Annotated in this window: 47 protein-coding genes and 1 pseudogene (1 of these 48 running past the window's edge); 18 read left to right on the plus strand and 30 right to left on the minus strand. The window is 71.2% G+C overall.

Going from position 1 to position 56,981, the window contains the following annotated elements; genetic code table 11:
• From ACZ4AA_RS27195 to ACZ4AA_RS27215, 5 genes are all read right to left on the minus strand, one after another.
• Positions 1 to 230 (minus strand): flavodoxin-dependent (E)-4-hydroxy-3-methylbut-2-enyl-diphosphate synthase (locus ACZ4AA_RS27195; protein WP_467608342.1); only part of this gene is annotated, 230 nt, incomplete at its 3' end.
• 169 nt (positions 231 to 399) lie between these two features.
• Complete coding sequence (locus tag ACZ4AA_RS27200; protein WP_467608345.1) at positions 400 to 1,704, minus strand: M50 family metallopeptidase; 1,305 nt, start codon at positions 1,702 to 1,704, stop codon at positions 400 to 402.
• Positions 1,701 to 2,957 (minus strand): 1-deoxy-D-xylulose-5-phosphate reductoisomerase, encoded by a 1,257-nt coding sequence (gene dxr, locus ACZ4AA_RS27205; protein ID WP_467608347.1) that lies wholly within the window; start codon positions 2,955 to 2,957, stop codon positions 1,701 to 1,703. The genes ACZ4AA_RS27200 and dxr overlap by 4 nt, the downstream gene beginning before the upstream one ends.
• 192 nt (positions 2,958 to 3,149) lie before the next feature.
• Positions 3,150 to 5,912 (minus strand): preprotein translocase subunit SecA, encoded by a 2,763-nt coding sequence (gene secA, locus ACZ4AA_RS27210; protein ID WP_467608350.1) that lies wholly within the window; start codon positions 5,910 to 5,912, stop codon positions 3,150 to 3,152.
• Positions 5,913 to 6,069: 157 nt separating this feature from the next.
• Positions 6,070 to 8,001 (minus strand): acyl-CoA dehydrogenase family protein, encoded by a 1,932-nt coding sequence (locus ACZ4AA_RS27215; protein ID WP_467608353.1) that lies wholly within the window; start codon positions 7,999 to 8,001, stop codon positions 6,070 to 6,072.
• A 331-nt stretch (positions 8,002 to 8,332) separates the two neighbouring features.
• On the opposite strand from ACZ4AA_RS27215, the gene ACZ4AA_RS27220 reads away from it, so the two are divergent.
• A complete protein-coding gene (locus tag ACZ4AA_RS27220) occupies positions 8,333 to 9,520 on the plus strand; it encodes a helix-turn-helix domain-containing protein (protein ID WP_467608357.1) in 1,188 nt (395 codons plus the stop codon).
• 83 nt (positions 9,521 to 9,603) lie between these two features.
• Here ACZ4AA_RS27220 and ACZ4AA_RS27225 read toward each other — a convergent pair whose 3' ends face one another.
• The 4 genes from ACZ4AA_RS27225 to ACZ4AA_RS27240 all read right to left on the minus strand — a co-directional run bounded on the left by ACZ4AA_RS27225 (position 9,604) and on the right by ACZ4AA_RS27240 (position 15,839).
• Positions 9,604 to 11,049, minus strand: a complete 1,446-nt coding sequence (locus tag ACZ4AA_RS27225) for an aldehyde dehydrogenase family protein (protein ID WP_467608805.1) — start codon at positions 11,047 to 11,049, stop codon at positions 9,604 to 9,606.
• Positions 11,050 to 11,318: 269 nt separating this feature from the next.
• Positions 11,319 to 12,977: a PucR family transcriptional regulator gene (locus ACZ4AA_RS27230; protein WP_467608360.1), complete on the minus strand. Its 1,659-nt coding sequence runs from the start codon at positions 12,975 to 12,977 to the stop codon at positions 11,319 to 11,321.
• 243 nt (positions 12,978 to 13,220) lie between these two features.
• On the minus strand, positions 13,221 to 15,644 hold the full coding sequence (locus ACZ4AA_RS27235) for a type IV secretory system conjugative DNA transfer family protein (protein ID WP_467608364.1): 2,424 nt from the start codon (positions 15,642 to 15,644) through the stop codon (positions 13,221 to 13,223).
• Positions 15,645 to 15,692: 48 nt separating this feature from the next.
• A complete protein-coding gene (locus tag ACZ4AA_RS27240; RefSeq protein WP_467608367.1) occupies positions 15,693 to 15,839 on the minus strand; it encodes a hypothetical protein in 147 nt (48 codons plus the stop codon).
• Positions 15,840 to 16,007: 168 nt separating this feature from the next.
• Between ACZ4AA_RS27240 and gabT the strand changes: the two genes are divergently transcribed.
• Positions 16,008 to 17,342 (plus strand): 4-aminobutyrate--2-oxoglutarate transaminase, encoded by a 1,335-nt coding sequence (gene gabT / locus ACZ4AA_RS27245; protein WP_467608370.1) that lies wholly within the window; start codon positions 16,008 to 16,010, stop codon positions 17,340 to 17,342.
• A 455-nt stretch (positions 17,343 to 17,797) separates the two neighbouring features.
• Complete coding sequence (locus ACZ4AA_RS27250; protein WP_467608374.1) at positions 17,798 to 18,448, plus strand: phosphatase PAP2 family protein; 651 nt, start codon at positions 17,798 to 17,800, stop codon at positions 18,446 to 18,448.
• Here the strand turns inward: ACZ4AA_RS27250 and ACZ4AA_RS27255 are convergent.
• The 8 genes from ACZ4AA_RS27255 to ACZ4AA_RS27290 all read right to left on the minus strand — a co-directional run bounded on the left by ACZ4AA_RS27255 (position 18,387) and on the right by ACZ4AA_RS27290 (position 28,121).
• Positions 18,387 to 20,222 (minus strand): chitinase, encoded by a 1,836-nt coding sequence (locus ACZ4AA_RS27255; protein ID WP_467608378.1) that lies wholly within the window; start codon positions 20,220 to 20,222, stop codon positions 18,387 to 18,389. The two genes, ACZ4AA_RS27250 and ACZ4AA_RS27255, sit on opposite strands and share 62 nt — an antisense overlap.
• A 121-nt stretch (positions 20,223 to 20,343) precedes the next feature.
• Positions 20,344 to 20,802: a hypothetical protein gene (locus ACZ4AA_RS27260; protein WP_467608381.1), complete on the minus strand. Its 459-nt coding sequence runs from the start codon at positions 20,800 to 20,802 to the stop codon at positions 20,344 to 20,346.
• A 126-nt stretch (positions 20,803 to 20,928) separates the two neighbouring features.
• Entirely contained in the window at positions 20,929 to 22,356 is a 1,428-nt protein-coding gene (locus ACZ4AA_RS27265; RefSeq protein WP_467608384.1) for an NAD(P)/FAD-dependent oxidoreductase, read from the minus strand.
• Positions 22,357 to 22,386: 30 nt separating this feature from the next.
• Positions 22,387 to 23,187, minus strand: a complete 801-nt coding sequence (locus ACZ4AA_RS27270; RefSeq protein WP_339131907.1) for an ABC transporter permease — start codon at positions 23,185 to 23,187, stop codon at positions 22,387 to 22,389.
• Positions 23,188 to 24,111 (minus strand): ABC transporter permease, encoded by a 924-nt coding sequence (locus ACZ4AA_RS27275; RefSeq protein ID WP_467608388.1) that lies wholly within the window; start codon positions 24,109 to 24,111, stop codon positions 23,188 to 23,190.
• Positions 24,111 to 25,265 (minus strand): ABC transporter ATP-binding protein, encoded by a 1,155-nt coding sequence (locus ACZ4AA_RS27280; RefSeq protein ID WP_467608392.1) that lies wholly within the window; start codon positions 25,263 to 25,265, stop codon positions 24,111 to 24,113. The genes ACZ4AA_RS27275 and ACZ4AA_RS27280 overlap by 1 nt, the downstream gene beginning before the upstream one ends.
• Before the next feature lie 5 nt (positions 25,266 to 25,270).
• Positions 25,271 to 26,518 (minus strand): polyamine ABC transporter substrate-binding protein, encoded by a 1,248-nt coding sequence (locus ACZ4AA_RS27285; RefSeq protein ID WP_467608397.1) that lies wholly within the window; start codon positions 26,516 to 26,518, stop codon positions 25,271 to 25,273.
• Positions 26,519 to 26,594: 76 nt separating this feature from the next.
• On the minus strand, positions 26,595 to 28,121 hold the full coding sequence (locus ACZ4AA_RS27290) for a gamma-aminobutyraldehyde dehydrogenase (protein ID WP_467608400.1): 1,527 nt from the start codon (positions 28,119 to 28,121) through the stop codon (positions 26,595 to 26,597).
• A gap of 178 nt (positions 28,122 to 28,299) precedes the next feature.
• Here ACZ4AA_RS27290 and ACZ4AA_RS27295 point away from each other — a divergent pair, with 178 nt between their 5' ends.
• The gene (locus ACZ4AA_RS27295; protein WP_467608403.1) at positions 28,300 to 28,881 is read left to right on the plus strand and encodes an NADAR family protein; all 582 of its coding nucleotides are present in this window, start codon (positions 28,300 to 28,302) and stop codon (positions 28,879 to 28,881) included.
• A 200-nt stretch (positions 28,882 to 29,081) separates the two neighbouring features.
• Positions 29,082 to 30,608 (plus strand): MFS transporter, encoded by a 1,527-nt coding sequence (locus ACZ4AA_RS27300; protein WP_467608809.1) that lies wholly within the window; start codon positions 29,082 to 29,084, stop codon positions 30,606 to 30,608.
• Positions 30,609 to 30,679: 71 nt separating this feature from the next.
• On the opposite strand, the gene ACZ4AA_RS27305 is transcribed toward ACZ4AA_RS27300, so the two are convergent.
• The gene (locus ACZ4AA_RS27305) at positions 30,680 to 31,450 is read right to left on the minus strand and encodes a DUF4190 domain-containing protein (protein ID WP_467608408.1); all 771 of its coding nucleotides are present in this window, start codon (positions 31,448 to 31,450) and stop codon (positions 30,680 to 30,682) included.
• 366 nt (positions 31,451 to 31,816) lie between these two features.
• Between ACZ4AA_RS27305 and ACZ4AA_RS27310 the strand changes: the two are divergent.
• Positions 31,817 to 33,007: pseudogene (locus ACZ4AA_RS27310) on the plus strand (adenosine deaminase).
• 17 nt (positions 33,008 to 33,024) lie between these two features.
• Positions 33,025 to 33,708 (plus strand): glycerophosphodiester phosphodiesterase, encoded by a 684-nt coding sequence (locus tag ACZ4AA_RS27315; protein WP_467608412.1) that lies wholly within the window; start codon positions 33,025 to 33,027, stop codon positions 33,706 to 33,708.
• Between the two features lie 190 nt (positions 33,709 to 33,898).
• Here the strand turns inward: ACZ4AA_RS27315 and ACZ4AA_RS27320 are convergent, their stop codons facing one another.
• The 7 genes from ACZ4AA_RS27320 to ACZ4AA_RS27350 form a co-directional block, all read right to left on the minus strand.
• A complete protein-coding gene (locus ACZ4AA_RS27320) occupies positions 33,899 to 35,263 on the minus strand; it encodes an FAD-dependent oxidoreductase (RefSeq protein WP_467608416.1) in 1,365 nt (454 codons plus the stop codon).
• 210 nt (positions 35,264 to 35,473) lie between these two features.
• Positions 35,474 to 35,986, minus strand: coding sequence for a hypothetical protein (locus ACZ4AA_RS27325; RefSeq protein ID WP_467608420.1), 513 nt, complete (start codon positions 35,984 to 35,986; stop codon positions 35,474 to 35,476).
• On the minus strand, positions 35,970 to 36,461 hold the full coding sequence (locus ACZ4AA_RS27330; RefSeq protein ID WP_467608813.1) for an RNA polymerase sigma factor: 492 nt from the start codon (positions 36,459 to 36,461) through the stop codon (positions 35,970 to 35,972). Before ACZ4AA_RS27330 ends, ACZ4AA_RS27325 begins: the two co-directional genes overlap by 17 nt.
• A gap of 92 nt (positions 36,462 to 36,553) precedes the next feature.
• Complete coding sequence (locus ACZ4AA_RS27335) at positions 36,554 to 37,192, minus strand: class F sortase (RefSeq protein WP_467608423.1); 639 nt, start codon at positions 37,190 to 37,192, stop codon at positions 36,554 to 36,556.
• Complete coding sequence (locus tag ACZ4AA_RS27340) at positions 37,189 to 37,581, minus strand: sortase-dependent protein (protein WP_467608428.1); 393 nt, start codon at positions 37,579 to 37,581, stop codon at positions 37,189 to 37,191. The genes ACZ4AA_RS27335 and ACZ4AA_RS27340 overlap by 4 nt, the downstream gene beginning before the upstream one ends.
• 229 nt (positions 37,582 to 37,810) lie before the next feature.
• Positions 37,811 to 39,001, minus strand: a complete 1,191-nt coding sequence (locus ACZ4AA_RS27345) for a polyamine ABC transporter substrate-binding protein (protein WP_467608433.1) — start codon at positions 38,999 to 39,001, stop codon at positions 37,811 to 37,813.
• A gap of 226 nt (positions 39,002 to 39,227) precedes the next feature.
• The gene (locus ACZ4AA_RS27350) at positions 39,228 to 40,667 is read right to left on the minus strand and encodes a gamma-aminobutyraldehyde dehydrogenase (protein ID WP_467608437.1); all 1,440 of its coding nucleotides are present in this window, start codon (positions 40,665 to 40,667) and stop codon (positions 39,228 to 39,230) included.
• A gap of 188 nt (positions 40,668 to 40,855) precedes the next feature.
• Between ACZ4AA_RS27350 and ACZ4AA_RS27355 the strand changes: the two genes are divergently transcribed.
• The 7 genes from ACZ4AA_RS27355 to ACZ4AA_RS27385 all read left to right on the plus strand — a co-directional run bounded on the left by ACZ4AA_RS27355 (position 40,856) and on the right by ACZ4AA_RS27385 (position 48,220).
• Positions 40,856 to 41,371: an Lrp/AsnC family transcriptional regulator gene (locus ACZ4AA_RS27355; protein ID WP_339131888.1), complete on the plus strand. Its 516-nt coding sequence runs from the start codon at positions 40,856 to 40,858 to the stop codon at positions 41,369 to 41,371.
• Positions 41,356 to 42,738 carry an aspartate aminotransferase family protein gene (locus ACZ4AA_RS27360; protein ID WP_467608448.1) on the plus strand — a complete coding sequence of 461 codons (1,383 nt, stop codon included), beginning with the start codon at positions 41,356 to 41,358 and terminating at the stop codon, positions 42,736 to 42,738. Before ACZ4AA_RS27355 ends, ACZ4AA_RS27360 begins: the two co-directional genes overlap by 16 nt.
• Positions 42,739 to 43,013: 275 nt before the next feature.
• Positions 43,014 to 43,751 carry an ABC transporter ATP-binding protein gene (locus ACZ4AA_RS27365; RefSeq protein ID WP_467608452.1) on the plus strand — a complete coding sequence of 246 codons (738 nt, stop codon included), beginning with the start codon at positions 43,014 to 43,016 and terminating at the stop codon, positions 43,749 to 43,751.
• The gene (locus ACZ4AA_RS27370) at positions 43,733 to 45,403 is read left to right on the plus strand and encodes a hypothetical protein (protein WP_467608456.1); all 1,671 of its coding nucleotides are present in this window, start codon (positions 43,733 to 43,735) and stop codon (positions 45,401 to 45,403) included. The genes ACZ4AA_RS27365 and ACZ4AA_RS27370 overlap by 19 nt, the downstream gene beginning before the upstream one ends.
• A gap of 142 nt (positions 45,404 to 45,545) precedes the next feature.
• Positions 45,546 to 45,953, plus strand: a complete 408-nt coding sequence (locus ACZ4AA_RS27375) for a VOC family protein (RefSeq protein WP_467608459.1) — start codon at positions 45,546 to 45,548, stop codon at positions 45,951 to 45,953.
• A 307-nt stretch (positions 45,954 to 46,260) separates the two neighbouring features.
• Positions 46,261 to 47,373: an LOG family protein gene (locus ACZ4AA_RS27380; protein ID WP_467608820.1), complete on the plus strand. Its 1,113-nt coding sequence runs from the start codon at positions 46,261 to 46,263 to the stop codon at positions 47,371 to 47,373.
• A 187-nt stretch (positions 47,374 to 47,560) separates the two neighbouring features.
• Positions 47,561 to 48,220, plus strand: a complete 660-nt coding sequence (locus ACZ4AA_RS27385; RefSeq protein WP_467608464.1) for an LAETG motif-containing sortase-dependent surface protein — start codon at positions 47,561 to 47,563, stop codon at positions 48,218 to 48,220.
• Positions 48,221 to 48,292: 72 nt separating this feature from the next.
• Here ACZ4AA_RS27385 and ACZ4AA_RS27390 read toward each other — a convergent pair whose 3' ends face one another.
• The 4 genes from ACZ4AA_RS27390 to rlmN form a co-directional block, all read right to left on the minus strand.
• A complete protein-coding gene (locus tag ACZ4AA_RS27390) occupies positions 48,293 to 49,369 on the minus strand; it encodes an ABC transporter ATP-binding protein (RefSeq protein ID WP_467608467.1) in 1,077 nt (358 codons plus the stop codon).
• Positions 49,370 to 51,115 (minus strand): ABC transporter permease, encoded by a 1,746-nt coding sequence (locus ACZ4AA_RS27395; RefSeq protein ID WP_467608471.1) that lies wholly within the window; start codon positions 51,113 to 51,115, stop codon positions 49,370 to 49,372.
• The gene (locus ACZ4AA_RS27400; protein ID WP_467608473.1) at positions 51,091 to 52,194 is read right to left on the minus strand and encodes a thiamine ABC transporter substrate-binding protein; all 1,104 of its coding nucleotides are present in this window, start codon (positions 52,192 to 52,194) and stop codon (positions 51,091 to 51,093) included. Before ACZ4AA_RS27400 ends, ACZ4AA_RS27395 begins: the two co-directional genes overlap by 25 nt.
• Before the next feature lie 275 nt (positions 52,195 to 52,469).
• Entirely contained in the window at positions 52,470 to 53,576 is a 1,107-nt protein-coding gene (gene rlmN / locus ACZ4AA_RS27405) for a dual-specificity RNA methyltransferase RlmN (RefSeq protein WP_467608476.1), read from the minus strand.
• Positions 53,577 to 53,783: 207 nt separating this feature from the next.
• On the opposite strand from rlmN, the gene ACZ4AA_RS27410 reads away from it, so the two are divergent.
• Positions 53,784 to 54,542 carry a DUF6928 family protein gene (locus ACZ4AA_RS27410; RefSeq protein WP_467608479.1) on the plus strand — a complete coding sequence of 253 codons (759 nt, stop codon included), beginning with the start codon at positions 53,784 to 53,786 and terminating at the stop codon, positions 54,540 to 54,542.
• Positions 54,543 to 55,143: 601 nt separating this feature from the next.
• Positions 55,144 to 55,476 (plus strand): hypothetical protein, encoded by a 333-nt coding sequence (locus ACZ4AA_RS27415; protein WP_467608481.1) that lies wholly within the window; start codon positions 55,144 to 55,146, stop codon positions 55,474 to 55,476.
• A gap of 78 nt (positions 55,477 to 55,554) precedes the next feature.
• Here ACZ4AA_RS27415 and ACZ4AA_RS27420 read toward each other — a convergent pair whose 3' ends face one another.
• Positions 55,555 to 56,082: an ArsI/CadI family heavy metal resistance metalloenzyme gene (locus tag ACZ4AA_RS27420; protein ID WP_467608486.1), complete on the minus strand. Its 528-nt coding sequence runs from the start codon at positions 56,080 to 56,082 to the stop codon at positions 55,555 to 55,557.
• A 79-nt stretch (positions 56,083 to 56,161) separates the two neighbouring features.
• Between ACZ4AA_RS27420 and ACZ4AA_RS27425 the strand changes: the two genes are divergently transcribed.
• Together ACZ4AA_RS27425 and ACZ4AA_RS27430 are read left to right on the plus strand one after the other, a co-directional pair.
• On the plus strand, positions 56,162 to 56,542 hold the full coding sequence (locus ACZ4AA_RS27425; RefSeq protein ID WP_467608491.1) for an ArsR/SmtB family transcription factor: 381 nt from the start codon (positions 56,162 to 56,164) through the stop codon (positions 56,540 to 56,542).
• Positions 56,543 to 56,610: 68 nt separating this feature from the next.
• A protein-coding gene (locus ACZ4AA_RS27430) for a GNAT family N-acetyltransferase (RefSeq protein ID WP_467608823.1) crosses the window boundary here: on the plus strand, positions 56,611 to 56,981 show its 5' portion. Its footprint extends 121 nt past the window's final position; 371 of the gene's 492 nt are visible here — the first part of the coding sequence; it begins with the start codon at positions 56,611 to 56,613; its stop codon lies beyond the right edge, outside the window.

A 56,981-nucleotide genomic window follows, 5' to 3' on the forward strand; every position in this document is an offset into this window, starting at 1 on the left:
TCGTCCTGGGTCGGGCAGGCGACCCGCACGATCTGGCAGCCGGACGCGGTCAGCTCGGCGATCTGCTGAAGCGTGGCGCCGATGTCCGACGTACGCGTGGTCGTCATCGACTGCACCGAGACGGGTGCGTCTCCGCCCACGGCGACGGTCCCGACCTGGATCTGCCGGGTCTTGCGGCGCTCGGCCAGCTTGGTCGGAACGGACGGCATGCCGAGAGAAATCGCAGTCATCTGCTGTGCAACCCCAAGTTGTGGATCAAGGTCCCGGAAATCGTGGGCTCCGGGCTTCGAGATTACGGTACGAGCGTGCCGGCGAGCACATCACGCCCCCGCGTTCAAACCCCCTCAACGGACGACGGCCGGACACCCGAGGTGTCCGGCCGTCGTCCCCGCGGTACGACTATGAGATTTTGACGGGATTGACCACGTCGGCGATCAGGACGAGGACCGTGAAGCAGACGAAGATCCCGGCCACCACGTAGGCCACCGGCATCAGCTTCGCCACGTCGAACGGGCCCGGGTCCGGGCGGCGCAGCACCCGGGCGAGGTTCCGCCGCAGCGACTCCCACAGGGCGCCCGCGATGTGCCCGCCGTCGAGCGGGAGCAGCGGGAGCATGTTGAACAGGAACAGGGAGAGGTTGAACCCGGCGACGAGCAGCAGCATCATCGCGACCTGCTGCGAGGCGGGGATGTCCAGGGTGAAGACGTCGCCGCCGATGCGGGCCGCGCCGACCACGCCCATCGGGGAGTCGGCCTTGCGCGGTGCGTCGTCGAAGGCCGCGTTCCACAGGTCGGGGACCTTGCCGGGCAGCGACACCAGGGACTCGATGCCGTTCTGCATCATGTCGCCCATGCGGGTCACGGACTGGCCGAAGGACTGCTGGACGATGCCGGAGGCGGGCGTGAAGCCGAGGAAGCCGGCGTACACGTACTTGCCCTCGACATAGCCGCCGTTGCCGTCGGTCTTGCTCACCTGGTTCTTGATCAGGTGGGCCTTCAGGGCGAGCTGCTGTCCCTTGCGCTCGACGGTGATCGTGACGTCCTTGCCGGGGTTGGCCCGGATGTCGGACTGAAGGGCCGACCATTCGGCGACGGGCTTGCCGTCGAACGCGACGATCTTGTCGCCGCCCTTGAGGCCGGCGGCCTTGGCGGGTGCCGCCTGGTCGTCCTGGGCGCACTTCGTGCGGTTCTCGCTCTGCTGGATGACGCAGTCGGAGACCTTGCCGACCGTGGTGGTCTGGGTCTGGACGCCGAACGTCATCATCACGCCGAGGAAGATCGCGACGGCGAGCACGAGGTTCATGAAGGGACCGGCGAACATCACGATCACGCGCTTCCACGGCTTGCGCGTGTAGAAGAGGCGGGTCTCGTCCCCGGGTTGCAGTTCCTCGAAGGCGGCCGACCGGGCGTCCTCGATCATGCCCCGGAAGGGGGAGGTCGAGCGGGCCTCGATCCGGCCGTCGGGGCCGGGCGGGAACATGCCGATCATGCGGATGTAGCCGCCGAGCGGAACGGCCTTGACGCCGTACTCGGTGTCGCCCTTCTTGCGCGACCAGATGGTCGGCCCGAAGCCCACCATGTACTGCGGCACCCGGATGCCGAAGAGTTTGGCCGTCGACAGATGTCCCAGCTCGTGCCACGCGATCGAGATCAGCAGCCCGAGCACGAAGACGACTATGCCGAGGATCATCATCAGGGTCGTCATGCACGAGCCTCCGCGGTTGTGGTCTGTGCCGTCAGTTCTCGGGCCCGGGCGCGCGCCCAGGTCTCCGCTTCGAGGACGTCCGCGACGGTCAGAGAAGTTCCCGTACGCGGTGTGCCGTGTTCCTCGACGACCCGGGTGACGGTCTCCATGATCCCGTTGAACGGCAGCGTGCCGTTCAGGAACGCGTCCACGCACTCCTCGTTGGCGGCATTGAACACCGCCGGGGCCGTGCCCGCGAGCTGCCCCACGTGCCGGGCGAGTCCCACGGAGGGGAAGGCGTCGTTGTCGAGCGGGAAGAACTCCCAGCTCGACGCCTTCGTCCAGTCGAAGGCGGGCGCCGCGTCCGGGACGCGCTCGGGCCAGCCGATGCCGATGGCGATGGGCCCCCGCATGTCGGGGGGCGTCGCCTGGGCGATCGTCGAGCCGTCCGTGAATTCCACCATCGAGTGGACATACGACTGCGGGTGCACGACCACCTCAATGCGGTCGAAGGGAATGTCGTAGAGGAGGTGTGCCTCGATGACCTCCAGCCCCTTGTTGACCAGGGTCGCGGAGTTGACGGTGATGACCGGGCCCATGGCCCAGGTGGGGTGCGCGAGGGCGTCGGCCGGCCGCACGTCCGCCAGCTCCGCCTTCGTCCGGCCGCGGAACGGGCCCCCGGACGCGGTCACGACCAGTTTGCGCACCTCCGCGCGGGTGCCGGAGGCGAGCGACTGGAAGAGGGCCGCGTGCTCGGAGTCGACCGGGATGATCTGGCCGGGCTCGGCCAGCGCCTTCACCAGCGGCCCGCCGACGATGAGCGACTCCTTGTTGGCGAGCGCCAGCGTGCGGCCCGCCTCCAGCGCGGCGAGGGTGGGCGCGAGACCGATGGACCCGGTGATGCCGTTGAGGACGGTGTGGCAGTCGGAGGCGGCGACCTCGGTGGCCGCGTCGGGTCCGGCCAGCAGGTCGGGAAGGGTCTCACCGGGTGCGTACCGGGCCGCGAGTGCCTCCCTGAGCGCGGGGACGGCCTCCTCGCGCGCCACGGCGACGGTCCGTACCCGCAGCTGGTGGGCCTGCTCGGCGAGCAGGTCGACCCTGCCGCCGGCGGCGGACAGCGCGGTGACCCGGAACCGGTCGGGGTTGCGCAGCACGAGGTCGATGGCCTGGGTGCCGATCGAGCCGGTGGATCCGAGGATCGCGACATCCCTGACTCCGTGCACGGGGTCGAAGACGAGATGCGGATCAGCGAGGGGGGCTGGACTGTCGCTCATCCCCCCATTGTGGCCGCAACGCGTGGGCCGCAGGACAGGGCGTCCCTCATTCCCGGTGTCGCGCGCAGTGACCGGTGCTGCCCGGCGGTGCCGCGGGGCCCCGGCGGGGAACGGGCGTCCCGTAGGCGCGGTGCCGACCGGTGTCCGCCCGCGGGGGCCCTCGTACGTCCGCCGGCCCTACTGATCCGCAGGTCAGCGCTTGTGGCGGCGCCTGGGCGCGGGCTTCGACGGCCCGCGGCGCCCGCGCGCCGACGGTCCGCCGGGCGGTCCGGGAGGGGTGGTCGTGGGGGCGGGCGGCTGCGCGGGCGCGAACGCGCCTTCGACCACCCCCTCGGCCGTGTCGAGGGTCGGCGCCGTGAACAGGAGGCCGCCGGCGCCCTCGCGCCGTTCCGGGGCTCCGGGGGCGGGGGCCTCGGCGCCGAGGTTGAAGACGTAGCCGACGGACTCCTCCTTGATGGCGTCGGTCATGGCCCCGTACAGGTCGTAGCCCTCGCGCTCGTACTCGATGATCGGCTCGCGGCCGAGCGTCCAGCGCAGCCCGATGCCCTCGCGCAGGTAGTCCATCTCGTAGAGGTGCTCGCGCCACTTGCGGTCGAGGACGGACAGGACGACGAGGCGCTCCAGGTCGCGCAGGGGCCCGGAGCCGAGTGCGGACTCGCGATCGGCGTAGCGGGCGCGGATGTCCTCGGTGACCGTCTCGACGATCCGCTCGGTGGTCAGGTCGTCACGGCTCCCGTGGCGGTCCTCCAGTTCCCCGACCGTGATCCCCACGGGGTAGAGCTGCCGGAGGGCGGCCCACAGCCGCTCCAGGTCCCACTCCTCGCCGAAGCCCTCGCCGGTCTCGCGCTCGATGTAGGCCCGGACCGTGTCCTGCATGAAGTGGCGGATCTGCTCGCTCAGGTCCTCGCCCGCCAGGACGCGGCGGCGCTGGGCGTAGATGAGCGTGCGCTGCCGGTTGAGGACCTCGTCGAACTTCAGGACGTCCTTGCGCGAAGCGAAGTGCTGCTGTTCGAGCTGCGCCTGGGCGGAGGCGATGGCGCGGGTGACCATCTTGTTCTCGATCGGTACGTCGTCGGGGACATGGGCCATGGACATCACGCGGTCGACGACGTCGGCCCGGAACAGCCGCAGGAGGTCGTCCTCCAGGGAGAGGTAGAAGCACGAGGCGCCGGGGTCGCCCTGGCGGCCCGAGCGGCCGCGCAGCTGGTTGTCGATGCGCCGGGACTCGTGACGCTCGGTGCCCAGGACGTACAGGCCGCCGAGTGCCTTGACCTCGTCGTGCTCGGCGGCGGCCGCGGCGGTGATCCGGTCGAGCACCCGGCTCCGCTCCCCGGGGTCCGCGTCCTCGCCCGCCTCGGCGAGCGCCATCGCCTCGGGATTGCCGCCGAGCATGATGTCGGTGCCGCGGCCGGCCATGTTGGTGGCGACGGTGACCGCGCCCCGGCGGCCGGCCTGGGCGACGATCCGGGCCTCGCGCCGGTGGTTCTTGGCGTTGAGGACCTCGTGCCGGACGCCCTGGCGGCGCAGCAGCGCGGAGAGGACCTCGGACTTCTCGACGGAGGTGGTGCCGACGAGAACCGGGCGGCCCACCTCGTGCTGCCGGGCGATGTCGGCGAGGATCGCCGCGTACTTCGCCTCCTCGGTGCGGTAGATCTGGTCGGGGTCGTCGCGCCGGACCATGGGCCGGTTGGTGGGGATCGGGACGACGTGCAGGTCATAGATCTGGTGGAACTCGGCCGCCTCGGTCATGGCGGTGCCGGTCATGCCGGCGAGCTTGCCGTAGAGGCGGAAGAAGTTCTGGAGGGTGATCGTGGCGAGCGTCTGGTTCTCGGCCTTGATCGCGACGCCCTCCTTGGCCTCGATGGCCTGGTGGAGTCCCTCGTTGTAGCGCCGGCCGGCCAGGATGCGGCCGGTGTGCTCGTCGACGATCAGCACCTCGCCGTCCACGACGACGTAGTCCTTGTCGCGCTTGAAGTGCTCCTTGGCCTTGAGGGCGTTGTTCAGGTGTCCGATGAGCGGGGTGTGGTCGGACTCGTAGAGGCTGTCGATGCCGAGCTGGTCCTGGAGGAAGTCGACACCGGGGTCCAGGATCGACACGGTGCGTTTCTTCGGGTCGTACTCGTAGTCGTGCCGGGTCCGCAGCAGGGCGAGGCGTTCCTTGTCGGCCGGGCCGGTGAACAGTTCCTCCTGCACCCGTACGCCGTCCATGTGCCCGGCGAACGCGGCGAAGGCCTCGTACCAGTGCGTCGGCTGGTCGGCCGGGCCGGAGATGATCAGCGGGGTGCGCGCCTCGTCGATGAGGATCGAGTCGGCCTCGTCCACGATCGCGAAGTGGTGCCCGCGCTGGACGAGTTCACCGGCGGACCAGGCCATGTTGTCGCGCAGATAGTCGAAGCCGAACTCGGTGTTGGTGCCGTAGGTGACGTCGCGGGCGTACTGGGCGCGGCGTTCGGCGGGGGTGGACTCCGTCTCCAGGACGCCGACGCTCAGGCCGAGGAAGCGGTACGCGCGCCCCATCCACTCGGCGTCCCGGCGGGCCAGGTAGTCGTTGACCGTGACGAGGTGGACGCCGTGGCCGGTCAGGGCGTTGAGATAGACGGGCAGGGTGGCGACGAGTGTCTTGCCCTCCCCCGTCTGCATCTCGGCGACGTGGCCCAGATGCAGCGCCGCTCCGCCCATGACCTGGACGTCGAAGTGGCGCATGCCGAGGACGCGGCGGGAGGTCTCGCGCATCGCGGCGAAGGCCTCCGGCAGCAGGTCGTCCAGGCTCTCACCGGCGGCGAGGCGTTCCTTGAACTCCGGCGTGAGGGACCGGAGTTCCCCGTCGCTCAGGGTCCTGAACCCCTCGTCGAGGGAGCCGACCTGGGCGGCGAGGTGTTCGAGGCGGTGCAGCATCCGGCCCTCACCCGCCCGCATGATCCTTCCGGTGATGGCCTCGAACCCTTTAACTGGCATGGGAAGTCCCTCGCAGTCCGGCACGGCCGGTGCCGGGGAACCGCCAGGGCGTCGCGGTGGAGTTCCCCGTTCGCCGTCGCGTTCATTGTCGGCGCCCTGCTGCGGCGCGGCAAGCAGCGGGACGGCGGACGGGGGCTGCGCTCCACCGGGGAGAGGGTCAGCGAATGGGCCGGTGGACGTTCTCCCTGGTGCTGGCGCCCGGGGTGGCGTCGGCGATCCAGGGGCCGTCGCCCGACGGGTCGAGGACGCCTTCCTCCAGCCAGGTGTAGGTGCCGGACAGGACGCCCTTGACGACCTTGCGGTCGACGTCGTCGGTGTTGCTCCACAGGCGGCCGAAGAGTTCCTCGACACGGATGCGGGACTGACGACAGAAGGCGTCGGCGAGCTGGTAGGCCTCGCGCCCGTGATCGCCCTGGGTGCGCAGGAGTTCGGCCCGTACGCAGGCCGCGCTCATCGCGAACAGCTCGGCGCCGATGTCGACGATCCGGCCCAGGAAGCCCTGCTTGGTCTCCATCCGGCCCTGCCAGCGCGACATCGCGTAGAAGGTGGACCGGGCGAGCTTGCGGGAGCTGCGCTCGACGTAGCGCAGATGGGTGGAGAGGTCCACGTCGTGCCGGAACTCGCCGTACGTACCGGGGAGCCGGCCGGGACCCGCGACCAGCTTCGGGAGCCACTTGGCGTAGAAGACACCGGCGTTCGCGCCCGCCTTCGCCTTCTCCGAGAGGGACTTGTCGGGATCGATGAGGTCACCGGCCACCGAGAGGTGGGCGTCGACGGCCTCCCGGGCGATCAACAGGTGCATGATCTCGGTGGAGCCCTCGAAGATGCGGTTGATGCGCAGGTCGCGCAGGACCTGTTCGGCGGGGACCGCGCGTTCGCCGCGGGCCGCCAGCGACGCGGCCGTCTCGAAGCCTCGGCCGCCGCGGATCTGGACGAGCTCGTCGGCCATCAGGCAGGCCATCTCGGAGCCGTACAGCTTGGCGAGGGCGGCCTCGATGCGGATGTCGTTGCGGTTCTCGTCGGCCATCTGCGACGACAGGTCGAGGACCGCCTCCAGGGCGAAGGTGGTGGCCGCGATGAAGGAGATCTTGGCGCCCACGGCCTCGTGGAAGGCGACCGGCTTGCCCCACTGCTCGCGCACCGACGTCCACTCGCGGGCGATCTTCAGACACCACTTGCCCGCCCCCGCGCACATGGCGGGCAGCGAGAGGCGGCCGGTGTTGAGGGTGGTGAGGGCGATCTTCAGGCCCGCCCCCTCGGGTCCGATGCGGTTGGCGGCCGGCACCCGCACCCGGTGGAAGCGGGTGACGCCGTTCTCCAGGCCGCGCAGGCCCATGAACGCGTTGCGGTTCTCGACGGTGACGCCCTCCGAGGAGGCCTCCACCACGAAGGCCGTGATGCCGCCCTTGCCGGTCTCGGACTTCGGGACGCGGGCCATGACGACGAGGAGGTCCGCGACGACACCGTTGGTCGTCCAGAGTTTCACCCCGTCGAGGATGTAGTCGTCGCCGTCCGGTACGGCGGTCGTGGCCAGCCGCGCCGGGTCGGAGCCGACGTCCGGCTCGGTGAGCAGGAAGGCGGAGATGTCGGTGCGGGCGCAGCGGGGCAGGAAGGTGTCCCGCTGTTCCTGGGTGCCGAAGAGTTTCAGGGGCTGCGGTACGCCGATCGACTGATGGGCGGAGAGCAGCGCGCCCAGTGCCGGGTTCACGGAGCCGACCAGGGCGAGGGCCTTGTTGTAGTACACCTGGGTGAGGCCGAGGCCGCCGTACTTGGTGTCGATCTTCATGCCGAGGGCGCCGAGCTCCTTGAGCCCGGTGATGGTCTCGTCCGGGATCCGGGCCTCGGCCTCGATCCGGGCGGAGTCGATCTTCGTCTCGCAGAAGTCCCGCAGTTTGGCCAGGAACTCCTCGCCGCGCTGGACGTCCTCCTCGGCCGGGAGCGGGTGGGGGTGGATGAGGTCGAGCCGGAAGCGGCCGAGGAAGAGTTCCTTGGCGAAGCTGGGCTTCTGCCAGCCCTGTTCGCGCGCGGCCTCGGCGACTTGTCGGGCCTCACGTTCAGTGACGGTGGGCTGGTGGGGTGTTGCGGACATGAGGCTCACCTCGCCGCGAATAGGGATCTTGGGACAGTCCATTACCGACCGGTTCTACTCGATCGTATTTACCTGATTCCGGATGTCCCCACCAGTCCTCGCGCAGCGTTCGGCCCAATGGGCTCCCCGTGCACCGGCCACCTTCGCCGCACCGGGGACCGGTGCGCACCGGCGAATCGCCGCCACGACGGCCCGGGGAGCAGCTGCCGCGAGAACGCGCTCGCCGAAGCGCCTCGACGGCTCTCGGCACGACCGGATCCGAACGTACACATGAGCGATAATCACCCCGTTCTACGCAGTGGGCGAGAGCCATGTGCAACGGGGGACCAGAGTGACCAGAAGTCAGGGGGGCGGCGGTGGCGAGCCATCGGACAGAGAGGCGCTCGCGGTCGAGCTGCGGCGGCTGAAGGAGAAGTCCGGACTCAGTTTCGGGCGCCTGGCCGGCAAGACGCACTACAGCCGCTCGTCATGGGAACGCTTCCTCAACGGCAAGCAGCTGCCCACCACGGTGGCCCTGGAGGAGTTCGCCGCCGTCATGGACGCGGACGCGGACTTCCTGCTCGGACTGCTGGAGCGGGTTCTGGAACCGGCGGGGGCGGGCGGGACGGGCGGAACCGGGGCTTCGGCGGAGGCGGGGGCGACCGGCCGGGCAGCGGCCGGGACCGGGGCGACCGGCGGGGCAGCGGCCGGGACCGGGGCCGACGCGGGCACCCAGGGGGTCCTGTCGACCACGGGCCCCACGGCGGCGACCGCGACCGCGGCACCGGTCGCGGTGCGACTCGCCTCCTTACAACCCGTGATGCCGGAGGCCGTCTCCGCGCAGTCCGCCGCCACGCGACCTGCCTCCGCGCAGCCCGTCCCGGCGGGGCCCGTCGCCGTGCGGTCCGTGGCCGCGCGGCCCCTGCCGGTGCCGTCCGAGCCGGAACGCTTCCTGCGGGTACCGTCCGTGGCGGTGTCGCCCGCCGAAGGGCCGCCGGCCGAGGTGCCACCGGTCGATGTGCGGCAGGTCGTCCGGCGGAACTGGAGGCCCGGGATACGCAGGGCCGGGCTGGTCGCCGCCGGTGCTCTGGTGGGCAGTCTCGCGACCGTGCTCGCGCTCGGCGGCGCCCCGTCCGGCGGCGGCTCGTCCCCCGGTGCGGCCGACCTCTCGCCGCAGACCCCGCGGCCCGGCTGCTCCGAGGACACCTGCCAGCGACGCGACCCCCAGGCCATGGACTGCCAGTGGGACGCCACGACCGCGCGCGAGACCTGGCTGCGCGGCATGCACATCGAACTCCGCTACAGCGCCGCCTGCGGGGCGGTCTGGGGCCGCATCGAGAGCGGCGCGGTGGGCGACTCGGTCACCATCAAGGACAAGTACGACCTCGAACTGTCGGCCACGGTCCGCGTGGACCGCGATACCTACACCGGCATGCTGCCCGTCGACTCCGGCGCCCCGCCCCGCACGGTGACGGTCTGCGGCCGGATCCCGAAGTACCACGCGATGGAGTGCTCCCCCGAGGGCTCCGTCGAGCCCTGAACTCCCGTGCCCCGCACCGGATACGCCGACGGCCCGAGCCCCCGCACAGTTGGGCTCGGGCCGTCGGCCTCGGTCGGGTCCGGTCAGAGAGCGAGACCCGTCAGGACGAGCACGCGCTCGTAGGTGTAGTCGTCCATCGCGAACTTGACGCCCTCGCGGCCGACGCCGGACTGCTTCGCGCCGCCGTACGGCATCTGGTCGGCGCGGTAGGACGGGACGTCGCCGATCACGACGCCGCCCACCTCCAGGGCGCGGTGCGCGCGGAACGCGGTCTGGAGGTCGTGCGTGAACACGCCCGTCTGGAGGCCGTACTTGGAGTTGTTCGCGGCCTCGAAGGCAGCCGCCTCGCCGTCGACCTTCTGCACCGTGAGGACCGGTCCGAAGACCTCCTCGCAGGAGATCGTGACATCGGCCGGGACGTCGGCGAGGACGGTCGGTGCGTAGGAGGCGCCGTCGCGCTTGCCGCCGGTGAGCAGCGTGGCGCCGGCCGCGACGGCCTCGTCCACCCAGGACTCGACGCGCTCGGCCGCGGCCTCGCTGACGAGCGGGCCGACGTCCGTCGTGGCGTCGGACGGGTCACCGGTGACCTGGGCCTCGACGGCGGCGACGACGCGCGGCAGCAGCCGCTCGTACACCGCGGCGTCCGCGATCACGCGCTGCACCGAGATGCAGGACTGGCCGCCCTGGTAGTTGGAGAAGGTAGCGATCCGGGTCGCGGCCCAGTCGAGGTCCGCGTCGCTCGCGAAGTCGGCGAGGACGACGGCCGCGCCGTTGCCGCCCAGCTCCAGGGTGCAGTGCTTGCGCGGCACCGAGTCCATGATCGCGTAACCGACGGTCTCGGAACCGGTGAAGGAGATGACGGGAAGGCGCTCGTCCTGGACCAGGGCGGGCATCTTCTCGTTGGCGACCGGCAGGATGCTCCAGGAACCGGCGGGCAGGTCGGTCTCGGCCAGCAGGTCGCCGAGGATCAGACCGGACAGCGGGGTCGCGGGCGCCGGCTTCAGGATGATCGGGGCTCCGGCGGCGATGGCCGGGGCGACCTTGTGGGCGCACAGGTTCAGCGGGAAGTTGAAGGGCGCGATACCGAGGACGACACCCTTGGGGAAGCGCCGGGTGAGCGCGAGGCGCCCCTGGCCGCCGGCGTCGGTGTCGAGGCGCTGCGCCTCGCCGCCGTTGAAGCGGCGGGCCTCCTCGGCGGCGAACCGGAACACGGACACCGCGCGGCCGACCTCGCCGCGGGCCCACTTGATCGGCTTGCCGTTCTCGGCGGAGATGAGCTGCGCGATCTCCTCGGTGCGCTCGGCCAGACGGCGCGAGACGTGGTCGAGGGCAGCGGCGCGTACGTGGGCCGGGGTGGCGGCGAACTCGTCGCGCACGGCGTACGCGGCGGCCACGGCCTCTTCGACCTGGGCGTCGGTGGGCACGCTGACCTGCCCGACGATCCGGCCGTCCCACGGCGAGGTGACGTCGAACGTGGTCTCACCGGTGGCCTGGCGGCCGGCGAGCCAGAAGGCGTGGGTGGCCCCCACATTCTTGTTCTGGGGCATCTGCGAGTCCCGGCCCTTCCGTAGGCGTGACGATGAGGGGTGTTCCTGCTGGTGGTGCGCTTCCCGTCCACGGTAGGGCCGGGACCACCGAGGGACGTTTGTCCGGCACGTAACAGTCAGGGGGCCGGATACTCCGGTTTGGACTGATCGCCGGAGCCGTCCGGCGACGGCGCGTACCGAGCTTGCTCGGGCCGCTGCCGCACCCGCCGTCCGGGCGTCCGCTCCACCCGTCGCGTCGCCGGGAAGCCCCGTCACTCCCCCGTCGCCGACGTGGCCTTCAGGGCGAGCCAGAGCTCCATCCGGACGTCGGGGTCGTCCAGCGAGCGTCCGAGGATCTCCTCGACCCTGCGCATGCGGTAGCGCAGCGTGTGCCGGTGGACTCCGAGATCGGCGGCGGCCGCGTCCCACTGGCCGTGCCGGGACAGCCAGGCCCGCAGCGAGGCGACCAGGTCGCCGCGGCCGGTGGCGTCGTGCTCGTGGAGCGCCCGCAGGAGCCCGTCGGCGAACGCCCGCACGGCGTCGTCCGCGAGCAGCGGCACGACGGACCCGGCCGCCAGTTCCTCGTGCTCGACGAGGAACCGGCCGCGTCGACGGGCGACGGAGAGGGCCTGTTCGGCCTGTTTGTAGGCGGCGCGGGCGGCAATCGGACCGGCGGGTGCGGAGAGCCCGACGACGAGTTCGCCCTCGTCCCCGGCGCCCTGCTCACGCGGAACGGCGCGCGCGGACTCCAGCGCCGCGGCGTGGTCCCCGCAGGCCGCGACCGCCGCGCCCCCGTCCACGGCGAGGACGACCAGCCGCTCCCCGTCGGGCACGACGAGTACGGACTCCCCCGAGCGCACGGCGGCGGACTCGACGACCTCCGCGAGGGCGCCCAGCGGATCGCCCTTGACGTCCGGCACGGCGACGGCGGACTTCGCGGGTGCCGCGGCGCCCACGCGGGCGTGACCGTCGGCGTGCGCCCGCCCGGCCGACGCGGACACCGACTCGGCGATGATCAGACGGAAGGGGGCGTCGAGCAGTTCGCCGTACAGGTCTCCCGCGACGGCCCGCGCGTGGTCGGGTTCCCCGGCGAGCAGCATCCCGAGGACGGCCGCGCCGATCCGCTGTTCGGCGGCGTGCAGGGACCGGGAGCGTTCGGTGGTGAGGGTCAGCAGGGCGATCGCGGAGTGCACGGCGTAGCGCTCGGCGGTGCCGAGGGCGCCGGCGGTGCCGACGGCGAGCGCGGCGCGCGGTCTGCGTCCCGTTCCGAGGGAGTGCAGTTCGACGCGGTCCTCGCCGCCCACGACCGAGCTCGCGGGCGCGGGCCGCTCGCGCAGCCGCTCCACGTCCGGGGTGAGCCGGGCGGCCCGGCGTCCGGCCCAGTCCGGGGCCGCGGCGACGACGGAACCGGAGGCGTCGTAGAGCGCCGCCCAGCCGTCGACCTGTCCGGCGAGCGCGGCGAGCAGTCCCTCCGGCCCGTCGTTCAGCGCCTGCTTGGTGAGTTCGCGCTGGGCGGCGAACCCGGCGGTGACGGCCCGGTACTGATCGGCGGCGATGGCGGCGGACACGGCCTTGCTGATGGCGAGGAAGGGGGTGCGCCGGGGCACTTCCAGGAGCGGCAGTCCCTCTTCCTCGGCCGCGTCGACGAGCGCCTTGGGGATCTCGTCGTAGTTGACGCCGACGGCGAAGCCGATCCCGACGACTCCGGCATCGGCCAGCCGCTTCACGTACCGCCGCATGACGTCGGGGTCGTCCGCGTCCAGCTTGAGCGCGGTGATCAGCAGCAGTTCCCCGCCCTCCATGTACGGCACGGGGTCGGCGAGCTCGCTGACATGGGCCCAGCGGACCGGCACGTCCAGGCGGTCCTCGCCCGCACGCACCGTGAGCTTGAGCGCGGAGTGGTGGACGAGCGAGGCGAGCGTGGGGGGCATGAGGCCTTCAGGTCGGTGTGAGCTCGGTGATCTCTGTGATCTTTTGGCCGCGGCGTATGAACGACCTGTGTCGATTCTGCCTCACCGTACGGTCACCGCGTGCGCTCACGCTCATTCCCCCTGGTCAGCAGGTCGGTATATTCATACGTTCCACCCCATACGCGCCACCCATCGCCCGCCATCGGCCGCCCGACGAGCGCCGGCGGCCGCCGCCACCGGTCACGCGCCACGCTCCGCCCGCCGTCAGCCCCGTAGGTCCACAAGGAGCGGCGGAGCGTGCTCCCCCTTCACGCTGGTCAGCGACAGCACGGCGTGCCCGGGCGGGACCGCGTGGGCCAGTTCGGAAGCGGACCAGCGTTCCCGTTCGACCTGACGCACGGTGACGGCGTCCGTGGTCACCGCCTTGCCGGTCACCAGCTTGCGCAGCGCGTGGATGGCCCGGGTCATGGGCTGGTCGGCGAAGACGGTGTGCTTGGCCACGTCCCGCGTCTCCACCCACTCGGTGCCCCAGGACTCGGCGAAACGGCCGCCGTCCCAGGTCGTGACGCCGGAGAAGGCCATACGGCAGCCGACCGCGCCGTACAGCGGTCCGTGCAGGGCCTCGGGGAGGTCGCCGATGCTCCGCAGGGCGAGGACCACTCCGGCGTTGTGCGCCCGCAGGCCCTGGATACGGCGTACGGTCTCGGCGGTCAGCGCGCCGGTCGCGTCGTCGAGGACCAGGCAGGCGAAGTGCCTGCGCCGGTCGCCGCCGCGCACGACGGCGGCGAACTGGGCGAGCAGCAGCCGGGTGATCAGCTGGGAGGCCTCTTCGTAGCCGCGTTCCGGCAGGTCGACGCGGACGCGCAGCGGATGGTGGGCCACCGCCCGGAGCGAGAACGGCCGGGCGCCGGTGCCCGAACCGAAGAAGTCCGCGAAGACGGGCCGGTCCAGCAGCGCCAGCCGGTCGGCCAGCACGGGACCGGGGTCGTTCGGGCCGCCGCTCTGGCGCAGGCGTGCCTCCAGCTCGCGGAGCATCGCGGGGTGGCCCCCGGCCGACAGGTCGTGCCGCAGCGGCTCCAGCAGCGCGGGCTCTCCGTCGAGCAGTTCGCGCAGCACGGGGATCGTCGGGAACGTGCCGTGCACGGCACGGTAGGGGCCGAGGAGCTGGGCCAGGGCCGTGGCGGCGCGCCGGACGTCGACGCCGTCGACGCTCCCGACCAGGCCTTCCGCGAGGAAGGCGGCGGCCTCGTCGGGGTCGTCGCTGTCGGCGTAGGGGTCCAGGTCGTGGACCGACCCGGGGTCGCCGAGCTTGACGACGACGTCGTACGCCGCCTCGGGGCCCAGAGGTGTCCCGGCGGCGGCCACGACGACGACGGCGCAGCGCGCGGTGAGTGCCTGGAGCCCGAGGGATTCGGCGACGGGCCGCACGAGGTGGCGTGTCTTGCCCGAACCCGCGGGTCCGACGGCGAGGAGGGAGGTGCCGAGGGTCGTCGGGCCGAGGGCGGCGCCCGCGCCGGAGTAGGCGAGCGGGGTGCGTTCCCGGGCGACCCACCGGCCGAGCCGCACCTGGGCGGCGAGCAGGTCGTGCGCGGCCGCGCGAACGGGCAGGTCGCGGTCTCCGGACGGATGGGTCCAGGCCGCGGCGCCCCGCCTGAGCACGGTGTCGCTGAAGCGGGTGAGCTGTCCGTCATGCCCGGCCGCGTCCCAGGCGCGCAGGATCCGCGCGCAGTCCACGTCGTTCATGCGCTCGGTCAGTACCTCGGAGGACAGGAGCTGCGCCGCCTCGTGCTGTCCGGCGGCCCTCAGTTCGGGCCATGCGGAGGGGGGCCCCGAGGGCTCGGGCGGCCCGGCCGGCGCCGGGACCGCGCCGACCGCCGCGGCCGGACGGGATCCGAGCCGCTCCACGACGAGCGGCCACCATCCGCCCAGTTTGGCGAAGGGCAGCAGGACGAGCGCGGTGATCAGCGTGTAGACGCCGTAGCTGATCGCGAGCGACTGGAACACGTCGTCCCCGCCGGCGATCAGCGCCACCAGGGACAGCACCGGATTGACGATCGGCAGGGGGTCCCACCCGACGCCCGGAAACGCGTCCGGCCAGACGAACGTCATGGTCACCAGGGCCGCCAGGGCCGCGACGAGGGCCCGGCCCGGCTGCGCGCGCCGTACGACGAAGTGATGGGCGATCTCGCGCCAGCTTCCGAGCCGTCCCATCGTGTAGACGAGCGCGGCGAAGAAGAGGCCGTCGTAGACGACGATCGCGTCCACGCCCTGCCAGGACTTCGGCGCGGTCGTCCCGCCCCACCACCAGCCCTCCGGCGTGAACAGTTTCAGCACGACCAGCTGATAGGGGACGTTCCCTCGGCGCCACAGGGACCAGACGATCAGCCCGATGACCAGGGGGAGCACCAGGCCGACGATGGTCACGGAGGGCAGCCGCCCGCGTTCCTTGGACGCCTTGGGGGCGACGTAGCCGTACCGCCAGATCCCGGGTGCGGCCTCGGGTCGGGGGGCGTCGAGCCAGTCGCGCACGGCCGGCCGGGACGCCGACGGGACGCCGGGCGCGGGCGGCGGGCCCGGGGGCTTGGGCGGAGCGGCGCCGGGGCCCGCGGACTGCCCCGGGGGTGCGGCCGGACGAGGCACGGGATCGGCATGCGTGCCTCGTGCGTCGCGCGTACCGTCGAAGTCCATCGTGTGCGCCCCCTGACCAGCCCGTCCGCCTGTCGCTCTCAGGTCAATCTAGTGGTCCCGCGGGGCGAGTTCACCGTTTACACGGCCGCTCTCGCGCCGGGACCGGCCACCGCGCGCCCGCTCCTCGCGGGCCACCGCGCCGGCCACCGTCCTGTCCACCGTTCCGTCCGTCGCCCGGTCGGTCGCTATGTCCATCACGGACAACGGATTGTTCCGACAACGCCCACATGGCGCATGCCGAGCACCCCCCCTCGGCTCTAGCCTGCGAAGAAAGCTGGCAAGCGTCCGAAAACCCCCCGCCCGGACCACCCCCCGCGTTCGCCGGGGACCCGTCCGGTTCGCCTCATCATCAGGGAGCCCCTCATGACCGCCCTTCCGCAGGAGCGCCGCGTCGTCACCGCCATTCCCGGCCCGAAGTCGCAGGAGTTGCAGGCCCGACGCGCCGCCGTGGTCGCGGCCGGAGTGGGCTCGGTGCTCCCCGTCTTCACCACGCGCGCCGGCGGCGGGATCATCGAGGACGTCGACGGCAACCGCCTCATCGACTTCGGCTCCGGCATCGCCGTGACGTCGGTCGGCGCGAGCGCCGAGGCCGTCGTGCGCCGGGCCTCCGCCCAGCTCCAGGACTTCACCCACACCTGCTTCATGGTCACGCCGTACGAGGGGTACGTCGCCGTCGCCGAGGCGCTCGCCGAGCTGACCCCGGGCGACCACGCCAAGAAGTCCGCCCTGTTCAACTCGGGTGCCGAGGCCGTCGAGAACGCCGTCAAGATCGCCCGCGCGTACACCAAGCGCCAGGCCGTCGTCGTGTTCGACCACGGTTACCACGGCCGTACGAACCTCACGATGGCGCTGACCGCCAAGAACATGCCGTACAAGAACGGTTTCGGTCCGTTCGCGCCCGAGGTCTACCGCGTACCGGTCGCCTACGGCTACCGCTGGCTGACCGGCCCGCAGAACGCGGGTGCCGAGGCGTCCGCCCAGGCCATCGACATGATCAACAAGCAGATCGGCGCCGACAACGTCGCCGCGATCATCATCGAGCCGCTACTCGGCGAGGGCGGCTTCATCGAGCCCGCGAAGGGCTTCCTTCCGGCCATCAGCCAGTTCGCCAAGGACAACGGCATCGTCTTCGTCGCGGACGAGATCCAGTCCGGCTTCTGCCGCACCGGCCAGTGGTTCGCCTGTGAGGACGAGGGCATCGTCCCGGACCTGATCACGACCGCCAAGGGCATCGCGGGCGGTCTGCCGCTCGCCGCCGTGACGGGCCGCGCCGAGATCATGGACGCCGCGCACTCGGGCGGCCTGGGCGGCACCTACGGCGGCAACCCGGTGGCCTGCGCCGCCGCGCTCGGCGCGATCGAGACGATGAAGGAGCTCGACCTCAACGCCAAGGCGAAGCACATCGAGTCGGTCATGAAGACCCGCCTCGGCGCCATGGCGGAGAAGTTCGAGATCATCGGCGAGGTCCGCGGCCGCGGCGCCATGATCGCGATCGAGCTCGTCAAGGACCCGGCCACCAAGGAGCCGAACCCGGAGGCGGCCGGCGCGCTCGCCAAGGCCTGCCACCAGGAGGGCCTGCTGGTCCTGACCTGTGGCACCTACGGCAACGTCCTTCGCTTCCTGCCCCCGCTGGTCATCGGCGAGGACCTCCTCAACGAGGGTCTCGACATCATCGAGCAGGCCTTCTCCCGCATCTGACGCGAGAAGCGTCCGAGCGCCGCAGCGCCGGAACCCCGGAACCGCCCACGGGCGGAGACCGCGGGGGTTCCGGCGCTGCGGCGTTCCCGTGGGGGCGTGTGAAGAAGGTGTGCGAGGTGCATGGCGGGACGCGAATCCGTCTGTCGGAGCCGCGCACCCTGCCGTAGGTTCTACCCAGATCAGGGATGGACCCGCCCACAGGGGACTGTGGGCTGCACCGGGCCGAGGCCTCCCCAGCTTCGCCCTGGTCGTGCCCTCGCGCACACACCCGGAGCTTGCGGCTCCGGTTCTCCTCACCGATCGGACGGCCGCCCGCCCCAAACCCCCCGGGGCGCGCGGTGTTCCGGTCCCGGCGGCCGCCCCGGAACCACCCCCCCTGTTCCGGGGCGGCCGACTCCCTGACATTCGCCGACGCCTCGTCCTCGACGACTGCGGGCAATGGCAGGCTGTCCCCCATGCCCCGCACGCCCCTCCTCCTCGGCCTGCCCTCGCTCTGCTTCGTCCTCATCACCTGGCAGGTCGTGGCGGGCGGCCCGCTGGTGCGCCTGGACGAACGGCTGAGCGGCGCCCTCGTCCACCCGGACCGGCTCTCCGAACTGCTCGCCGATCTGGGCAGTGTCCAGGTCGCGGTCCCGGTGCTCGTCCTGGCGCTCGTGCACGTCGCCCTGCGCCGGCGCGCCACCGGTATGGACCGGTGGTGGCTGCCACCGGCCGCCGCCGCGGTCCTGATGGTCCTCGTCCCGGCGGTGGTCGTGCCCCTGAAGGAACTGATCGCCAGGCCGGGCCCCCCGGTCATGGGACCCGGCACCGGCTTCTATCCCTCGGGGCACACGGCCACCGCCGCCGTCGCGTACGGCGCCGCGACCCTGCTCCTGCTGCCCCTGCTCCGCACGGCGGGCGCCCGGGGCGCGCTGCTGTGCGTGTGCGCGGCGCTGAACGCGTGCGTGGCCTTCGGCCTGGTCAGGCGCGGCTACCACTGGCCCCTGGACGTGGTGGCCAGCTGGTGTCTCTGTGCCGTGCTGCTGACCTCCCTGTGGCTCTTCGTCAGCCGAAGTACGCGTCGAAGGTCCGCGCGAACTCCCCTCCTCCGAACCGGTCCCAGTTGACCGACCAGGTCATCAGACCGCGCAGACCCGGCCAGGTGCCGTGGGTCGCGTACGAGCCGCAGTTGGCCTTCCTGGTGAGGCAGTCGAGGGTCTTGGTGACCTCGGCCGGGGACACGTAGCCGTTCCCGGCGTTGGTGGTGGCGGGCATGCCGATGGCTATCTGGTCCGGCCGCAGCGGCGGGAAGACGTTGGCCGTGTCGCCCGCGACCGGGAAGCCGGTCAGGAGCATGTCGGTCATCGCGATGTGGAAGTCGGCGCCGCCCATGGAGTGGTACTGGTTGTCGAGGCCCATGATCGACCCGGAGTTGTAGTCCTGGACGTGCAGGAGGGTCAGGTCGTCGCGCAGGGCGTAGATCACCGGGAGGTACGCGCCGGCGCGCGGGTCCTGGCCGCCCCATTTGCCGGTGCCGTAGTACTGGTACCCGAGCTGGACGAAGAACGTCTCCGGGGCCATGCTCAGGACGAACTTCGAGCCGTACTTGGCCTTCAGGGTCTTCAGGGCGGAGATCAGGTTCACGACCACCGGGGTGGTCGGGCTCTTGAAGTTGGTGTCGCTCGCGTCCAGGGAGAGCGAGTGGCCCTCGAAGTCGATGTCCAGACCGTCCAGGCCGTAGGTGTCGATGATCTTCGAGACCGAGGAGACGAAGGTGTCGCGGGCCGCCGTGGTGGTGAGCTGGACCTGTCCGTTCTGGCCGCCGATCGAGATCAGCACCTTCTTGCCCGCCGCCTGCTTGGCCTTGATCGCCGCCTTGAAGTCCGCGTCGCTCTCGACCGTGGGGCACTCGGCGACCGGGCAGCGGTTGAAGCGGATGTCGCCCGAGGTGATCGAGGTCGGCTCGCCGAAGGCCAGGTCGATGACGTCCCAGCTGTCGGGCACGTCGGCCATGCGGGTGTAACCGGCGCCGTTGGCGAAGCTCGCGTGGAGGTAGCCGACGAGTGCGTGCGTGGGCAGGTCGGAGGAGCCACCGCCACCGCCGCCCGAGCCCGCCGAGGTGGTCGCGGTGACGGTGGCCGACCTCGCGGACTCGCCCGCGGCGTTGGTCGCGGCGACCTGGAAGGAGTACGCGGTGGAGGCCGCGAGCCCGCTGACGGTGACCGAGGCTCCGGTGACGCTCTGGACCTTGACCCCGTCGCGGTAGACGGCGTACCCGGTCGCTCCGGGCACCGCCGTCCAGGACAGCGCGACCGAGGAGGACGTGACCGGGCCGGCCGTCAGACCGGTGGGCGCGGCCGGCGGCTGACCGGCGTCGACGCCGGGGCCGGTGAGCGAGAGGTCGTCGGCCCAGTAGGCGCCGGTGCCGTACCAGCCGTGCGTGTAGATCGTGACCTGCGTGGTGGACGCGCCGGTGCGGAAGGTGGTGCTCAGCTGCTGCCAGTCGGCGGCGGACGGGGTCCAGGTGCTGACGTCGGTCGTCCCGGTGCCGGTCGCGCCGAGGTAGACGTAGCTGCCCCGGACGTAGCCGGAGAGGGTGTACTGGGCGTCGGGCTTCACCGTCACGGTCTGCGAGCACTGCGCGTAGTCGCTGCCGGCCGGGGTCGCCGTCATCGCCGAACCGCCGCTGTGCACGGGTGAGTTGACGATGGCCGACGCCGTGCAGTTCCAGCCGCTCAGGCCGGACTCGAAGCCGCCGTTCCTGGCGAGGTCGGCATCGGCCGCGCGGGCGGCCGAGGAGAGCGCGACCAGGCCGGGTACGGCCAGGGCGGTGGCCGTACAGGCGGCGAGCAGCCCGCGGCGACGGCGCCCGAGGGATCTGCCGGGTCGGGTGGGGTCCATGACTGCCTCCGGGCATGGGGGAGTTGGAGGAGGGAACGCGCGCCCAACTTGGTCCAGACCAATTCGGTTGTCAAGTCCCGCGACAGACAACGCAGTTCGGACCTCCGCCGGGAACGGCTCCTCACTCCCGCCGATTCCTGTTTCCGGCGAGGGCCGCCGCCGCCTCGTGCATGGCCAGTTCGAGCAGCGCCGGGTCCGTGAGCGTGCCCGAGCCGTCCGGCGGGACCAGCCAGCGGACCCCGCCGGTCGCCCGCCCGGGATAGGGCACGACGATCCAGGTGCCGTGGCCCGCCGTACGCACCCCCGTGCCCAGCCAGCGGGCCGCGGTGCCAGCGGGCACGAAGAAGCCCATCCGGGCGTCACCGAAGTCGACGAGCACGGGACCGGGCTGGTCGAGCACCCGGGTCAGGACGTCGAGGGTCGGGTAGCCGAGCCCGCCCGGCAGGATCAGGACGTCCCAGGCCTTCCCCGCCGGCAGCAGCGCGATCCCCCGCGGATTGCGCTCCCACTCCCAGCGGCAGGCCTCGGGGTCCGGAGCCACCGATGCCAGCCACTCGACCGCCGCCTTGGGCCCTGTCATGACGGAACCTCCCTCTCGCGTCGACGCGGGTCGCGTCACAGGGGAGAGGGAGGTCCGGGTCGTGCATTACGCGGGTTCGGGCCACGAATCGGCGGAGATGTGCACGACCCTGCCGTCCGTGTGCCGTCAGCTGTCGAAGCCGAGGCCCAGCTTGTCCATCGTGCGCAGCCACAGATTGCGCCGGCCGCCGTGCGTGTCCGCCCGTGCCAGCGACCACTTGGTGAGCGCGATGCCGGTCCAGGCGAACGGCTCGGGCGGGAACGGCAGCGGCTTCCTGCGGACCATCTCCAGCCCGGTGCGTTCGGTGTGCTCCCCCGCCAGCAGGTCGAGCATCACCTCGGCCCCGAACCGGGTGGCGCCCACACCGAGGCCCGTGTAGCCGGCCGCGTAGGCGACCTTGCCCTGGTGGGCGCTGCCGAAGAAGGCCGAGAAGCGCGAGCAGGTGTCGATCGCGCCGCCCCAGGCGTGCGAGAAGCGGAGGCCCTCCAGCTGCGGGAAGCAGGTGAAGAAGTGCTCGGCGAGCTTGGCGTAGGTCTCCGGGCGGTCGTCGTACTCGGCACGCACCCGCCCGCCGTACGGGTAGATCGCGTCGTAGCCGCCCCACAGGATCCGGTTGTCGGCCGACAGCCGGAAGTAGTGGAACTGGTTCGCCGAGTCGCCGAGCCCCTGACGGTTCTTCCAGCCGACGGAGGCGAGCTGTTCGGCGGTGAGCGGCTCGGTCATCAGCGCGTAGTCGTAGACCGGGACGGTGTACGAGCGGACGCGCTTGACCAGGTTGGGGAAGATGTTGGTGCCGAGGGCCACCCGGCGGGCGCGGACGGAGCCGTACGGGGTGCGGACGGCCATCCCGGCGCCGGACGGCTTCAGGTCGAGGGCGGGCGTGTGCTCGTAGACCCGCACGCCGAGCTCCACGCACGCCCGCTTGAGGCCCCAGGCCAGCTTGGCCGGGTGCAGCATGGCCACCCCGCGGCGGTCGTGCAGCCCGGCCAGGAAGGTCGGGGAGTCGACCTGCTCCCGTACCGCGTCGGTGTCGAGGAACTCGATGCCTCCGGCGAGGCCCCTGCGTTCCAGCTCCTCGTGCCACTCGCTCAGTTCGGCCGCCTGGTGCGGCTCGGTGGCGACGTCGATCTCACCGCTGCGCTCGAAGTCGCAGTCGAGGGAGTAGCGGGCGACGGCCGCCTCGATCTCGTCGAGGTTGCGGGCGCCCAGCTCCTCCAGCTTCGCGATCTCGTCCGGCCAGCGGGTGAGCCCGTTGGACAGGCCGTGGGTGAGGGAGGCGGCGCAGAAGCCGCCGTTGCGGCCCGAGGCGGCCCAGCCCACCTCGCGCCCCTCCACCAGGACGACATCCCGCCCGGGGTCGCGCTCCTTGGCGATCAGCGCCGTCCACAGTCCGCTGTAACCGCCGCCGACGACGAGCAGATCGCAGGTCTCGGCGCCGGTGAGCGCGGGCTCGGGGCGGGGCTTGCCGGGGTCGTCCAGCCAGTAGGAGACCGGCTGGACGTCGGAAAGGGATCGCGTCCACTGATTACCACGGGTCATGGCGCTCGGGGCCATGATTTCAACTCCCTACAAGGGTGACGGGCTTTATGCCTTCTGCCTGTTCCGGCGATTTCCGATGATCATTCCGGACAGGACGAACAGTACGGCGACCAGGAACATGGCCGTGCCGATGACATTGATCTGAACGGGTGTTCCGCGCTGTGCCGAGCCCCAGACGAACATGGGGAACGTGACGGTCGAGCCCGCGTTGAAATTGGTGATGATGAAATCGTCGAAGGAGAGCGCGAAGGCGAGCAGTGCGCCCGCGGCGATTCCGGGGGCCGCGATGGGCAGGGTGACCCGCAAGAACGTCTGCGCCGGGCCGGCGTAGAGGTCCTGGGCCGCCTGTTCCAGCCTCGGGTCCATCGACATGACACGGGCCTTGACGGCCGTGACGACGAAGCTGAGGCAGAACATGATGTGGGCGATCAGGATCGTCCAGAAGCCCAGCTGGGCGCCCATGTTGAGGAACAGGGTGAGCAGCGAGGCGGCCATGACGACCTCGGGCATCGCCATCGGAAGGAAGATCAGCGAGTTCACGGCGCCGCGTGCGCGGAAGCGGTAGCGGACGAGCGCGAAGGCGATCATCGTGCCGAGGACGGTGGCTCCGATCGTCGCCCAGACGGCGATCTGGAGGCTGAGTCCGAGCGAACCGCACATGTCGGCGACGCCGCACGGATCCTTCCAGGCGTCGGTGGAGAACTGCTGCCACTCGTAATTGAAGCGCCCCTTCGGCTTGTTGAAGGAGAACACGGTGACGACGACGTTCGGCAGCAGCAGATAGCCGAGGGTCAGCAGTCCCGCGATGACGACGAGATGGCGCTTGAGCCAGGTGACGACGGACATTTAGACCAGATCCTCCGTCCCGGACCGGCGGATGTAGACCGTGACCATGAGCAGGATCGCGGCCATGAGGATGAAGGAGAGGGCGGCGGCCGTCGGATAGTCCAGAATCCTCAGGAACTGGGTCTGGATGACGTTGCCGATCATGCGGGTGTCGGTCGAGCCGAGGAGTTCGGCGTTGACGTAGTCACCGGCCGCCGGGATGAAGGTGAGCAGCGTTCCGGAGACCACGCCCGGCATCGACAGCGGGAAGGTGACCTTGCGGAAGGTCGTCCACGGCTTCGCGTACAGGTCGCCGGCGGCCTCGTGCAGCCGGCCGTCGATGCGCTCCAGCGAGGTGTAGAGCGGCAGGATCATGAACGGCAGGAAGTTGTACGTCAGACCGCACACGACGGCGAGCGGTGTCGCGAGGACGCGGTCGCCCGCCGTCCAGCCGAGCCAGTCCGTGACGCTCAGGACGTGCAGCGAGTTCAGCGTGTGCACGACCGGGCCGTTGTCGGCGAGGATCGTCTTCCAGGCCAGGGTGCGGATCAGGAAGCTGGTGAAGAACGGGGCGATCACCAGGATCATGATCAGGTTGCGCCAGCGGCCCGCCCGGAAGGCGATCAGGTAGGCCAGCGGGTAGCCGAGCACCAGACACAGGATCGTGGCGGCGGCCGCGTAGAAGACCGAGCGCAGGAACTGCGGCCAGTACTCGGTGAGCGAGTCCCAGTAGGTCACGAAGTGCCAGGTGACCTTGTAGCCCGCCTCCAGGGAGCCCGTCTGCACGGACGTGGAGGCCTGGTAGATCATCGGCAGCGCGAAGAAGACGACCAGCCAGAGCAGACCGGGCAGCAGCAGCCAGTACGGGGTCCATCTGCCGCGCTTGCGCGGCGGCTTCTTCTCGGGGATCGGCGTCACGGGGGGCGCCTCGGTGACGACAGCCATCAGGCGGCCTCCTCCTCGGCCGTGTCGGCACCGGCGCCGATGTCCTGGGCCGCGTCGAGACCGAACGTGTGCGCCGGGCTCCAGTGCAGGACGACGTCCGCGCCGGGCACCAGCCGGGGGTCCCGGTCGATGTTCTGGGCGTAGACCTCGAACTCGGGGCACACGGCGCTGTCGATGACGTACTGCGTGGAAACGCCGATGAAGCTGGAGTCGGCGATCTTGCCGGTGATCCGGTTGCGGCCGACGGGTATCTCGCCGGCGTCGTCGGCGTGCGTGAGGGAGATCTTCTCCGGGCGGACGCCGACCAGGACCTTGCCGCCGGTCGTGGCGGGGGCCGAACATCGCGCCTCGGGGAGCACCAGCTTGCCGCCGCCCGCCTTGAGCACGATGTCGCCGCCGCTGCGGGAGTCGACCTCGGCCTCGATGAGGTTCGAGGTGCCGAGGAAGTTGGCGACGAACGTGGTCCGCGGGTTCTCGTAGAGGTCGGCGGGCGCGCCGAGCTGTTCGACCCGGCCCGCGTTCATCACGGCGACCGTGTCGGCCATGGTCATGGCCTCCTCCTGGTCGTGCGTGACATGGACGAAGGTGATGCCGACCTCGGTCTGGATCCGCTTGAGCTCCAGCTGCATCTGGCGGCGCAGCTTGAGGTCGAGGGCGCCCAGCGGCTCGTCGAGGAGCAGCACCTTGGGGTGGTTGATCAGGGCGCGGGCGACCGCGACACGCTGCTGCTGGCCGCCGGAGAGCTGGTGGGGCTTCTTGCGCGCCTGCTCGCCGAGCTGGACGAGGTCGAGCATGTCGTCGACCTGCTTCTTGACGCTCTTGATCCCGCGCCGGCGCAGGCCGAAGGCGACGTTCTCGAAGATGTCCAGGTGCGGGAAGAGCGCGTAGGACTGGAAGACGGTGTTCACCGGCCGCTTGTAGGGCGGCAGGTACGTCACCTCCTGGTCGCCGAGGTGCACGGTGCCGGAGGAAGGTTCCTCCAGACCGGCGATCATGCGCAGGGTGGTGGTCTTGCCGCAGCCCGAGGCACCGAGCAGGGCGAAGAAGGAGCCCTGCGGCACGGTCAGGTCGAGCGGTTGCACGGCGGTGAAGCCGTTGTCGTAGGTCTTGCTGATCCCGGTGAGGCGGACGTCGCCGCTGTTCTCTGTCGTCATGATCGTCACGCCCCTGTGAGCTTCGCGAACTTCTCTTCGTAGGCGGTCTCTTCCTTCTGGCTCAGCGCGCGGAAGGAGTGGGACCTGGCCTGCATGGCCTTGTCGGGGACGATCAGCGGGTTGTTCGCCGCGTCCTGGTCGATCTTGGCAAGGTAGGGCTTCACGCCTTCGACCGGCGTCGCGTAGTTGATGTACGCGGCGAGCTCGGCGGCCTGCTGAGGCTCGTAGTAGAAGTCGATCAGCCGCTCGGCGTTCGTCTTGTGACGCGCCTTGTTGGGAATCAGCAGGTTGTCGGTCGACGTCATGTAGCCGCTGCCGGGGATGACGAAGTCGACGTCCGGGCTGTCGTTCTTGAGCTGGACGATGTCGCCGGCCCAGGCAACACAGGCGGCGATGTCGCCCTTGGTGAGGTCGGACGTGTAGTCGTTGCCGGTGAAGCGGCGGATCTGGCCCTTGTCGACGGCCTTCTGGAGCCGGGCTATCGCCGCGTCGAAGTCGTCGTCGGTGAACTTCGCCGGGTCCTTGCCCATGTCGAGCAGGGTCATGCCCATGGTGTCGCGCATCTCGGACAGGAACGAGACCCGGCCCTTGAGCTTCGGGTTGTCGAGGAGGTCGGAGACCGACTTCACCTCGATCCCGTCGAGCGCCTTCTTGTTGAAGGCGACGATCGTCGGGATGCCCTGCCACGGGTAGGAGTAGGCGCGTCCCGGGTCCCAGTCCGGGTTGCGGAACTGCGACGACAGGTTGGTGTAGGCGTGCGGCAGGTTGGACGGGTCGAGTTTCTGCACCCAGCCCAGCCGGATCACGCGCGCGGCCAGCCAGTCGGTGAGGACCATCAGGTCACGGCCGGTGTCCTGGCCCGCGGCGAGCTGCGGCTTGATCTTGGCGAAGAACTCGTTGTTGTCGTTGATGTCCTCGGTGTACTTCACCGAGATGCCGGTCCGTTTACGGAAGGCCTCCAGCGTCGGGTGGTGCTTGCCGCTGTCGTCGAGGTCGATGTACTCGGTCCAGTTGGAGAAGTTGAGGGTCTTCTCCGTGGCCGAGTGGTCCTCGGCGGACGTGCCGCCCTGGGTCCGGCCGGCCGCGGGGATCCCGCAGCCGCTCAGCGCCCCGAGTCCGCCGACGGCCAGCGCGCCGCCGGCGGAGGCGCGCAGCAGTGAACGACGGGTGAGGGCCGCCCTGCCGTTCCGGAAGCTGCGCCGCATGGCGGCCAGTTGCACCGGGGACAGGCGTTCGGGCTCGTACTGCTCCATGCTCTGATGCCCTTTCGGAAGGGTCGCGGCCGTGGTCGCGGCCTGGTCTGCCACAGGGCCGTAGCCGGTGGACGTGCTACGGCCGGTCCCCGAAGACCGTGCGGTGCCAGTCCTTCTCGGCGACCGCGGTGTTGTCGAACATGACGTGCTTGACCTGCGTGTACTCCTCGAAGGAGTAGGCGGACATGTCCTTGCCGAAGCCGGATGCCTTGTATCCGCCGTGCGGCATCTCGCTGATGATCGGAATGTGGTCGTTGACCCACACACAGCCGGCCTTGATCTCGCGGGTCGCGCGGTTGGCCCGGTAGACGTCCCGGCTCCAGGCGGAGGCGGCGAGTCCGTACGGTGTGTCGTTGGCCAGCGCGATGCCCTCGTCGTCGGTGTCGAACGGGAGCACCACCAGGACCGGGCCGAAGATCTCGGCCTGCACGATCTCGCTGTCCTGCGCCGCGTCGGCGACGAGCGTGGGCGCATAGTACGCGCCGCTCTTGAGATCTCCCTGTGGAACCTCGCCGCCGGTCACCACGCGTGCGTAGCCGCGGGCCCGGTCGACGAATCCGGCGACGCGGTCGCGCTGGGCGTGCGAGATCAGGGGGCCGAGGTCGGTGCCGGGCGCGAACGGGTCGCCCACGCGGACGCTCGCCATCAGGGCGGCGGTGCGCTCGACGAACGCGTCGTAGAGCGGCCGTTGCACATACGCGCGGGTGGCGGCCGTGCAGTCCTGGCCGGTGTTGATGAGCGAACCGGCGACCGCACCGTTCACGGCGGCCTCCAGATCCGCGTCGTCGAAGACGAGGAAGGGGGCCTTGCCGCCGAGCTCCAGGTGCAGGCGCTTGACGGTCGAGGTGGCGATCTCGGCGACGCGCCTGCCGACGGCGGTCGAACCGGTGAAGGACGTCATGGCGACGTCGGGGTGGCCGACGAGGTGTTCGCCCGCCTCCTTGCCCAGGCCCGTGACGATGTTGATGACACCGTCCGGGATGCCGGCGTGGGTGGCGGCCTCGGCGAACAGCAGGGAGGTGAGCGGGGTCAGTTCGGCGGGCTTCAGCACGATCGTGTTGCCGGCCGCGACGGCCGGGAGGATCTTCCAGGCGGCCATCTGGAGCGGGTAGTTCCAGGGTGCGATGGAACCGACGACCCCGATGGGCTCCCGGCGTACGTACGAGGTGTGGTCGCCGGAGTACTCGCCGGCCGACTGCCCCTGGAGGTGCCGGGCCGCGCCCGCGAAGAACGCGGTGTTGTCGATGGTTCCCGGGACGTCGAACTCGCGGGTCAGCTTGAGGGGCTTTCCGCACTGGAGCGACTCGGCCTGGGCGAACTCCTCGGCCCGCTCGGCGAGTACGGCGGCGAACCGGTGCAGCGCGTCGGACCGCTCCCCGGGGGTGGTGGCCGCCCAGCCGGGGAACGCCGCGCGGGCGGCGGCGACGGCCGCGTCCACGTCCGCGGTGCTCGCCAGCCCGTAGGTGTACACCTCCTCGCCCGTGGCGGGGTTCACGACGGCGTGGGTACGACCGGAGGTGCCCTTCGTCAGACGGCCTCCGATGTACTGCGCGCCGTCCGCGAGGCGGTCCTGCGCCTGGAAGCGATGGCCCGGATTGTGCATGTCGCTCTCCTCCGCCGTCCTCCCCGTCGAGACGGGGGTCGGCGTAGCTCCAGCTCGATTTGAGTGCCGATCCTGGCAGAGCTAGGGGACTCCAACAAGTGATTCCGTTGTTGCCTTTTGGTTACGCGACGGAATCCTTCGACCAGGTGTCGAGTCCGCCAGGAAAAGGCGGGACGGTATGTCAGTGGTGCGTGCCACAGTGGCGTGCATGGGGACGATCGATACGCGGGACGCGCTGGTCAGTGTGGTCGAGTCGGGGACGCGAGTGAAGTACCTGCACTTCTGGGGGCACCGGCCGAGGGCGGACGGCCAGGTGGGGACCAGCTGTCTCAGCCAGTGGTGGCCGTCACCCTTCGTGGTCGAAGGAGTCTCGTACGCGACGGCGGAGCACTGGATGATGGCCTCCAAGGCCCGCCTGTTCGGTGACGCCGAGGCCGAGCGGCAGGCGATCGGCGCGGCGAGCCCCGCGCTCGCCAAGAAGGCCGGGCGGCTGGTGCGCGGCTTCGACGAGACGGTGTGGCAGCGCGAGCGGTTCGGGATCGTCGTCGAGGGCAGCGTCCACAAGTTCGCCGCCCACCCCGATCTGAGGACGTTCCTGCTGGGCACGGGCGGGAGGGTGCTGGTCGAGGCGAGCCCCGTGGACCGGGTCTGGGGCATCGGTCTGGCCGCCGACGACGAGGGAGCCGCCGACCCGCGCCGGTGGCGGGGGTCGAACCTGCTGGGCTTCGCCCTGATGGAGGCACGCGAGCGGCTTCGCTAGCCGCTGGGCCCAGCGGGGGGCACGGGGCCCGGGAATCGTATCTCCGACGCATGTGTCCCGGGCCCGCAATCGGTGGCCGCCCGGATGCGACGGCGGGTGAACCGGCTGAGACTGTGCCCGTGACCGGCACCGACGCGACGCGGGACGACACCGCGCCCACACGACCCCGCACCCCGAACCAGTCGCTGGCGCTGGCCGCGATGCTCTTCGCCGTGGCGATGACGTTCATCGACCAGACGATCGTCTCCATCGCCGCGCCGGACATCGTCCGCGAGCTGGGGCTCTCCGCGTCCGGGATGCAGTGGGTGGTCAACGCCTACCTGCTGTCGCTGGCCGCGTTCTTCGCGCTCGGCGGACGTCTCGCCGACCTGCTCGGACCACGCCGTGTGGTCGTCGTCGGCACCCTCGTGTTCGTGATCTCGTCGGTGCTGTGCGGCTGTGTGCCCAAGGGCGACCTCGCGCAGACCTGGCTGATCGTGTTCAGGGCGACCCAGGGGCTCGGGGCCGCCCTGCTCTTCCCCGCGGCACTGGCGGTGGTCGTGGCGGTCTTCCCCGTGGAGCGGCGCGGCCGCGCCCTGGCGCTGTTCTTCGGACTGTCGGGCGCGCTGACGGCCATCGGCCCGCTGCTGGGCGGCTGGCTCACCGCGTGGACCTGGCGGGCGATCTTCTGGGTCAACGTGCCCGTCGCCGTCGTGGCGCTCGTCCTGACCGTCATGGCGCACATTCCCGACCGGCGGCGGCACGAGTCCCTTGACCGCGTCGGGGCGCTGCTCATCGCCGTCGGCATGGGCCTGAGCGTGCTCGGCTTCCAGCAGGCCGGTTCCTGGGGCTGGGGCAGCGTGGCGACCTGGGCCTGCATCGTGGGCGGCCTCGTCGTGCTGGTCGTCTTCTGGCGCTACGAGCGGGACAGGCTCCACCCCCTGGTCAATCTGGCGGTCTTCCGGGACAAGGCGTTCACCGTGGACGCCCTGGTGCTCTTCTTCGCCATGCTCGCCTTCGTCCCGGTCTTCTTCTTCGCCTCGGTGTACGCGCAGGTCTCCCTCAGCGCCTCACCCAACCAGGCGGCGCTCTACCTGCTGTACTTCTTCATCGGCTTCGCGATCGCCTCCCAGTGGGGCGGCCGCATGCTCGACAAACAGGGCGCACGGCCGGCCATGAAGATCGGCACGATCCTCGGCGCGGTCGGGTTCTATCTCTGGGCCGACAAGCTGACCGACCTGTCCATGCACGACCAGTGGCCCTACGTCGCCCTCGCCGGTGCCGGTATCGGTTTCATCCTGGCGCCCGCGTCCACCGACGCCGTCAACCGGTCCATCGGGGCCTCCTACGGCGAGGTCACCGGCATCACCCAGACGGTCCGCAACTACGCGGCGAGCGTGGGGCTCGCCGTCTTCGGGACCGTCCTGACGCACACGATGACGGACAAGGTCGTCTCGACGCTCACGTCCCACGGCATGACCTCGGCCCAGGCCCACGACGTGGCCCACGACATCGCCCAGGCCATCACGGGCAACGCCGACGCGCAGCAGCCCACGGGCACCGGACCCGCCGCGTCGACCATGCGCGATGTGATGAGCAGCGTGCGGACGGACTTCGCCGAGGCCAACCAGTACGTCTTCTACGGCATGGCGATCGCGCTCGCCGTCGCCTTCCTCTGCGCCCTGCGCCACCCCGGAGGCCGTGCGGGCGCCACGGCGCAGGACCAGGAGTCCGCTCCGGCCGAGTGACACCCGCCCCCGGCCCGTCCCCACCCGGGCTCCGGGCCGGCGGACGCGGGGTCCGGGCCGGCGGACGCCGGTCATCGCCGGTGTGTCACCAGGGACGTGGAGAAGCCGCCGCCGCCCGAGTCCGAGCCGCCGCCGTCGTGGGCGTAGACCACGATCAGGACGAACACGCCGATGGCCAGGACGAGCCCGACGGCTCCGCAGATGACCCCGGCCAGCGCCTGCCCGGGGTTCGTGGCCTCGCCGCGGCGGGCCCTGGCCCCGCCGATCAACCCGAAGATCACGGCGAGGACGCCCAGCACGATCGCCAGCGGCCACACGATGAACAGGACCGAGGCGATGATGCCGAGCACCAGCCCGGCGGTTCCGAGGCCGTTGCTCGGCATGGGCTGCCGGACGGGCCAGCCGTAGCCGTGGGCGCCGGGGTACTGCGCGTAGCCGGTGCCATAGCCGTACCCGTACCCGTACGGGAGACCCGGACCGTCGGGGGCGATGGGCGGCGGGGGGACGGGCTCGCCGGGAACGGGCTGCGGGTAGGGGCTGCGGGCGGCCGGCGGAGCGAAGGGGCTGTTTCCCGCCGGTGGGGCGAAGGGGTTGTCCCAGGCCGGGCCGCCGAGGTTGCCGGGCGCGGGCGGGACGGGTGCGCCGGGCAGTGAGGTGATCGCCGGGAGGCCGTACGCCGGAGGGGGCGCGGCACTCCCCCGTGCGGCACCCCTGAAGGAGGTGATCTCCTCGGGCGGCGTCCACGGATCGAACTCCGCCTCCCGGCCGGCGTCGCGCTTCCCGAGGGAGACCCGGGCGTCCGGAACGGGGGCGGCGAAGGGTGCGGGGCCCTGAGCGGGCACGGAACCACGGGACACGCCACCGGACCGGGCTCCCGCGTCGTCCGCCGTGTGCCCAGGCCCATCACCGGACGCGCTGTCCTCCCACCGCGCGGCCGCCTCGGTCCCGCTGCCCGCCTCGGTCCCGCTGCCCGCCTCAGTCTCGCTGCCCGGCTCGGGCGACCTGCCCGGCTCGGGCGACCCGTCCTGCCCGGGGGCCCCGGCGTCGGCCGGCGTCGGGTTCGGTCCGCCCGGTGGAGCCCACGCGGCCGCGTCGCGTGGGGCTGTCGGCCTCTGGGCGTCGTCGGACATGCGCGAGTCCCCTCTCTCGTACGTTCCGTCATGCTACGGCCCGAGCCGCTCCCCCGATCTCCGTCGTACGAGGGCCTGATCGTCCCCCGAGGGGCACACCGGGCCCGGACGGCGGGGGCCGCCTACGATGATCCCGAACCATCGATCAGCCGATCACCCGCGTCCCGCCGAACCCGGCACAGGGGCGCCGTTCCGGGGAGGAACCCGTTGACCGAGCACATCACCGTACGCGACGACGCCCGTGACCTGGGCACCTTCATCGCCGGGCTGCCCAAGGCCGAACTGCACGTCCACCACGTCGGCTCCGCCTCCCCGCGCATCGTGTCCGAGCTCGCCGCCCGCCACCGCGACTCCCGGGTGCCGAGCGACCCCGAGGCACTCGTGGACTACTTCACGTTCACGGACTTCGCCCACTTCATCGAGGTCTACCTCTCCGTCGTCGACCTGATCCGTACGCCCGAGGACGTACGGCTGCTGACCTACGAGGTCGCCCGTGACATGGCCCGCCAACAGGTGCGCTACGCCGAGCTGACGATCACTCCGTGGTCCTCCACCCGGCGCGGAATCGACGAGCGCGCCTTCATGGACGCCATCGAGGACGCCCGCACGTCCGCCGAGAAGGAGCTCGGTGTCGTCCTGCGCTGGTGCTTCGACATCCCGGGCGAGGCGGGTCTTGAGGCAGCCGAGGAGACCATGCGGCTCGCGACCGACGACCGGCTGCGGCCGGAGGGGCTCGTCTCCTTCGGGCTCGGCGGCCCCGAGATCGGCGTGCCGAGGCCCCAGTTCAAGCCGTACTTCGACCGGGCCCGCGCGGCGGGGCTGCGCTCCGTGCCGCACGCCGGCGAGACGACGGGCCCGGAGACGGTCTGGGACGCGCTGAACCACCTCGGCGCCGAGCGCATCGGCCACGGCACGAGCTCCGCGCGGGACCCGAAGCTGCTTGCCCATCTCGTCGAGCACGGCATCGCCCTCGAGGTCTGCCCGACCTCGAACATCGCCACCCGCGCGGTCCGCACCCTGGACGAGCACCCGGTCAAGGAGTTCGCGGCGGCCGGCGTGACGGTCACCGTCAACTCCGACGACCCGCCGATGTTCGGCACCGACCTCAACACCGAGTACGCGGTCACGGCCCGCCTCCTCGAACTCGACGAGCAGGGCGTCGCCGAGCTCGCCAAGAACGCGGTGCACGCGTCGTTCCTCGACGGTACGGCGAAGGCGCAACTCGCGGCGGAGATCGACACGTACGCCGCCACCTGGCTCGCGCTCTGACCCAGCACAATGGGCGCATGCGCACCGTGACCGCAGTCGCCCACCGCGGCGACCCCTATCGCGCCCGTGAGAACACGCTCGACTCCCTGCGTTCCGCGCTCCTCCGGGGCGCGGACGCCGTGGAGATCGACGTGCGTCCGACGCGCGACCGCGTCCCCGTCCTGCTGCACGACGCGACGCTCAAACGCCTGTGGGGACACGACCGTCCGCTGAGCTCGCTCTCCGGCGACGAGGTGCGCGGGCTCACGGCGGGCGGTGTCCCGACGCTGGCGGAGGCCCTGGCGGCGACCGGCGAGCACCGGGTCATGGTCGATCTGCCGGGCGCGGTGGACGTGCGGGCCGCGCGCGAGATCGTGGACGTGGTGCGGGCGTGCGGGGCCGGGGAGCGGGTGTACTACTGTGCCGCGGCCCCCGCCATGCTCGCGGTGCGGGCCGCCGATCCGTCCGCGGAGATCGCGCTGACCTGGACGAGCCTCGCGCCGCCGCGTCCGGGCCTGCTCGACGTCGTACGCCCGCGCTGGCTCAACTACCGCTTCTCTCTGGTGAGTCGGGATCTCGCGGCCCGGGTGCACCGCGGCGGGCAGCTGCTGTCCGTCTGGACGCCGGACACCCGTCGCTCCATGCGCCGTCTGCTCGACGCGGGCGTCGACTCGATCACGACCAACCGAATCGACACGCTGACGGCGCTGCGCAGGGACTGAACCGGCGGTCGGCCGACGGGCGCCGGCAGGGGAACCGGTCCGGCGCCGGGTGCCGCCGGCGTTTTGTCTTCTCGCGGACGACGTACGGCGCACGGGTGCCCCGGACAGGGGCGGCTCTGTCGCTCACGACGGGTGCGTATGCCCCGACGTGAGCGTGTTCGAAGCCGCCCCTGTCCGGGGCTCCGAAGGATCAGGCGCCGCTCTCGCGCAGCATGTCCTCGCGCTCGACGAGCTTCACGCGCTGACGGCCCTGCGGTTCGCCCAGCGCCTTCTCGGCCGCGTCGAGCCGGTACCAGCCCTCCCACGTGGTGAATCGGACGTCCCGCTCGCCGAGGAAGGCGTCGACGGCCTCGGGATCGGGCGAAGTGGGCGTCAGCAGACGGCCGTTGGTGTGGTCGTCGAGCAGGCTCGCGACCGTCTCGTTGGCGTCGCCCTTGGTGTGACCGATCAGACCGATGGGACCGCGCCGGATCCAGCCGGTGACATAGGTGGAGGCCAGGTGCTCGCCCGAGTCCTCCAGGACCCGGCCGGCCGCGTCGGGCACGGTGCCCGACTCGACGTCCCAGGGCAGCTTGGGCAGGCTGTCGGAGAGGTAGCCCACGGCACGGTAGACCGCGCTGACGTCCCAGTCCTTGAACTCGCCGGTGCCCTTGACGTTCCCGGTGCCGTCGAGGGCGGTGCGCTCGGTGCGCAGGCCGGTGACCTCGCCGTTCTCGCCGAGGATCTCGGTGGGCGACTCGAAGAAGTGCAGGAACAGCTTGTGCGGGCGGTCGCCGGCGTCGCGGATCGCCCAGTTCTCCAGGGTCTTGGCGACCATGTCGGCCTGCTTGTTGCCGCGCCGGGTGGCGATCGAACCCTCGTCGTAGTCGATGTCCTCGGGGTCGACGATGACCTCGATGTTCGGCGAGTGGTCCAGCTCGCGCAGCTCCATCGGGCTGAACTTCGCCTGCGCGGGACCGCGGCGGCCGAAGACGTGGACCTCCAGGGCCTTGTTGGCCTTGAGCCCCTCGTACACGTTCGGCGGGATCTCGGTGGGCAGCAGTTCGTCCGCCGTCTTGGCGAGGACGCGGGCCACGTCCAGGGCGACGTTGCCGACACCGAGGACGGCGACCTTCTCGGCCTCCAGCGGCCAGGTGCGCGGGACGTCCGGGTGACCGTCGTACCAGGAGACGAAGTCCGCCGCGCCGTACGAACCGTCGAGCTCGACGCCGGGGATGTCGAGGGCCCGGTCGGCGGTCGCGCCCGTGGAGAAGATCACCGCGTCGTAGAAGGCGCGCAGATCGTCCAGGTTGATGTCGCGGGGATAGTCGACGTTGCCGAACAGACGGATCTGCGGCTTGTCGAGCACCTGGTGCAGGGCGGTGATGATGCCCTTGATCCGGGGGTGATCGGGGGCGACGCCGTAACGGATGAGACCGAACGGGGCCGGCATCCGCTCGAACAGGTCGATGGAGACACCGGGCTCGGCGGCCACTGCGGATTTCAGCAGCGCGTCGGCGGCGTAGATTCCGGCCGGGCCGGCTCCGACAATGGCTACCCGCAGAGGGCGAGGCATGATCAGATTCCCTTCGGGCAGGGGCAGAGGACTCGACGGGAAGCCTAAACTGAGGCAAACCTAAGTCGGTAGGCGGGTCCGGGCTATGACCTCATAAGGCCGACTTATGGGTACTGAAGGACCGCTTTATGGGTGGCGCCCACACCCGCCCCGGTGCCCCCGCGGCTGCCTCTGTGCCCCGCGTCCGAGCGGCCCGGACCGTGCACTCCGCTACCGCTGCGCCCCCCTGGTCGGTGTGGGGACGGCCCCGGTCCGGGCCGCGGAGGGGCGGGCGGTCGCGGGGGCGGAGGTCTGTGCGGCCGACGGCCCACGGCTGAAGGTGGGCGCGCCGGTCGTCCGCGCCGTGGGAACGGGGGTGGTGCGCGGCGCCGAGGGCCGGGCGGACGAACCGACCCCGCCCGGACGGGGGCTGACGGGCCCGGGCGACACCGACGGCGTGGGCTCGGCCGGCGGACCGGTCACGGACGGCGGGGCCAGCGGAACCACCGGGGCCACGGGCGCCTCGGGTGCGGCCGACCGCAGCGGCAGCACGACGAGGGCGCCGACGGCACACGCCACCGCCGCCCCGGCCGCGGCCTTCACCAGCCGGCGCCGGACCGCGCCCCTGCGGATCGCCTCGTAGCGGCCGGGCGGGGGCGAGAGATACGCGGACGGGGGCCGCATGATGACGGCGAGCGGGTCGTCGGGGCCGAAGTCCGGGCCGTCGTCAGAGTGTGTGATCAAGACTTCTCCTCAGGTGGGCGCGGAGCAGTTCGCGGGCCGCGTGGAGATCGGCCTTGATCGTTCCTTCCTTGCGCCCGGTCAGCGCCGCCACCTCCCGGATCGGCATGTCAGCGTAGTAGTGCAGCAGGATCGGTACGCGCAGCCGTTCGGGCAGCGACTGCACGAGCAGCCGTACGGACGGATCGGCCTGCTCGTTGCGGGGCCCGACGACGGCCTCGGTGGTGGCCCGGTGCACGGCCCGGCGTTCCCGCTCCAGCTTGCGCCAGTGGTCCCGGACGAGGTTGGCCGCCGTGACGTAGAGGAACCCCCGTGGCTCGGCGACGGAGGTCCAGCGGGACCAGAGCCGGGTGAACGCCTCCGAGGCGATCTCGTGGGCCGTCCCCTCGTCGTCGACGAGACGGCGGCACCAGCCGGCGAGGCGCGGATAGAGGGCGGCGAACAGCTCGGAAGCCGCCTTCTCGCGGGACCCTTTCAACATTCTCCATGGTCGTGACGGTGCCGACGGGATGGATCCCGGGCCGCGGGGGTACGGCCCGCCGGCCCGGGATCCCTGACGGCCTGTGGGGGTCAGGGGCTCGTCGAGGTCAGGGCCGCGAACACGATCACGTTGTCGCGGTAGCCCGTTCCGGAGCGGGGGCCGCCGCAGGTGATGAGCCGCAGCTCCGGGCGGTCCACGTCGCCGTAGACCGCGTCCGCCGGGAAGTCGGCCTTGGCGACTGTACGGACCTCGCCGACGGTGAATCCGGCCGACCTGCCGTTCTCCAGGCGCACCACGATCCGGTCACCGCGGCGCAGTCGCGCGAGGTGACGGAAGACGCCGTCGCCGTACGTGCCGACCGTGACATGGCCGAGGATCACCGAGGGGCCCTTCTGACCGGGCGTCGGCGAGTGGCGGTACCAGCCGGCCAGGTCGTGCGAGGCGATCGGGGGCACCTGTACGCCGCCGCCCGGACCCAGTCCGAGCCGCATCAGCGGGGTGTCGACCCCGATGGCCGGTATCCGCAGCCCGACCGGCACCGAACGCGGCAGCGCACGCACCGGCTTGCCGTCGGACGGCGCGCCGGACTGCGCGCTCCCGGGCCGTACCGCCGCGGTGGCTCCGGCGGTCCGCCGGTCCGCGGCCGGAGGGGCCTGGTGGCCGCCGCAGCCCATGAGCAGCGCGGCCGACACCACGGTGACGAAGGCGCGCCTGGAGAAGGACGTCATTCCCCGGTCGCCCGCCGACGGCGCACGACGAAGACCGCCCCGCCCGCGGCGATCACGGCGGCGGCGCTCCCGCCGATGAGCCCGGCCGAGCCCGAGGAGTTCGTTCCGGCCGAGGCCACTCCGGTGTCGGGCGCCCCGTTCGGCCGTACGGAGACCTGCGCCGAGCCCGGCGCCCGCGTCGGCGCGGCGCTGGGAACGGCGGAGGGCGCCCGGGTCGGGGTGGGGCTCGCCTGGGCCGGAGCCGCGGAGGGGCGCGCCGAGGCCGGAGCCGCGGAGACGCTCGGACGGGCCGTGGGACGCGGGGAGCTCCCGTCGGCGAACGCGGGCACGGTGCCCACGAGGACGGCGGTGCACGCGACTGCCGCGGCGCTGAAGACGGTTCGGCGCATGAATCGCTCTCTTTCGTCGGTCCGCCCGCCCTGGACGACGGGCGGGCTGCTTACGGATCGAGCGGAGAGACGAACCGGCGGCGGACCGGGTTGTAAAGAGACGGCAAAGCGTCGGGAGGGGTGGTGCGGAGACGGCGCCCCGGAGGGCAGGCGGCCCCGGTTCACGAGCTCATGGACTCGATGGACTCGATGGACTCGCCGAGCTCGCGCGCGGCAGGGGCTCAGGGGTTCACAGGCCCGCGATCGCGTTCCAGCGCTTGGCGAACTCCGTGCGTTCGTCGGCGGTGATGTCCCGGGCGATCGCGAGGCGCTTACGCATCGTCGCGTCCGGGAAGATCAGCGGGTCCTCGGCGAGGGCGGCGGTGTCCTTGTCCTTGGAGGAGGCGAGGACGTCCTGGGCGGCGGGGACCGGACAGACGTAGTTGACCCAGGCGGCCAGCTCGGCGGCGACCTCCGGCTCGTAGTAGTAGTCGATGAGCTTCTCCGCGTTGGCCTTGTGCCGGGCCAGGTTGGGGATCATCAGCGACTCGGCCCACAGTTCGGCGCCCTCCTCGGGGACGACGAAACGGATGTCGGGGTTGTCGGCCTGGAGCTGGATCACGTCGCCCGAGTAGGCCTGGCAGGCCAGCACGTCCCCGCCGGCCAGGTCCTTGATGTAGTCGTTGCCGGTGAAGCGGCGGATCTGACCGCGCCGGACCTGCTTCTCGACCTGGTCGCACACCTGGTGGAAGTCGTCGGCCCGCCACTTCGCGATGTCGACGCCGTTGCCCTGCATGAGCAGCGCGAACGCCTCGTCCAGACCGGACAGGAGGGTGACGCGGCCCTTGAGGTCGCCGGCCCACAGATCGGACACGTGCCGGATCTCGCGGCCGACCTTGCGGCGGTTGTACGCGATGCCGGTGATGCCCGACTGCCATGGCACCGAGGACGTGCGGCCGGGGTCGAACGCGGGCGAACTCAGCAGTGGATCAAGGTACTTGGCGACGTTCGGCTGCCGGGTCCGGTCCATCTCCTGGACCCAGCCGAGCCGGACGAAACGGGCGCACATCCAGTCGCTGATGACGATGAGGTCGCGGCCGGTGCGCTGGTGGTTCATCAGCGACGGCGAGATCTTGCCGAAGAACTCGTCGTTGTCGTTGATCTCCTCGATGTAGTCGACGGAGATCCCGGTGCGCTTCTCGAAGGCCTCCAGTGTCGGCCGCCGCGTGGTGTCCTCGTCGTCGGTGTCGATGTAGAGCGGCCAGTTCGCCCAGGTGAGCCGCTTCTCCGTGGCGGAGAGGTCGGCTCCGGTCCGGTCACCCGGTCCCACGTACGCCGCCGGCACCCCGCATCCCGCGAGCGCTCCGAGCGCGGCACCGCCGCCCAGGGCGCGCAGCAGGGACCGGCGGGACGGGGTCGAGGTCTTGCGATTCACTGGCACGCGCGAAGCATGCCGACCCCGGCTCGGTCCGGACAATGGACGCAGCGTCGATCAGTCGCCCGGCGACCCGACACCCTGTCGACCGGTTCGCGGGAGCGGCGACGGACCGGGCGCGTGAAGCACGGCCGGAGGGGAACAGCGTGGCCCCGGACGGGATCAACTCCCGTCCGGGGCCACGTGGTTCATGCGAGCGGAGCGCGAACGCCGGCGCGTGGCCGGCCCGCGGTCAGCCGTCCAGCGACGTCATCACGTGCTTGATGCGCGTGTAGTCCTCGAAGCCGTAGCCCGACAGGTCCTTGCCGTAGCCGGACTTCTTGAAGCCGCCGTGCGGCATCTCGGCGACCAGCGGGATGTGGGTGTTGATCCACACGCAGCCGAAGTCGAGGGACTTGGACAGGCGCATCGCGCGGCCGTGGTCCTTGGTCCAGACGGAGGACGCCAGCGCGTAGTCGACGCCGTTGGCCCACTCGATGGCCTGCGCCTCGTCCGCGAAGGACTGGACGGTGATGACCGGGCCGAAGACCTCGTTCTGGATGATCTCGTCGTCCTGCTTGAGGCCCGAGACGACGGTCGCGGCGTAGAAGTAGCCCTTGTCGCCGACCTGCTTGCCGCCCGCCTCGACCTTGGCGTGCGCGGGCAGCCGCTCGATGAACCCGGCGACCTGCTTGAGCTGGTTGGGGTTGTTCAGCGGGCCGTAGAGCACGTCCTCGTCGTCCGGCTGGCCGGTCTTCGTCTCGGCCGCGGCCTTGGCGAGGGCGGTGACGAACTCGTCGTGGATGGACTCCTGGACGAGGACGCGGGTGGCGGCCGTACAGTCCTGGCCCGCGTTGAAGAAGCCCGCGACCGAGATGTCCTCGACGGCCTTGGCGATGTCGGTGTCCTCGAAGACGACGACCGGGGCCTTGCCGCCCAGCTCCAGGTGGACGCGCTTGACGTCCTTGGACGCCGACTCGGCGACGGAGATGCCCGCGCGGACGGAGCCGGTGATGGACGCCATCGCAGGGGTCGGGTGCTCGACCATCGCGCGGCCGGTGTCGCGGTCGCCGCAGACGACGTTGAAGACGCCCTTGGGCAGGATGCCGCCGAGGATGTCGGCGATCAGGACGGTGGAGGCCGGGGTGGTGTCCGAGGGCTTCAGGACGACCGTGTTGCCCGCGGCGAGCGCCGGGGCGAACTTCCATACGGCCATCATCATCGGGTAGTTCCACGGCGCGACCTGGGCGCAGACGCCGACCGGCTCGCGGCGGACGATCGAGGTCATGCCCTCCATGTACTCGCCGGCCGAGCGGCCTTCGAGCATGCGGGCGGCACCCGCGAAGAAGCGGATCTGGTCCACCATCGGCGGGATTTCCTCGGACCGGGTCAGACCGATCGGCTTGCCGGTGTTCTCCACCTCGGCCGCGATCAGCTCCTCGGCCCGCTCCTCGAACGCGTCCGCGATCTTCAGGAGGGCCTTCTGGCGTTCGGAGGGCGTCTTGTCCCGCCACTCCGGGAAGGCCGCGGCGGCGGCCGCCATGGCGGCATCGACGTCCGCCTGGCCGGAGAGCGGCGCGGTCGCGTACGCCTCGCCGGTCGCGGGGTTGACCACCTCCGTGGTCCGTCCATCGGCGGCATCGCGGAACTCTCCGTCGATGTGATTACGCAGACGACGCAGCTCGGTGCTCACTGCCCGGCCCTCCTGTCGGATGTCCAACGACCCAGGTGTCCACTACCTGAGATGTCTGGATCCCCACCCTAATCCGTGACTCCGCGTTTTCAACACCCCCGAACGGCTCAGAACTGCGAAATCCGCAAGACACGTACCCGTAAACAACGAATTTCATCGCCCGAACCTTGCGGAACGGTCGATACGTCGTGCACAGTGGGGTCGTGGTCAGTCGAAGCGCGGAACCAAGGGACTCCCGCGAGTCCAGGAACGGCAGTCCCCAGTTGGACACCGTCTCCCTCGCCATCATCGAGCAGCTCCAGCAGGACGGACGCCGCCCGTACGCCGCGATCGGCAAGGCCGTGGGCCTCTCCGAGGCCGCCGTGCGCCAGCGGGTCCAGAAGCTGCTCGACCAGGGCGTCATGCAGATCGTCGCCGTCACGGACCCGCTCACCGTGGGATTCCGCCGGCAGGCGATGGTCGGCGTCACCGTCGAGGGCGACCTCGACCCGGTGGCCGAAGCGCTCGCTGCCATGTCGGAAGTCGAGTACGTGGTGATGACCGCGGGCTCGTTCGACATCCTCGCCGAGATCGTCTGCGAGGACGACGACCACCTGCTGGACGTCATCAACAAACGCATCCGGGCCCTGCCCGGCGTGCGCTCCACCGAGAGCTTCGTCTACCTCAAGCTCAAGAAGCAGACCTACATGTGGGGAACCCGATAACCGTGAGCACCAAGGACCTCAGCAAGACCGCGTACGACCACCTGTGGATGCACTTCACCCGCATGTCCTCGTACGAGAACGCGCCCGTTCCCACGATCGTCCGTGGTGAGGGCACCTACATCTACGACGACAAGGGCAAGAAGTACCTCGACGGTCTCGCGGGCCTGTTCGTGGTCCAGGCCGGTCACGGCCGCCGGGAACTGGCCGAGGTGGCCGCGAAGCAGGCCGCCGAGCTGGCCTTCTTCCCCATCTGGTCCTACGCCCACCCCAAGGCCGTGGAACTGGCCGAGCGCCTCGCCCACCACGCGCCCGGCGACCTGAACAAGGTCTTCTTCACCACCGGCGGCGGCGAGGCCGTCGAGACCGCGTGGAAGCTCGCCAAGCAGTACTTCAAGTTGCAGGGCAAGCCGACCAAGTACAAGGTCATCTCGCGCGCGGTCGCCTACCACGGCACCCCGCAGGGCGCCCTGTCCATCACCGGCCTGCCGGCCCTGAAGGCCCCCTTCGAGCCGCTGGTCCCCGGTGCCCACAAGGTCCCCAACACCAACATCTACCGCGCCCCGCTCTTCGGCGACGACCCCGAGGCCTACGGCCGCTGGGCCGCCGACCAGATCGAGCAGGAGATCCTCTTCGAGGGCCCCGAGACCGTCGCCGCGGTCTTCCTGGAGCCGGTGCAGAACGCCGGCGGCTGCTTCCCGCCGCCGCCCGGTTACTTCCAGCGCGTGCGCGAGATCTGCGACCAGTACGACGTGCTGCTGGTCTCGGACGAGGTCATCTGTGCCTTCGGCCGCCTCGGCACGATGTTCGGCTGCGACAAGTTCGGCTACGTACCGGACATGATCACCTGCGCCAAGGGCATGACCTCGGGCTACTCCCCGATCGGCGCGTGCATCGTCTCGGACCGCGTCGCCGAGCCGTTCTACAAGGGCGACAACACGTTCCTGCACGGCTACACCTTCGGCGGCCACCCGGTCTCCGCGGCCGTGGGCCTCGCCAACCTCGACCTGTTCGAGCGCGAGGGCCTCAACCAGCACGTGCTGGACAACGAGGCGAACTTCCTGAACACCCTCCAGAAGCTGCACGACCTGCCGATCGTCGGCGACGTCCGCGGCAACGGCTTCTTCTACGGCATCGAGCTGGTGAAGGACAAGGCCACCAAGGAGACCTTCACGGACGAGGAGTCGGAGCGCGTGCTCTACGGCTTCGTCTCCAAGAAGCTCTTCGAGTACGGCCTCTACTGCCGCGCCGACGACCGCGGTGACCCGGTCATCCAGCTGTCGCCGCCGCTGATCTCCGACCAGTCGACGTTCGACGAGATCGAGGGGATCGTCCGTCAGGTCCTGACGGAGGCGTGGACCAAGCTCTGACCGCACCCCGCGGATCCTCCGCCGCGAGCCCGGGCCCGCCGTCCTCCCCCAGGGCGGGCCCCGGTCTCCCGTCCGGCTGATCACCCCGGCCCCGGTGCCGCCCGTTCGAGTGAGAATGGGCGGCCCGGGGCCGCGTGCTGTCCGCCCTCCCGGCCCCGACTCCTTAGCGTGCCCTGTAACCGATCGGCCCTGCCTTCGTTCCCCCGTCCGGGGGACCGAGCGACCTCGAAGAGATCGCCGGGCACGGCACATCAGCTCGGAACGAGGTGTACGCGATGGTGGCCCCGCCTGACAACGACGTGCTCTGGGCACGCGCCCTGCACGTCGAGCACAACGGCTCGCCCGCGCTCAGCGGCGTCTCGCTCGGCGTCCGTGAGGGCGAGATCCTCGCCGTCGGCGGCCCGCGCGGCAGCGGCAAGACGACCCTCCTGCGCTGTCTGTCCGGACAGCTGCTGCCGCAGCGGGGCGAGGTCTGGTTCAACAGCCTGCCCGTGCACACCATGGGCCGGCTCACCCGCGAGCGGCTGCGCAGGGACCGGTTCGGCTGGATCGACCCGTCCCCGACGCTGATCCCCGAGCTGAACGCCTGGGAGAACACCGCCCTGCCGCTGATGCTGCGCGGCTGGACCCGCAGGGCCGCCAAGACCGCCGCCCTGGAGTGGCTGAAGCGCCTGGACATCGGCGGCTGCGCCCGCAAGCGCCCGCACGCCCTGCTCCAGTCCGAGCGGCAGCGCGTGGCCGTCGCCCGCGCCCTCGCCCCCGCGCCCACCGTGCTGTTCGCCGACGAGCCGACCGCGCCGCTGCACCGCGCCGACCAGGTCCTCGTGCTGCGCACCCTCACCTCGGCGGCCCGGTCGCACGGCATCACCGTCGTCCTCGCCACCCACGACCCGGACACCGCGGCCCTCGCCGACCGCACGGTGTCCCTGCTCGACGGACGGCGCGTGAACACCGTCCACCTGCCCCCGGTCGCCGAGACGGAAGGCCGGGCCGCGTGCTCGCTCTCCGTCTAGCCCGCGGGGGCCGCCCCCTCGTCCAGCTCCGCCGGCTCCTGGTCGCCGCCGCCTCCGCGGGCACCGGGTTCCTGCTGCTGTGCACGCTGGGATACGCGATGAGCCATCCGGACGCCTCGGCCGCCGGCGCGCTGCGCCTGGCCTGGTGCGTCGTTCCCCTCGCCGCCACGGTCTACTTCGCCGTCGCGGTGGCCCGTACCGACCCCGCCACCCGGCCCCGGTCCGGTCTGTCCGCCCTCGGCCTCGGTCCGGGCCGGCTGATGGCGATCTCCGCCGCCACCACGGCCCTGTCCACGTTCCTCGGTTCGCTGCTCGCCCTGCTCCTCTTCCTCCATCTGCGCGGCGACCTGACCGGCGTCCCGTTCGGCGGAACACCGGCGGACTTCCTCGCCTCCGGCCAGTCCCTGCCCCTGCCCGCGGCCCTGACGCTGCTCGGCCTGGTACCCGCCGCGGCCTCCGGGGCGGCGGCCCTGGCGCTGCGGCCCCGCGGCCAGGGTCCCGCGCGGGCCGTGTGGTCGTACGGCCGTACCTGGATGTCGTCCCGGCCGAGCACGGCCGCGAGCGCTCAGCGGCCCGGTACCCGCGGCGGCGGACGGCCCGCGGACGGCACGGGCGTCACCCCACCCGTCGGGCCCAGGTCCTCCGCGGCGCCCGGCACGGCCGAGGGTCCGACCGTGACCGCGCTCGGCGACGGTCTCCGGACCGCACCGGCGGGCGACGACGGTGGCGCCCCGCGGGCGCCCGGTCCCCTCGCGGACGGCTCCGGCGGCCCCCACTTCGACGACTTCCACTGGACGGCCGCGGCCTACGCCTCCGGGGAGATCCCGGGGACGGCGGCACCGGACCGTCCTGCGGCCATGGCCGACGGACCGGCCGCCGCGGCCCCGGCGGCTCCCGTCCGTCACGAGCGGCTCGCCTCGTACGAGCGCCCGGACCCGCCGTACGGGGACACGGACACGGCGTACGAGGGCGCGGTCGTGCCCGGTGCGCGCCCGGACCGGCGCCGGGCCGCCGAGGCCGGTTCCCGCTCGCTGCCGGCCCCGCTGTCCTACCCCAACGGGCTTCCCTGGGGCGCCGCCACCCTGGCGGCGGGGTTGGCCGTGGAGACGTACGCGAGCCGTTCGCGCCCCGCGCCCGCGCTCGCCCTGCCCGGCGGCTTCGCCGGGGGTCCTGCCGGGGTCCTGCTCGGCTGGGTGCTGACGGCGGTCGGGCTGGCCCTGGCCGGGCCCGCGATCACGTATCTGTGCGGCTGGCTGCTCCAGGCCGTACGGCCGGGCGCGCTGCGCCTGCTGGCCGGGCGGGTGCTCCAGGCGGAGGCGAAGCGCATCGGGCAGCCGCTCGGCGTGGTGTGCGCGGTGGCGTCGGGCGGCTTCGCCGTGACGACGCTGTACACCGGCGCCCGGCCCGCGTTCGGTCCGCTGACCACCCTCGGCGCCCTGCTGGTCGCCGGGTGCACGTTGCTGACCCTGGCGACCGCCGCCGTCGAGGCGAAGCAGGCACGTGCCGACACCACGGCGGCGCTGCTGCGGCTGGGGGCGCCCGCCTCGATGCTGCGCGGCGCCACGGCCCTGCGCGCCGGTGTGCTGTTCGTCGTGTTCGCCTCGCTGACCTGGGCGGTCGCCGAACTGGCCGCGATCCCCCTGATCGGCTGACCGGTCCGCGGGCGGGCCGGCCGGGGCGCCCGCGGACCGCTCCGCGCGATCTCCCGGAGAAAAGGTCCGGGCCACCGATGACTTCCGGGCGGGCCCCCGGTCTACCCCGGCGAACGGCACCACACCGACAGGAGAACCTCGCATGTACCAGCAGATGATCTTCGTGAACCTGCCCGTGTCCGACGTCGCCGCATCCAGGAAGTTCTTCACGGAGCTCGGCTACTCGATCAACCCCCAGTTCTCCACCGACGACTGCGCCTGTGTGGTCATCAGCGACACGATCATCGCGATGCTGCTCAGCAAGCAGCGGTACGCGGACTTCACCAAGAAGGAGATCGCGGACGCGACGAAGACCAGCGAGGTGCTGCTGTGTCTGAGCGCCGAGAGCCGCGGGAAGGTCGACGAGCTCGTCGACGCGGCCATCGCGGCGGGCGGCTCGGGAACCGGCGAGGCGCAGGACCAGGGCTTCATGTACGGCCGCGCCTTCGACGACCTGGACGGCCACACCTGGGAGGTCATGTGGATGGACCCGGCGGCGGTCCAGAGCTGACCACCCCCACCGGACGAGCTTCGGGGGCCGGCGCGCGGCACAGGGGTCCGCACGCCGGCCCTCGCTGTGTCCCAGCGACACCCAACTCCGGGCACCCGGCCGCCGGGACGGTCGCGCCGCACCTGCCGCACGGTCACCCGCCCCGCGGGCGCCCGCACTCCGGACCACGGCCACAGCCCCGGGGCACACCGGCCTCCGGTCCCCCGGGACGTAACGGACCCCGGTCCCGCGGAGGTGCCGGAGCCTGGCACCCCGGGTGGCACCGGGCCCTGGCGTCCCGGGCGGCAGCCCCTAGCATGGGCGGGTGCTGCCGACTCCCCGTCATGTCTCCCCCGACCGTGAGATCGAATCCCTCGCCGAGTTCGACGAGGTAGTCTCGGCGGGCGGTGCTCTCGCCGGATTCCGTGTCCAGGCCGTCGATCTGACCGCTCGTACACGGGAGTTGCTCTCCTCGGACACCACGGGTGCCGTGTTCCTCGGCTGCCCGATGGAGCCCGAGGCGGCGGCGCGGGTCCGGGCCTCGGGCGCGCTCGTCTTCCCGCCCGTACCCGGCCTCCCGCTCGACCCCTACCGCGGCCGCCTCTACTCCCCCGACGAGCTCTTCGCCTCGCTGGACACCGGGTACGAGGCGACGCCCGACGCCCGCGCGTACGCCTGGTTCCAGCGGACCAAGGCCGACGGCGACATATTCGCCTCGACGGTGCGCGCCCTCCACGACGACTCCGTCTCGGACGCGCTCGACGAACTCCTCGTCGGCGCGCGGGTGGTCGGGGTGATGGGCGGCCACGCGATGGCGCGCGGCACCGAGGCCTACGCGGGGGCCGCCCGGCTCGGCCGCACCCTCGCGCGCTCCGGACTCCTGGTGGCCACCGGCGGTGGACCGGGCGCGATGGAGGCGGCCAACCTCGGCGCGTACGCGGCCCCGTTCGACGACGCCATGCTCGACGAGGCGCTGCGCGTGCTGGCCGCCGTCCCCTCGTTCACGCCGTCCGTCACCGACTGGGTGCGAGCCGCGTTCGAGGTGCGCGAGCGCTGGCCCTCGGGCGGCCCCTCGGTCGGCGTCCCCACCTGGTTCTACGGCCACGAACCGCCGAACGCCTTCGCCGCCCACATCGCCAAGTACTTTGCCAACGCGACCCGCGAGGACGGCCTGCTGGCCCGCTCGAACGCGGGCGTCGTGTTCCTGCCGGGCGCCGCCGGGACCGTACAGGAGATCTTCGACAACGCGACCCCCAACTACTACGGGTCCAAGGGCGAGCCGACCCCCATGGTCCTGGTGGACCGGGTGCACTGGACCGAGAGGTTCCCGGCCTGGGAGTTGCTCAGGGCGCTGGCCAGGGAACGGGCCATGGAATCGCGGATCGCCCTCGTCGACAAGGTCGATGACGCTCCGCAGGCACTCAAACACTTGACAGGTTAACGACTCGGCAAAGCCAACGCCGAGGCCGCGCATATGCATTGACAGCCCTTAGGTCGCACTTATAAACCTGTGAAACCTCTGGGGGTGCTGTTGCTGGAATGAACTACAGCAAATCCCCCTACACCCCCCGCAGTTGCGCAACCTGTGAAGGGCAATCGTGTCCATATCTCGACGCACCGCACGTTCCGTGCGAATCCTCGGCGTTGCCTCCGCCTCTGCCGCGCTCGCGCTCGGCGTCGCCGGCAACGCACTCGCTTGCAACATCGGTGACTTCTCGGCTGCCGCCACCTGTGACGGCAACGGGAAGGGCATCATCACCGTGACCGACATCGACGCCTCCGCCAAGGAGGCCACGGTCACGGTCTTCCTGGAGCGCAATGGCGCCGACGACCACCAGGTCGGCACCGCGCAGACCGTCACCGGCAGCAAGAACGGTGCCACCGTCTCCTTCTCGGAGGACTGGGCGCCCAAGGCCGAGTACCGGATCCACGTCAGCGTCCCGAAGGTCCTGGACAAGGACCTCCCTCAGAACCTGGTGACGAAGGACGAGGCCTGCTCCACGAAGTCGGAGTCCCCGTCCCCGTCGGCGAGCCCGGAGCCGTCGGAGTCCGCCCCCTCGGCGACTCCCTCGGACTCGGCGAGCCCGTCGGAGTCGGAGAGCAGTGCCGCTCCGGCCACCCCGGGCGACAACCAGCCGTCCGCGGCCGCCGGTGAGTCCAACCTCGCCGAGACCGGTGCGAACTCCAACACCCCGATGATCGCCGGTATCGCCGGTGCGCTCGTCGTCGTCGGTGGCGGAGCGGTCTTCTTCGGCATGCGCCGCCGTGGCGCCTCGAAGGCGAGCTGACCCGCACCCTGAACGACCGTGTGGCCCGCCCCCGTCGAGGGGGCGGGCCACACGGCTGTCCGGACGTTCCGTTCAACCCGCCCGCTGTGCGGCGCTCTTCGCGGCGGCCCGCGTCCCGGGCGCCCCGGGATCTCCCAGGACGACGATCTCGGCGGCGTCGAACTCCACCCCGACCACGTCCCCGGGCTCCGGCGCCTCCCGCAGCGCGCACGCCGCCTCCAGCCGGGGCGCGCCCTCGGGCTGAAGCTGTACGGCGACGTGTGTGCCCCGGAAGGTGCGTGCGGCGACCGTGCAGCGTAGCCCGTCCCCCGCGGCCACGAGCCGTACCCCCGCGGGCCGTACGAGCAGCGTGCCGGGCCCCTGGACGGCGCCTTCTGGCACCGGGACCCTGCCCCACGGGGTGTCGGCGACCGCCCTGCCCACCACCGCCTCGACCACGTTGTCGAAGCCGAGGAAACGGGCCACGAAGGCGTCCGCGGGGTGCTGCCAGACGTCGAGGGGCGTACCGGACTGGGCGATCCGTCCGTCCCGCATCACCAGCACCCGGTCCGCGAGCGCGAAGGCCTCGCCCTGGTCGTGTGTGACGGCGAGCACCGTCGTGCCCAACTCGCCGAAGAGCCGGCGGAGTTCGACGACGAGCCGTTCCCGCAGCGAGCGGTCGAGCTGACCGAGCGGTTCGTCGAGCATCAGCAGCCTCGGGCGCGGCGCCAGGGCACGGGCCAGCGCGACGCGCTGCTGTTCGCCTCCGGAGAGCGAGGCGACCGCCCGGTCCCGGGCTCCGGGCAGGCCGACGAGATCGAGCAGTTCCCCGACCCGGGCCGCCTGCCCGCTCCTCGACGCGCCCTGCATCCGCAGCCCGAAGGCGACGTTGCCGCCGACGTCCCGCTGCGGGAAGAGCTGGTGGTCCTGGAACATCAGGCCGACGCCCCGCTTGTGCGCGGGGACGTTCGCCTGGTCCTGTCCGTCGAGGAGCACCCGGCCCGCGTCCAGGGGCTGGAGACCGGCCACCGCCCGCAGCAGGGTGGACTTGCCGCTGCCGCTCGGCCCGAGCACGCACACGATCTCGTGCTCGGCGACCTCCAGGTCGACGGCGTCGAGCACGGGCCGCCCGCCGAAGCGTACGGTCGCGCCTTGAAGGCTCAGCAGCATCTAGAACTCCCCGGTCCGGTCGGTCCGTACCCGCTCCAACAGCAGCAGCGACACCGCGCACACCACCATGAGGATCGTCGAAAGGGCCATCGCCTGGCCGTAGTTGAGATCGCCCGCGCGCCCGAGCAGCCGGGCCACGGCGACCGGCAGCGTCGGGTTGTCGGGCCGTGCGATGAAGACGGTCGCCCCGAACTCCCCGAGGGAGACGGCGAAGGCGAAGCCCGCCGCGATCAGCAGCGCCCGCCGCACCATCGGCAGATCGACCTCGCGCCACACCCGCCAGGGCGACGCCCCGAGGACGGCCGCGGCCTCCCGCAGCCGCCCGTCCACCGCGCGCAGCACGGGCAGCATGGTCCGTACGACGAAGGGCACGCCCACCAGGGCCTGCGCCAGCGGCACCAGGATCCAGCTCGCGCGCAGATCGAGCGGCGGCTCGTCCAGGGCGATCAGGAATCCGAAGCCGACGGTGACCGCGGAGACGCCGAGCGGGAGCATCAGCAGGGCGTCGAAGCCCCGCATCAGCCGGCCGGCCCGCCGGGTGAGGGCGGCGGCGGCCAGACCGCCGATGAGCACGGCGATGACGGTGGCGGCGAGCGCGTACTCCAGCGAGTTGCCGACCGCCTCGATGGGAGCCACGAGGAAGACGTTTCCGTCGTCGTGGGCCAGGGCCCGGTAGTAGCCGAATCCCGGGGCGCCAAGGGACCGCTGGACGAGGACGGCGAGCGGCAGCACCAGCAGGACCGCGATGCTCACCAGCACGCCTGTGAGGAGCGCCCACTGCCCGGCGCCGCGCGGGCGGCGCGCGGTGGTGCCGGGGGCGACCAGACGCAGGGCGGTCTCCCGTCGCCGCACGGTCGCCGCGTGCACGGCGAGGATCGCGCCGACCGCCACGAACTGGACGATCGTCAGTACCGCCGCCGTGGTGAGGTCGAAGATCTCGGAGGTCTGCCGGTAGATCTCGACCTCCAGGGTCGAGAACGTGGGGCCGCCGAGGATCTGGACCACTCCGAAGGAGGTGAAGGTGAAGAGGAAGACCATGAGGGCGGCGGCGGCCACGGCGGGTCCGAGCGCCGGCAGCGTCACCCGGCGCCAGGCGGCGAGGCGCGAGGCGCCGAGCATGCGCGCGGCGTCCTCCTGGCGCGGGTCGAGCTGCGACCAGAGCCCGCCGACGGTGCGTACGACGACGGCGTAGTTGAAGAAGACGTGCGCGAGCAGGATCGCCCACACGGTGGTGTCCAGGCGTATGCCCGCCAGCTCGTCGAGCAGCCCGCCGCGGCCGACCAGCGCGAGGAACGCGGTGCCGACGACCACGGTCGGCAGCACGAAGGGCACCGTCACCACGGCCCGCAGAACCTGCTTGCCCCGGAATTCGAAGCGTGCGAAGACATATGCGCCGGGGAGGGCGACCAGCAGTGTGAGGGCCGTCGAGGCGAGCGCCTGCCAGGTGGTGAACCACAGCACGTGCCGGATGTCGGACCGGGTGGCGACGTCCCAGATCCGGCCGAGCTGCCAGCCGCCGTCCCCGTGGAGGCCGCGCGAGACGATCGCGGCGACGGGGTAGGCGAAGAACACCGCGAAGAACGCGACGGGCAGTGCCATCAGGGCGAACCGCGCCGCGTCACCTCCGCGCCCCGGGCGGGCGCCCGGCTGCCCGCCGGGTGCACCGGCCGGGGCCGGCGCGCCGGGCTCCGCCGGTGTGCCGCCCCGCGCCGTCGCGTCGGCTACTTCAGTACGAGCGAGGTCCACGACTTGACCCACTGGTCGCGGTCGGCGGCGATCTTCGCGGGCGCCAGGATCTCGGGATCCTTGGCCTGCGGACCGTACTGCGTGAACTCCGCGGGCACCCGGGCGCCCTCACGGACCGGGTAGACGAACATGTTGAGCGGCATGTCCTCCTGGAACTCCTTGGTGAGCAGGAAGTCCAGGAACGCCTTGCCGCCCTTGGCGTTCTTGGCGTGGCTGAGCAGACCCGCGTACTCCACCTGCCGGAAGCAGGTGCCGTCCGCGACCCCGGTGGGGGCCGTGGCGGGCTTGGGGTCGCCGTAGATGACCTCGGCGGGGGGCGAGGAGGCGTACGAGACCACGAGCGGCCGGTCGGCCTTGGCCTTCTTCCCGCCTGCGGACCCCGAGAACTCGTCGTTGTACGCCTGCTCCCAGCCGTCCACGACCTTCACGCCGTTGGCCTTGAGCTTCTTCCAGTAGCCCTGCCAGTTGTCGTCGCCGTAGTGGGCGGCGGACCCCAGCAGGAAGCCGAGGCCGGGCGAGGACGTGGCGGCGTTCTCCGTGACGAGGAGGTTCTTGTACGCGGGCTTGACCAGGTCGTCGAAGGACCGCGGCGGCGCCAGCTTGTGCTCGCTGAAGTAGGCCTTGTCGTAGTTGACGCAGATGTCGCCCGTGTCGATGGGCGTGACCCGGTGCTTGTCCTGGTCGGTCCGGTACTGGGGAAGGACCAGGTCCGCGCCCTTGGCCGTGTACGGCTGGAACAGCCCGTTGTCGAGCGCGCGGGAGAGCAGGGTGTTGTCGACGCCGAAGAAGACGTCGCCCTGGGGGTTGTCCTTGGTCAGGATCGCCTTGTTCACGGCCTGCCCGGCGTCGCCGTCCTTGAGGACGCGGACCTTGTAGCCGGACTGCTTCTCGAAGTCCGCCAGGACGTTCTTCGACACGAGCCACGAGTCATGGCTGACCAGCGTGATCGTCCTGGAGTCGCCCGAGCCGGCGGCGTCGGACGAGCCGCACGCGGACAGCGCGGGCAGGGCGACGAGGCCGAGCCCGGCGGCCAGGACGGCGAACCTTCTGCCGCTGCCGAGGGTGGTGCTGATGTTCACTGATTCCTCCTGGGTGACCAGGAAGAGACGCGGCCCTGCCCGGGACCTCTGACGGTTCCCGGGCAGGGCGCAACAGCTTGAGTAATGACCGAACTTCCTACCCAGAATGACCTGGGCAAGGTTCAGAGGGTCTGCGGTCTGTCCCGCACTCTCAGCGCTGTGGCGCTCCCCTGTCGGAATACGAAGATGTCGGACGGTGACGCCGCCGGACGGTGGTCCGTCCGGCTGCGACGGTGCCGGACCACGCGCTGGGCGAGGGACCGACTCGGTTCAGCCTACCGCTCGGTCGCGGCGAGCTGACCACACGCTCCGTCGATCTCCTGGCCCCGGGTGTCCCGGACGGTCACCGTGACGCCATGGGCCGCGATCGCCTCGACGAACGCCTTCTCGTCCTCGGGGCGCGAAGCGGTCCACTTCGAGCCCGGGGTCGGGTTCAGCGGGATGAGGTTGACGTGCACGGGCTTGCCCTTGAGCATCCGCCCGAGCCGGTCACCACGCCACGCCTGGTCGTTGATGTCGCGGATCAGGGCGTACTCGATGGACAGGCGCCGCCCGGTCCGGTCCGCGTACCCCCAGCCGGCGTCCAGCACCTCGCGCACCTTCCACCGCGTGTTCACGGGGACGAGGGTGTCGCGCAGTTCGTCGTCCGGGGCGTGCAGCGAGATCGCGAGCCGGCACTTGAAGCCCTCGTCCGTGAACCGGTTGATGGCGGGGACCAGCCCGACCGTCGACACGGTGATTCCGCGCTGGGAGAGCCCGAGGCCGTCCGGCTCGGGGTCGGTCAGGGCCCGGATCGCCCCGACCACGCGCTTGTAGTTGGCGAGCGGCTCGCCCATCCCCATGAAGACGATGTTGCTCAGCCGCGCCGGGCCCCCGGGGATCTCGCCGTCACGCAGCGCGCGCATGCCGTCGACGATCTGGTGCACGATCTCGCCGGTCGACAGGTTGCGGTCGAGGCCCGCCTGTCCGGTGGCGCAGAACGGGCAGTTCATCCCGCAGCCCGCCTGCGAGCTGATGCACATGGTGACCCGGTCCGGGTAGCGCATCAGCACGGACTCGACGAGCGTGCCGTCGAAGAGCCGCCACAGGGTCTTGCGGGTGGTCTCCTGGTCGGTCGACAGGTGCCGGACGACCGTCATCAGCTCGGGAAGCAGTGCTTCCTGGAGCTTGCCGCGCGAGGCGGCCGGGATGTCCGTCCACTCGGCGGGGTCGTGCGCGTACCGGGCGAAGTAGTGCTGCGAGAGCTGCTTGGCGCGAAACGGCTTCTCACCGATCGCGGCAACCGCCTCTTTGCGCTCGGCGGGCGTGAGATCGGCAAGGTGCCGCGGCGGCTTCTTGGCTCCGCGCGGCGCTACGAAAGTGAGTTCTCCGGGCTTCGGCATAACCCTTCCAGTGTCGCAGATCAATGACACCGGCCCGGGCCGGAGCGGGGTGGGGGCGGTCACCCACGGGTGCCGCCTGTCGGCTTCGGTCGACCTCGCACGGCCCGGGGACGGCCCGGCACGGTCCTCGGTCGGACCCTCGTGGCGATGTCAGTGCCGGTGGCTACGGTGCGACAACCATCGAGCGCGACTCATCGGGGAGGGGCCATGGGAGCCAAAACAGGACTGCTCATCTACGCGGATGACGAGGTGCCTGGCCTGCTGCGACAGGCGGGGTCGGCGGACCGGCCGCGGACGTCCGAGATGATGCGTCGCCTCTACCCGGGCTGGGAGATCGAACAGCTCCCCGGCTCGACGCTGGGAGGCGGCGTGTACCCACCGAAGGACACGGCGTACGCCGCGAGCCGACCGGGCCTGGAGATCGTCTGCGACCAACGGGTGATGATCGACTTCCCGTCCCGGCTTCCCGAGCACCTCGTCGCGGCGAGCGCCGGCCGACGGCTCGTCCTGCATGCCATGCACAGCGTCGTCGACTGGCTCGCGTTCGCGGTGTGGGAGGACGGGCGCCTGGTCCGCTCCCTGAGCCTGTCGCCGGACAGCGGCATCATCGAGAACATCGGCGAACCGCTCGCTTTCGAGCTGCCCTACTGGGCCGGCGACCGCCCCGCGGACATCACCCCCTGGCCCGACGAGGACGAAGAGCCGTACCCGCTGCCCTTCCACCCTCTGGACCTGGGCGAAGACGCCCTGCGCGCACTCTGCGGCTTCGTCCGGGAGGGCCGCCCAGAACCTGACGACATCGACGCATACGGCGTCGACCTCCACGGATTCCACGTGCGGGACCCTCACGGACCTGACCCTACCGAGGAAGAAGCGACGTTGAAAAGGATCATGGAAACCATGGGGCCACCACGCTTCTACACGCTGGGCCCCGATGGCTCACTGATCGAGTGCGAGGGCCTGTAGCCCACGACCTCTTCGTGCCGAAGCAACTTAGGTGGGAGCTAGGCCTTGAGCCGGTGGGCCTTGAGCCGGTGGGCCTTGAGCCGGTGGGCCTTGGACCTGCTCTGAGGCCCGCGGACGTTCGTCTCCGGGGCGGCCGTGGCCTGGATCCGGAACTGGACGGATACCTGCTCCTCACCAGGACCGAACCGCCAAAGGGAACGCCCACGCCTTTCACATCCCGCGATGGTCCGCACTCGCCCGCGCTTTGCGCTGCTGCGAGTCCGTATTGCAGGCAGTTGAAATTCAGACGAGAAGCAGTCTTTGCTCAATCCGGCAATTTGCCCGATAAGCGCCTGTTGATTATCGGGGGTTGGTGATGCGATCGTCTCCATGAAGAAAATCGTGACGCTCGCTGCCGCCGTCACATTCGCGCTTCGCTCATGGCGGGGACTGCCAGCGCTGCTCCGATGCCCGTAGTACCGCACCCGTGGGACCAGCGGGTCAAGTGTCAGACGAACGACCCGGAGGGCAGGCACATCGTCACCCGCTACGGCAACTCGGAGCTGGGCTGGTATCACTTCACCGGTCGTCACAACATCAAGAAGCATCAGCGGGGAAACACATGTCCGGCATGGGCCAGGCTGTGAACTCTCCTGAACCGGACATCGAGCAGGCGGCCGCGTCCCGTCTACTCGATCTCGTTCGTTCTTTCATCACGATGCATGTGTCGTGGAAGCCGCTCTTCATCGGGGCGGTCATCACGGGCGACGACGGTATGCGCCTCTATTTCCGTTCACCTGAGCGGCATCGTACATACGGTGTGGACGTGCTGATCAGCCATACAGGGCCCGGCCTGCTCGGCGCCATGGTTTCCCCCGCGTTCCTGGCGAACGAACATCTGCATAAACCTTCCGACGATCCGCACTGCGATGTGATCGTGGACCTCACTGACTAGCGGGGTGGGGCGGTCACCCGCGGGCGCCGCCCGTCCCCTGTCATGATCCGGAAGGGCCTTCGGCGGTGTGCGCCTAGGTCAGCGGCAGCCGCGTCCCGCCGTGGCGGGAGCCGTGTCCGCGGTCGGGCCCGCACAGCAGCCGCCTCCCCCGCGGACAGCCTCGGTGCCGGCGCCGTCGCGGGAGTCGGAGGTGGTGCCCTCGCCGACAGGGGCGGCCGTCACGCTCGGGCCGAGGGTGTCGGTGTCGGCCTTGACCACGTAGATCTCCCAGGGTTCCTTGCCAGGGGCGTGGACCCAGACCTTGTCCTGGAGGGCGTAGCAGCAGGAGGTGTCCTTCTCCTCCAAGGCGGCCAGGCCGGCGTCCTTCAGCCGGGAGGTGGCGGCCTCGACCTGCTCGCTCGACTCGACTTCGACGCCGAGGTGGTCGAGGCGGGTCTCCTCGCCGGGCCCGCCCTCGATCAGGACGAGCTTGAGCGGAGGCTCCACGACGGCGAAGTTCGCGTAGCCCTCGCGCCGCTTGGCGGGCTCGGTGCCGAAGAGCTTGGAGTAGAAGGTGATCGACGCTTCGAGATCACTCACCCGCAGGGCGAGCTGGGCACGGGACACGGCAGGACTCCATCCGCTTGTATTGATGTCTGTCGATATAGACGTTGCACCTTGGGGCGAGATTCGTCAACATAGAAGTATGTCGAAGCAGGAACTTGTGGTGCTCGGACAGGACGACCGTTCCGACGGCTGCTGCCCCGGGCTGCTGGCCGCGCCGCTGGACGAGGACCGGGCCGCCGATCTGGCGAGGATCTTCAAGGCGCTGGGGGACCCGGTACGACTGCGACTGCTGTCGCTGATCGCGTCACGGGCGGGCGGCGAGGTCTGCGTGTGCGACCTGACCCCGGCGTTCGACCTGTCCCAGCCGACGATCTCGCACCACCTCAAGCTGCTCAGGCAGGCGGGCCTGATCGACTGCGAGCGCCGCGGCACCTGGGTCTACTACTGGGTGCTGCCCGCCGCCCTGGACCGGCTCTCGGCGTTCCTGACCACCGCGCGGAAGGCCGAGGCGACCACGTGAGCACACCCCCCGAACAGCCCCTCAAAGGCCCGGCGACGAGTGCGCCCGGCGGGATCCGCATCGCCGCGATGACGGCCGAGCACGCGGACGAGGTCCTGGCCATCTATCAGCACGACATCGACGAGGGCGACTCCACCTTCGAGACCACGGCCCCGCCCTGGGAGAGGTTCGACAAGGCCAAGCTTCCGCAGCATCGCTATGTCGCCTTGGAGACCCGGGACGCCACGGACACCCCCGGCCGGGTGCTCGGCTGGGTCGCCGCGTCACGGGTCTCGGACCGCTGCGCGTACGCCGGTGTCGTCGAGCACTCCGTGTACGTCCATCCGGACGCTCGTGGCCGGGGCATCGGGCGCGCCCTGCTGGACACCTTCGTCGCCTCGACCGAGGCCGCGGGCATCTGGACCATCCAGTCGGGCGTCTTCCCCGAGAACACCGGCAG

The organism is Streptomyces sp. NPDC024698, from assembly GCF_055559015.1.

What these genes read in the sequence shown, in the direction of transcription:
- ACZ4AA_RS27200 (WP_467608345.1), bottom strand. Translation starts at nt 1,704, where the DNA reads ATGACGACCCTGATGATGATCCTCGGCATAGTCGTCTTCGTGCTCGGG.
- dxr (WP_467608347.1), bottom strand. Translation starts at nt 2,957, where the DNA reads ATGAGCGACAGTCCAGCCCCCCTCGCTGATCCGCATCTCGTCTTCGAC.
- secA (WP_467608350.1), bottom strand. Translation starts at nt 5,912, where the DNA reads ATGCCAGTTAAAGGGTTCGAGGCCATCACCGGAAGGATCATGCGGGCG.
- ACZ4AA_RS27215 (WP_467608353.1), bottom strand. Translation starts at nt 8,001, where the DNA reads ATGTCCGCAACACCCCACCAGCCCACCGTCACTGAACGTGAGGCCCGA.
- ACZ4AA_RS27230 (WP_467608360.1), bottom strand. Translation starts at nt 12,977, where the DNA reads ATGCCCCCCACGCTCGCCTCGCTCGTCCACCACTCCGCGCTCAAGCTC.
- ACZ4AA_RS27235 (WP_467608364.1), bottom strand. Translation starts at nt 15,644, where the DNA reads ATGGACTTCGACGGTACGCGCGACGCACGAGGCACGCATGCCGATCCC.
- ACZ4AA_RS27240 (WP_467608367.1), bottom strand. Translation starts at nt 15,839, where the DNA reads ATGGACATAGCGACCGACCGGGCGACGGACGGAACGGTGGACAGGACG.
- gabT (WP_467608370.1), top strand. Translation starts at nt 16,008, where the DNA reads ATGACCGCCCTTCCGCAGGAGCGCCGCGTCGTCACCGCCATTCCCGGC.
- ACZ4AA_RS27250 (WP_467608374.1), top strand. Translation starts at nt 17,798, where the DNA reads ATGCCCCGCACGCCCCTCCTCCTCGGCCTGCCCTCGCTCTGCTTCGTC.
- ACZ4AA_RS27255 (WP_467608378.1), bottom strand. Translation starts at nt 20,222, where the DNA reads ATGGACCCCACCCGACCCGGCAGATCCCTCGGGCGCCGTCGCCGCGGG.
- ACZ4AA_RS27260 (WP_467608381.1), bottom strand. Translation starts at nt 20,802, where the DNA reads ATGACAGGGCCCAAGGCGGCGGTCGAGTGGCTGGCATCGGTGGCTCCG.
- ACZ4AA_RS27265 (WP_467608384.1), bottom strand. Translation starts at nt 22,356, where the DNA reads ATGGCCCCGAGCGCCATGACCCGTGGTAATCAGTGGACGCGATCCCTT.
- ACZ4AA_RS27270 (WP_339131907.1), bottom strand. Translation starts at nt 23,187, where the DNA reads ATGTCCGTCGTCACCTGGCTCAAGCGCCATCTCGTCGTCATCGCGGGA.
- ACZ4AA_RS27275 (WP_467608388.1), bottom strand. Translation starts at nt 24,111, where the DNA reads ATGGCTGTCGTCACCGAGGCGCCCCCCGTGACGCCGATCCCCGAGAAG.
- ACZ4AA_RS27280 (WP_467608392.1), bottom strand. Translation starts at nt 25,265, where the DNA reads ATGACGACAGAGAACAGCGGCGACGTCCGCCTCACCGGGATCAGCAAG.
- ACZ4AA_RS27285 (WP_467608397.1), bottom strand. Translation starts at nt 26,518, where the DNA reads ATGGAGCAGTACGAGCCCGAACGCCTGTCCCCGGTGCAACTGGCCGCC.
- ACZ4AA_RS27290 (WP_467608400.1), bottom strand. Translation starts at nt 28,121, where the DNA reads ATGCACAATCCGGGCCATCGCTTCCAGGCGCAGGACCGCCTCGCGGAC.
- ACZ4AA_RS27295 (WP_467608403.1), top strand. Translation starts at nt 28,300, where the DNA reads ATGTCAGTGGTGCGTGCCACAGTGGCGTGCATGGGGACGATCGATACG.
- ACZ4AA_RS27300 (WP_467608809.1), top strand. Translation starts at nt 29,082, where the DNA reads ATGCTCTTCGCCGTGGCGATGACGTTCATCGACCAGACGATCGTCTCC.
- ACZ4AA_RS27315 (WP_467608412.1), top strand. Translation starts at nt 33,025, where the DNA reads ATGCGCACCGTGACCGCAGTCGCCCACCGCGGCGACCCCTATCGCGCC.
- ACZ4AA_RS27320 (WP_467608416.1), bottom strand. Translation starts at nt 35,263, where the DNA reads ATGCCTCGCCCTCTGCGGGTAGCCATTGTCGGAGCCGGCCCGGCCGGA.
- ACZ4AA_RS27335 (WP_467608423.1), bottom strand. Translation starts at nt 37,192, where the DNA reads ATGACGTCCTTCTCCAGGCGCGCCTTCGTCACCGTGGTGTCGGCCGCG.
- ACZ4AA_RS27340 (WP_467608428.1), bottom strand. Translation starts at nt 37,581, where the DNA reads ATGCGCCGAACCGTCTTCAGCGCCGCGGCAGTCGCGTGCACCGCCGTC.
- ACZ4AA_RS27365 (WP_467608452.1), top strand. Translation starts at nt 43,014, where the DNA reads ATGGTGGCCCCGCCTGACAACGACGTGCTCTGGGCACGCGCCCTGCAC.
- ACZ4AA_RS27375 (WP_467608459.1), top strand. Translation starts at nt 45,546, where the DNA reads ATGTACCAGCAGATGATCTTCGTGAACCTGCCCGTGTCCGACGTCGCC.
- ACZ4AA_RS27390 (WP_467608467.1), bottom strand. Translation starts at nt 49,369, where the DNA reads ATGCTGCTGAGCCTTCAAGGCGCGACCGTACGCTTCGGCGGGCGGCCC.
- rlmN (WP_467608476.1), bottom strand. Translation starts at nt 53,576, where the DNA reads ATGCCGAAGCCCGGAGAACTCACTTTCGTAGCGCCGCGCGGAGCCAAG.
- ACZ4AA_RS27410 (WP_467608479.1), top strand. Translation starts at nt 53,784, where the DNA reads ATGGGAGCCAAAACAGGACTGCTCATCTACGCGGATGACGAGGTGCCT.
- ACZ4AA_RS27415 (WP_467608481.1), top strand. Translation starts at nt 55,144, where the DNA reads ATGTCCGGCATGGGCCAGGCTGTGAACTCTCCTGAACCGGACATCGAG.
- ACZ4AA_RS27425 (WP_467608491.1), top strand. Translation starts at nt 56,162, where the DNA reads ATGTCGAAGCAGGAACTTGTGGTGCTCGGACAGGACGACCGTTCCGAC.